The organism is Pseudomonas sp. GL_139_B, from assembly GCF_057834475.1.
Genome location: NZ_CM174403.1, coordinates 5,802,126 through 5,858,317, shown reverse-complemented (window position 1 = coordinate 5,858,317; position 56,192 = coordinate 5,802,126). Strand labels below are relative to the sequence as shown.

The 56,192-nt window shown below is 58.8% G+C and carries 53 protein-coding genes (2 of these 53 cut by a window edge); 24 read left to right on the top strand and 29 right to left on the bottom strand.

Annotated elements, in window-relative coordinates; translation table 11 throughout:
• The 4 genes from AC3ISI_RS26855 to AC3ISI_RS26840 all read right to left on the bottom strand — a co-directional run.
• Positions 1–460 carry the 5' portion of a thioesterase family protein gene (locus AC3ISI_RS26855; protein ID WP_489334524.1) on the bottom strand. Its footprint begins 17 nt before the window's first position, so the window shows 460 of its 477 coding nt (coding positions 1–460); it begins with the start codon at positions 458–460; its stop codon lies beyond the left edge, outside the window.
• A 118-nt stretch (positions 461–578) separates the two neighbouring features.
• Positions 579–1,544, bottom strand: a complete 966-nt coding sequence (locus AC3ISI_RS26850) for an L-carnitine dehydrogenase (RefSeq protein WP_489334523.1) — start codon at positions 1,542–1,544, stop codon at positions 579–581.
• Between the two features lie 140 nt (positions 1,545–1,684).
• Positions 1,685–2,572: a 3-dehydrocarnitine:acetyl-CoA trimethylamine transferase CdhC gene (cdhC, locus tag AC3ISI_RS26845; RefSeq protein ID WP_223515850.1), complete on the bottom strand. Its 888-nt coding sequence runs from the start codon at positions 2,570–2,572 to the stop codon at positions 1,685–1,687.
• 101 nt (positions 2,573–2,673) lie between these two features.
• Positions 2,674–3,618 (bottom strand): choline ABC transporter substrate-binding protein, encoded by a 945-nt coding sequence (locus tag AC3ISI_RS26840; protein WP_489334522.1) that lies wholly within the window; start codon positions 3,616–3,618, stop codon positions 2,674–2,676.
• Between the two features lie 209 nt (positions 3,619–3,827).
• Between AC3ISI_RS26840 and AC3ISI_RS26835 the strand changes: the two genes are divergently transcribed.
• On the top strand, positions 3,828–4,787 hold the full coding sequence (locus tag AC3ISI_RS26835) for a GlxA family transcriptional regulator (RefSeq protein WP_489334521.1): 960 nt from the start codon (positions 3,828–3,830) through the stop codon (positions 4,785–4,787).
• A 139-nt stretch (positions 4,788–4,926) separates the two neighbouring features.
• On the opposite strand, the gene AC3ISI_RS26830 is transcribed toward AC3ISI_RS26835, so the two are convergent.
• Positions 4,927–5,343 carry a DUF3010 family protein gene (locus tag AC3ISI_RS26830; protein WP_489334520.1) on the bottom strand — a complete coding sequence of 139 codons (417 nt, stop codon included), beginning with the start codon at positions 5,341–5,343 and terminating at the stop codon, positions 4,927–4,929.
• A gap of 216 nt (positions 5,344–5,559) precedes the next feature.
• On the opposite strand from AC3ISI_RS26830, the gene AC3ISI_RS26825 reads away from it, so the two are divergent.
• Both AC3ISI_RS26825 and AC3ISI_RS26820 read left to right on the top strand, forming a co-directional pair.
• The gene (locus tag AC3ISI_RS26825) at positions 5,560–5,856 is read left to right on the top strand and encodes a helix-turn-helix domain-containing protein (RefSeq protein ID WP_489334519.1); all 297 of its coding nucleotides are present in this window, start codon (positions 5,560–5,562) and stop codon (positions 5,854–5,856) included.
• Positions 5,853–7,091, top strand: coding sequence for a type II toxin-antitoxin system HipA family toxin (locus AC3ISI_RS26820; protein ID WP_489334518.1), 1,239 nt, complete (start codon positions 5,853–5,855; stop codon positions 7,089–7,091). The genes AC3ISI_RS26825 and AC3ISI_RS26820 overlap by 4 nt, the downstream gene beginning before the upstream one ends.
• A gap of 4 nt (positions 7,092–7,095) precedes the next feature.
• Here AC3ISI_RS26820 and AC3ISI_RS26815 read toward each other — a convergent pair whose 3' ends face one another.
• Positions 7,096–7,500, bottom strand: coding sequence for a lysozyme inhibitor LprI family protein (locus tag AC3ISI_RS26815; protein WP_489334517.1), 405 nt, complete (start codon positions 7,498–7,500; stop codon positions 7,096–7,098).
• A 234-nt stretch (positions 7,501–7,734) separates the two neighbouring features.
• On the opposite strand from AC3ISI_RS26815, the gene AC3ISI_RS26810 reads away from it, so the two are divergent.
• From AC3ISI_RS26810 to AC3ISI_RS26775, 8 genes are all read left to right on the top strand, one after another.
• The gene (locus tag AC3ISI_RS26810) at positions 7,735–8,712 is read left to right on the top strand and encodes a dipeptidase (protein ID WP_033049556.1); all 978 of its coding nucleotides are present in this window, start codon (positions 7,735–7,737) and stop codon (positions 8,710–8,712) included.
• A gap of 78 nt (positions 8,713–8,790) precedes the next feature.
• On the top strand, positions 8,791–9,321 hold the full coding sequence (locus AC3ISI_RS26805) for a DUF5943 domain-containing protein (RefSeq protein WP_007947752.1): 531 nt from the start codon (positions 8,791–8,793) through the stop codon (positions 9,319–9,321).
• Between the two features lie 15 nt (positions 9,322–9,336).
• Complete coding sequence (gene dgcA, locus AC3ISI_RS26800) at positions 9,337–11,397, top strand: dimethylglycine demethylation protein DgcA (protein ID WP_489334516.1); 2,061 nt, start codon at positions 9,337–9,339, stop codon at positions 11,395–11,397.
• Positions 11,398–11,571: 174 nt separating this feature from the next.
• The gene (gene dgcB / locus AC3ISI_RS26795; protein ID WP_489334515.1) at positions 11,572–13,521 is read left to right on the top strand and encodes a dimethylglycine demethylation protein DgcB; all 1,950 of its coding nucleotides are present in this window, start codon (positions 11,572–11,574) and stop codon (positions 13,519–13,521) included.
• A complete protein-coding gene (etfA, locus tag AC3ISI_RS26790) occupies positions 13,521–14,741 on the top strand; it encodes an electron transfer flavoprotein subunit alpha (protein ID WP_489334514.1) in 1,221 nt (406 codons plus the stop codon). Before dgcB ends, etfA begins: the two co-directional genes overlap by 1 nt.
• A gap of 15 nt (positions 14,742–14,756) precedes the next feature.
• Positions 14,757–15,527, top strand: coding sequence for an electron transfer flavoprotein subunit beta (etfB, locus tag AC3ISI_RS26785; protein WP_489334513.1), 771 nt, complete (start codon positions 14,757–14,759; stop codon positions 15,525–15,527).
• 21 nt (positions 15,528–15,548) lie between these two features.
• Positions 15,549–16,115 carry a GNAT family N-acetyltransferase gene (locus AC3ISI_RS26780; RefSeq protein WP_489334512.1) on the top strand — a complete coding sequence of 189 codons (567 nt, stop codon included), beginning with the start codon at positions 15,549–15,551 and terminating at the stop codon, positions 16,113–16,115.
• Positions 16,116–16,228: 113 nt separating this feature from the next.
• Complete coding sequence (locus tag AC3ISI_RS26775; RefSeq protein ID WP_489334511.1) at positions 16,229–17,395, top strand: retropepsin-like aspartic protease; 1,167 nt, start codon at positions 16,229–16,231, stop codon at positions 17,393–17,395.
• 770 nt (positions 17,396–18,165) lie between these two features.
• Here AC3ISI_RS26775 and gbcA read toward each other — a convergent pair.
• Entirely contained in the window at positions 18,166–19,461 is a 1,296-nt protein-coding gene (gene gbcA, locus AC3ISI_RS26770) for a glycine-betaine demethylase subunit GbcA (protein WP_489334510.1), read from the bottom strand.
• Positions 19,462–19,746: 285 nt separating this feature from the next.
• Here gbcA and gbcB point away from each other — a divergent pair, with 285 nt between their 5' ends.
• A complete protein-coding gene (gene gbcB, locus AC3ISI_RS26765) occupies positions 19,747–20,847 on the top strand; it encodes a glycine-betaine demethylase subunit GbcB (RefSeq protein ID WP_489334509.1) in 1,101 nt (366 codons plus the stop codon).
• A gap of 66 nt (positions 20,848–20,913) precedes the next feature.
• On the opposite strand, the gene AC3ISI_RS26760 is transcribed toward gbcB, so the two are convergent.
• From AC3ISI_RS26760 to AC3ISI_RS26735, 6 genes are all read right to left on the bottom strand, one after another.
• A complete protein-coding gene (locus tag AC3ISI_RS26760) occupies positions 20,914–21,300 on the bottom strand; it encodes a hypothetical protein (RefSeq protein WP_489334508.1) in 387 nt (128 codons plus the stop codon).
• A gap of 86 nt (positions 21,301–21,386) precedes the next feature.
• Entirely contained in the window at positions 21,387–21,773 is a 387-nt protein-coding gene (locus tag AC3ISI_RS26755) for a hypothetical protein (protein ID WP_489334507.1), read from the bottom strand.
• Positions 21,770–23,236, bottom strand: a complete 1,467-nt coding sequence (locus AC3ISI_RS26750) for a hypothetical protein (RefSeq protein WP_489334506.1) — start codon at positions 23,234–23,236, stop codon at positions 21,770–21,772. Before AC3ISI_RS26750 ends, AC3ISI_RS26755 begins: the two co-directional genes overlap by 4 nt.
• The gene (locus AC3ISI_RS26745) at positions 23,233–23,718 is read right to left on the bottom strand and encodes an Hcp family type VI secretion system effector (protein WP_489334505.1); all 486 of its coding nucleotides are present in this window, start codon (positions 23,716–23,718) and stop codon (positions 23,233–23,235) included. Before AC3ISI_RS26745 ends, AC3ISI_RS26750 begins: the two co-directional genes overlap by 4 nt.
• Before the next feature lie 170 nt (positions 23,719–23,888).
• Positions 23,889–24,713 (bottom strand): SDR family oxidoreductase, encoded by an 825-nt coding sequence (locus AC3ISI_RS26740; protein WP_489334504.1) that lies wholly within the window; start codon positions 24,711–24,713, stop codon positions 23,889–23,891.
• Positions 24,714–24,940: 227 nt separating this feature from the next.
• Positions 24,941–25,981: a threonine aldolase family protein gene (locus tag AC3ISI_RS26735; protein ID WP_489334503.1), complete on the bottom strand. Its 1,041-nt coding sequence runs from the start codon at positions 25,979–25,981 to the stop codon at positions 24,941–24,943.
• A 133-nt stretch (positions 25,982–26,114) separates the two neighbouring features.
• Between AC3ISI_RS26735 and AC3ISI_RS26730 the strand changes: the two genes are divergently transcribed.
• The 8 genes from AC3ISI_RS26730 to fdhA all read left to right on the top strand — a co-directional run bounded on the left by AC3ISI_RS26730 (position 26,115) and on the right by fdhA (position 36,174).
• Positions 26,115–26,825 carry a TraX family protein gene (locus AC3ISI_RS26730; RefSeq protein WP_489334502.1) on the top strand — a complete coding sequence of 237 codons (711 nt, stop codon included), beginning with the start codon at positions 26,115–26,117 and terminating at the stop codon, positions 26,823–26,825.
• A 283-nt stretch (positions 26,826–27,108) separates the two neighbouring features.
• Positions 27,109–28,362 carry a serine hydroxymethyltransferase gene (gene glyA, locus AC3ISI_RS26725; protein ID WP_489334501.1) on the top strand — a complete coding sequence of 418 codons (1,254 nt, stop codon included), beginning with the start codon at positions 27,109–27,111 and terminating at the stop codon, positions 28,360–28,362.
• Positions 28,363–28,385: 23 nt separating this feature from the next.
• Positions 28,386–29,636: a sarcosine oxidase subunit beta gene (locus AC3ISI_RS26720; RefSeq protein ID WP_007947735.1), complete on the top strand. Its 1,251-nt coding sequence runs from the start codon at positions 28,386–28,388 to the stop codon at positions 29,634–29,636.
• A gap of 14 nt (positions 29,637–29,650) precedes the next feature.
• Positions 29,651–29,980 (top strand): sarcosine oxidase subunit delta, encoded by a 330-nt coding sequence (locus AC3ISI_RS26715; RefSeq protein WP_007947734.1) that lies wholly within the window; start codon positions 29,651–29,653, stop codon positions 29,978–29,980.
• A complete protein-coding gene (locus AC3ISI_RS26710) occupies positions 29,977–32,994 on the top strand; it encodes a sarcosine oxidase subunit alpha (RefSeq protein ID WP_489334500.1) in 3,018 nt (1,005 codons plus the stop codon). The genes AC3ISI_RS26715 and AC3ISI_RS26710 overlap by 4 nt, the downstream gene beginning before the upstream one ends.
• Before the next feature lie 134 nt (positions 32,995–33,128).
• Positions 33,129–33,761: a sarcosine oxidase subunit gamma gene (locus AC3ISI_RS26705; RefSeq protein ID WP_489334499.1), complete on the top strand. Its 633-nt coding sequence runs from the start codon at positions 33,129–33,131 to the stop codon at positions 33,759–33,761.
• A gap of 147 nt (positions 33,762–33,908) precedes the next feature.
• The gene (gene purU / locus AC3ISI_RS26700; protein WP_489334498.1) at positions 33,909–34,766 is read left to right on the top strand and encodes a formyltetrahydrofolate deformylase; all 858 of its coding nucleotides are present in this window, start codon (positions 33,909–33,911) and stop codon (positions 34,764–34,766) included.
• A gap of 208 nt (positions 34,767–34,974) precedes the next feature.
• A complete protein-coding gene (fdhA, locus tag AC3ISI_RS26695) occupies positions 34,975–36,174 on the top strand; it encodes a formaldehyde dehydrogenase, glutathione-independent (RefSeq protein WP_007947729.1) in 1,200 nt (399 codons plus the stop codon).
• An 85-nt stretch (positions 36,175–36,259) separates the two neighbouring features.
• Here fdhA and AC3ISI_RS26690 read toward each other — a convergent pair whose 3' ends face one another.
• Positions 36,260–36,643, bottom strand: coding sequence for a hypothetical protein (locus tag AC3ISI_RS26690; RefSeq protein WP_489334497.1), 384 nt, complete (start codon positions 36,641–36,643; stop codon positions 36,260–36,262).
• 236 nt (positions 36,644–36,879) lie between these two features.
• Between AC3ISI_RS26690 and AC3ISI_RS26685 the strand changes: the two genes are divergently transcribed.
• The gene (locus AC3ISI_RS26685) at positions 36,880–37,434 is read left to right on the top strand and encodes a DUF2780 domain-containing protein (protein WP_489334496.1); all 555 of its coding nucleotides are present in this window, start codon (positions 36,880–36,882) and stop codon (positions 37,432–37,434) included.
• Positions 37,435–37,527: 93 nt separating this feature from the next.
• Here the strand turns inward: AC3ISI_RS26685 and AC3ISI_RS26680 are convergent, their stop codons facing one another.
• The 3 genes from AC3ISI_RS26680 to yihG form a co-directional block, all read right to left on the bottom strand.
• Positions 37,528–37,917 carry a hypothetical protein gene (locus tag AC3ISI_RS26680; RefSeq protein ID WP_489334495.1) on the bottom strand — a complete coding sequence of 130 codons (390 nt, stop codon included), beginning with the start codon at positions 37,915–37,917 and terminating at the stop codon, positions 37,528–37,530.
• Positions 37,918–38,041: 124 nt separating this feature from the next.
• Positions 38,042–38,518: a hypothetical protein gene (locus tag AC3ISI_RS26675; RefSeq protein ID WP_489334494.1), complete on the bottom strand. Its 477-nt coding sequence runs from the start codon at positions 38,516–38,518 to the stop codon at positions 38,042–38,044.
• Positions 38,519–38,714: 196 nt separating this feature from the next.
• Positions 38,715–39,602 carry a 1-acylglycerol-3-phosphate O-acyltransferase, YihG family gene (gene yihG / locus AC3ISI_RS26670; protein ID WP_489334493.1) on the bottom strand — a complete coding sequence of 296 codons (888 nt, stop codon included), beginning with the start codon at positions 39,600–39,602 and terminating at the stop codon, positions 38,715–38,717.
• A 313-nt stretch (positions 39,603–39,915) separates the two neighbouring features.
• Here yihG and rloA2 point away from each other — a divergent pair, with 313 nt between their 5' ends.
• Positions 39,916–40,422, top strand: a complete 507-nt coding sequence (gene rloA2 / locus AC3ISI_RS26665; protein WP_489334492.1) for a retropepsin-like aspartic peptidase RloA2 — start codon at positions 39,916–39,918, stop codon at positions 40,420–40,422.
• An 84-nt stretch (positions 40,423–40,506) separates the two neighbouring features.
• Here the strand turns inward: rloA2 and AC3ISI_RS26660 are convergent, their stop codons facing one another.
• From AC3ISI_RS26660 to AC3ISI_RS26625, 8 genes are all read right to left on the bottom strand, one after another.
• A complete protein-coding gene (locus AC3ISI_RS26660) occupies positions 40,507–41,136 on the bottom strand; it encodes a glutathione S-transferase (RefSeq protein WP_489334491.1) in 630 nt (209 codons plus the stop codon).
• A gap of 180 nt (positions 41,137–41,316) precedes the next feature.
• Complete coding sequence (locus tag AC3ISI_RS26655) at positions 41,317–41,496, bottom strand: hypothetical protein (RefSeq protein ID WP_489334490.1); 180 nt, start codon at positions 41,494–41,496, stop codon at positions 41,317–41,319.
• Positions 41,493–42,623 (bottom strand): PepSY-associated TM helix domain-containing protein, encoded by a 1,131-nt coding sequence (locus AC3ISI_RS26650; RefSeq protein ID WP_489334489.1) that lies wholly within the window; start codon positions 42,621–42,623, stop codon positions 41,493–41,495. The genes AC3ISI_RS26655 and AC3ISI_RS26650 overlap by 4 nt, the downstream gene beginning before the upstream one ends.
• A gap of 73 nt (positions 42,624–42,696) precedes the next feature.
• A complete protein-coding gene (locus AC3ISI_RS26645; protein ID WP_489334488.1) occupies positions 42,697–45,123 on the bottom strand; it encodes a TonB-dependent siderophore receptor in 2,427 nt (808 codons plus the stop codon).
• Between the two features lie 145 nt (positions 45,124–45,268).
• Positions 45,269–46,240, bottom strand: a complete 972-nt coding sequence (locus tag AC3ISI_RS26640) for a FecR domain-containing protein (RefSeq protein WP_489334487.1) — start codon at positions 46,238–46,240, stop codon at positions 45,269–45,271.
• Positions 46,237–46,755 (bottom strand): RNA polymerase sigma factor, encoded by a 519-nt coding sequence (locus AC3ISI_RS26635; RefSeq protein ID WP_477793457.1) that lies wholly within the window; start codon positions 46,753–46,755, stop codon positions 46,237–46,239. The genes AC3ISI_RS26640 and AC3ISI_RS26635 overlap by 4 nt, the downstream gene beginning before the upstream one ends.
• Positions 46,756–46,975: 220 nt before the next feature.
• Complete coding sequence (locus AC3ISI_RS26630; RefSeq protein ID WP_489334486.1) at positions 46,976–47,683, bottom strand: 3'-5' exonuclease; 708 nt, start codon at positions 47,681–47,683, stop codon at positions 46,976–46,978.
• Positions 47,680–49,620, bottom strand: coding sequence for a DUF294 nucleotidyltransferase-like domain-containing protein (locus AC3ISI_RS26625; protein ID WP_489334485.1), 1,941 nt, complete (start codon positions 49,618–49,620; stop codon positions 47,680–47,682). The genes AC3ISI_RS26630 and AC3ISI_RS26625 overlap by 4 nt, the downstream gene beginning before the upstream one ends.
• Positions 49,621–49,872: 252 nt before the next feature.
• On the opposite strand from AC3ISI_RS26625, the gene AC3ISI_RS26620 reads away from it, so the two are divergent.
• On the top strand, positions 49,873–50,334 hold the full coding sequence (locus tag AC3ISI_RS26620) for a response regulator (protein ID WP_489334484.1): 462 nt from the start codon (positions 49,873–49,875) through the stop codon (positions 50,332–50,334).
• A gap of 109 nt (positions 50,335–50,443) precedes the next feature.
• Here the strand turns inward: AC3ISI_RS26620 and AC3ISI_RS26615 are convergent, their stop codons facing one another.
• On the bottom strand, positions 50,444–52,621 hold the full coding sequence (locus AC3ISI_RS26615; protein WP_489334483.1) for a malate synthase G: 2,178 nt from the start codon (positions 52,619–52,621) through the stop codon (positions 50,444–50,446).
• A 537-nt stretch (positions 52,622–53,158) separates the two neighbouring features.
• Between AC3ISI_RS26615 and AC3ISI_RS26610 the strand changes: the two genes are divergently transcribed.
• Positions 53,159–53,677, top strand: coding sequence for a glycine cleavage system transcriptional repressor (locus tag AC3ISI_RS26610; RefSeq protein ID WP_027926687.1), 519 nt, complete (start codon positions 53,159–53,161; stop codon positions 53,675–53,677).
• A 215-nt stretch (positions 53,678–53,892) separates the two neighbouring features.
• On the opposite strand, the gene rarD is transcribed toward AC3ISI_RS26610, so the two are convergent.
• From rarD to AC3ISI_RS26595, 3 genes are all read right to left on the bottom strand, one after another.
• Complete coding sequence (gene rarD, locus AC3ISI_RS26605; RefSeq protein ID WP_489334482.1) at positions 53,893–54,780, bottom strand: EamA family transporter RarD; 888 nt, start codon at positions 54,778–54,780, stop codon at positions 53,893–53,895.
• Positions 54,781–54,985: 205 nt separating this feature from the next.
• Positions 54,986–55,960 carry a serine/threonine protein kinase gene (locus AC3ISI_RS26600; protein WP_007947707.1) on the bottom strand — a complete coding sequence of 325 codons (975 nt, stop codon included), beginning with the start codon at positions 55,958–55,960 and terminating at the stop codon, positions 54,986–54,988.
• A gap of 191 nt (positions 55,961–56,151) precedes the next feature.
• Positions 56,152–56,192, bottom strand: partial view of a PhoX family protein gene (locus tag AC3ISI_RS26595; protein ID WP_489334481.1) — the end only. Its footprint extends 1,861 nt past the window's final position; only the last 41 of its 1,902 coding nucleotides appear in the window; its start codon lies beyond the right edge, outside the window; it ends in the stop codon at positions 56,152–56,154.

The following is a 56,192-nucleotide window of genomic DNA, read 5'->3' as shown; positions in this document are numbered from 1 at the left end:
AAGCGATCACTCGGCCAATGTAGTCTGGGGTGGGCAGGTCGGCTTGCTCGGCAACGATGGCTTGCAGCTTGCTCAGCGATAGTTCGCTGAACGGTGCGGATCGTGGCCCGGCGAGGTCGACGTGAAGCAACATCTGCTCGTTGCCGGCCAGTTCCTTGTCATCGCCCACCAGGTGGAGGCTGTGATAGAGGTGCAGGCGTTTGCTGTCGTGGCCGATGATTTGGGTGCGCACTTCGACATCGGCGTCGAGCTTCACTTCGTGCAGGTAATTGAGGTGCAACTCAAGGGTGAACAGCGAGTTGCCGCTGGCTTCGCGGTTGTTGCTGTCCATGCCGAGCCGATCCATCAGCGCGTCGGTAGCGTAGCTGAAAATCAGCAGATAGAAGGCGTCGCGCAGGTGGCCGTTATAGTCGACCCAGTCGGGGATGATTTTGGTGCTGTAGGTCGTAAGAGCGGGCATACGATCAAGTCCTGTAGTAAGGAGAGCCTGTAGGAGCCGGCTTGCCGGCGAATGGGGCCGCGCGGTGTGACAGATATACCGCTTTCGCTGACAAGCCAGCTCCTACAGGGGGCCCTGTTTAGTCGGCAAAGGCCATCCCATGCTTCTCTTTGGTGGTCTTCACGGCCTCCAGCACTGCCAGCAGGCAATCATCACGATAACGCTCCAGCGCCGAGATACTGTGCGTGCCCAATTGATCAGTGGTGCCATCCACCACATCATCAATCAATTTGTCGGTCAACTCTGGCGCGGGCAGATACGTCCACGGCAACTGCAGGGCCGGACCGAACTGCGCCATGAAGTGGCGCATCCCGGCATCGCCGCCGGCCAGGGTGTACGTCAAGAACGTGCCCATGAACGACCAACGCAGGCCCGCGCCAAAACGAATCGCATCATCGATTTCACCGGTGGTCGCCACGCCGTCGTTCACCAGGTGCAGCGCCTCACGCCAGAGTGCTTCGAGCAAGCGGTCGGCGATAAAGCCGGGAACTTCCTTGCGCACGTGCAGCGGACGCATGCCCAAGGATTCATAGACTTTCATTGCCGCATGAACGGCTTCCGGCGCGGTGTTTTTGCCGCCGACTACTTCCACCAATGGCAGCAGGTAAACCGGGTTGAACGGGTGGCCGACTACGCAGCGTTCCGGGTGTGTTGCGCTCTCGTAGAACTCGCTCGGCAACAGGCCCGAGGTGCTGGAACCGATCAAGGCATTTGGCTTGGCCGCGGCGCTGATTTTGCTGTGCAGTTCCAGTTTAAGTTCCAGGCGTTCCGGGGCGCTTTCCTGAATAAAGTCCGCATCGCGTACGCATTCTTCAATCGTTGCGACAAAGCGCAGGCGATCCTGAGAAGCGCCCGGCGCCAGGCCTTGTTTTTCCAGTGCGCCCCAAGCATTGGCGACGCGGTTGCGCAGGGCGGCTTCGGCACCGGGAGCCGGGTCCCAGGCCACGACGTCGAGGCCATGGGCGAGGGCACGAGACACCCAGCCGCTGCCGATGACACCGCTGCCCAGGGCTGCGAAGGTTTTGATTTCGGTGATGAAGGTCATGGCAACGTCCTAAAGAGTTCGATGATCTGCTGTAGGAGCCGGCTAGCCGGCGAAGGCGATTTCAGCACCGCAGAAAATGCGGCGGATGTACCGGCCTCTTCGCCGGCAAGCCGGCTCCTACAGGAGGTGGGGATAACGGCTTAACCGCGCTTGGTCAGGCCCATTTTTTTGCGACCTTCAGCCGGGGTCAGCACGCGGGCGCCGAGGCGGCTAAGAATCTCGCTGGCGCGTTCGACCAGTTGGCCGTTGGTCGCCAGTACGCCTTTGTCCAGCCAGATGTTGTCTTCCAGGCCGACCCGCACGTTGCCGCCGAGCAGCACTGCCTGAGCGGCCATCGGCATCTGCATGCGACCGATGCCGAAACCCGCCCACACTGCGTTGGCCGGCAGGTTGTCGACCATGGCTTTCATGGTGGTGGTGTCGGCCGGCGCGCCCCACGGGATGCCCAGGCACAGCTGGAACAGCGGGTCGTCGAGCAGGCCTTCCTTGATCAACTGCTTGGCGAACCACAGGTGACCGGTGTCGAAAATTTCCAGCTCGGCTTTCACGCCCAGCTCTTGAATGCGTTTGGCGCCAGCACGCAGCTGGGCTGGGGTGGACACGTAAATAGTGTCCCCATCTCCGAAATTCAGGGTGCCGCAATCGAGGGTGCAGATTTCCGGCAGCAGTTCTTCGACATGCGCCAGACGAGTCAGCGGGCCGACCAGATCGGTGTTCGGGCCGAACTCCATCGGGTTCTCGCCGGCGCCGATCTCCAGGTCGCCGCCCATGCCGGCGGTGAGATTGACGATGATGTCGACATCGGCCTCGCGGATGCGCTCCATCACTTCACGGTACAGCGCCACGTCGCGGCTGAACTTGCCGGTTTCTGGGTTGCGCACGTGGCAGTGGACCACGGTGGCGCCGGCCTTGGCGGCTTCCACGGCGGCCGCGGCAATTTGTTTCGGGGTGACCGGCACGTGTGGGCTTTTGCTGGTCGTGTCGCCAGCACCGGTGAGTGCGCAGGTGATGATGACGTCGTGATTCATGGGGCGGTTCCTTACAGGCAAGTGCTTTTTAGGAGAAAGGCAAGGCGTAACAATCCCGTTCGCAGCCCGGTCAGGCTGCGAATCGGTGGTTCGGTTCGGGTCTATTTACTGGTCAGTTTCAGGTTTTCAGCCGCGGGTTTGCCATCGAAGGTGGTCACCCCTTCGAGCCAGCGCTGCTTGTCTTGCGGGTGATCTTTCAACCATTGCTTGGCCGATTCAAAGGCGTCCTTGTGATCCAGCAGTGGCTGCATCATCCGGCTCTCGTCTTCGGCGGTGTAGGTCAGGTTGCTCAGCAAACGACCGATGTTCGGGCACTGCTCGGCGTATGTCGGCGCAGTGACGGTCCAGACCGTGGCCTTACCTTCGTTCGGGCCCAGCGCGTCGTCACTGCCAGTGAGATAGGTCATCTTCACGTTGACGTTCATCGGGTGCGGCGCCCAGCCGAAGAACACCACGGCCTCGTTGCGGCGCACGGCGCGATCCACTGCGGCGAGCATGCCGGCTTCGCTGGATTCGACCAGCTGGAATTTGCCGAGGCCGAACTGGTTCTTGGCGATCATTGCCTTGATCTGGGTATTGGCGCCCGAGCCAGGCTCGATGCCGTAGATCTTGCCGCCCAGTTCTTTCTCGAACTTGGCGATGTCGGCGAAGGTTTTCAGGCCCTTGTCGGCAAGGTATGTCGGTACAGCCAGGGTGGCGCGGGCGTCTTCCAGGCTAGGGGCTTGCATCACTTTGACCTGTTTGCCATCGACGAACGGGGTGATGGTCTGGGTCATCAGCGGGTTCCAGTAGCCCAGGAACAAATCCAGGCGCTGGTCGCGGATCCCGGCAAAGATGATTTGCTGGGACGCGCTGGTTTGTTTGGTGTTGTAGCCAAGGCCATCAAGCAGGACCTGGGTCATGGCGCTGGTAGCGATTACGTCAGTCCAGTTCACTACGCCCATGCGCACGTTCTGGCACGATGCGGGTTCGGCGGCCATGACGCTGGCGCTCAGCAAAGCGGTACCACTGAGTGCAAGAACACAGCTGCTGATCAGTCGTTTCATCTCAGGTCCCTCGGCAGTTCGTTATTGTGGGTCCGGTCGTCTTTTTGCGCCGGTGATGCCACGTTACCCAGCTCAAGGCCTATGAAAGCGCACTACGGCGACCAGCACTTGCACTGCAGCGACCTGTCCTCTTGAATGCCGCTTGCAAGTGGCGTATCAACGTCCATACGCTCCCCGCCCTCTCGCTACCTGCCAATCGAGTGCGCTCCATGTCCCAGGATTTCTACTTCTTGTTGATGCCGGGTTTCTCGGCCATTGGATTCATCTCGGCCATCGAGCCGCTGCGGGTCGCCAATCGCTTTCGTGGCGAGCTGTACCGCTGGCATGTGTTGAGCGCTGACGGCGGGGCGGTGCTGGCCAGTAACGGCATGTCGGTCAACGCTGACGCGGCGCTGGAACCGCTGAAAAAAGGTGCAATCCTATTGGTGGTCGCCGGTTTCGAACCGCTGAAATTCGCCACTCCGGCACTGGAACACTGGCTACGACGTCTCGACAACGAAGGCGTGACCCTCGGCGCCATCGACACCGGCAGCTTTATCCTTGCCGAGGCTGGCCTGCTCGACGGCCATCGCCTGACCCTGCACTGGGAAGCCATCGACGCGTTCAAGGAATCCTATCCGCAGCTGAGCGTCACCCAGGAGCTGTTCGAAATCGACCGCCGCCGTATCACCTCGGCTGGCGGCACCGCCTCCATCGACCTGATGCTCGATCTCATCGCCCAGGCCCATGGCCCGGAACTGGCGATCCAGGTCAGCGAACAATTCGTACTCGGCCGCATCCGCCCGCGCAAAGACCACCAGCGCATGGAAGTCGCCACGCGTTATGGCATCAGCAACAAGAAGCTTGTCCACGTTATCGGCGAGATGGAACAGCACAGCGAACCGCCGCTGAGCACGCTGGAACTGGCGGAATCGATCAAAGTGACGCGGCGGCAGCTGGAACGATTGTTTCGCCTGCACCTGAACGACACGCCGAGCAATTTCTACCTGCGTTTACGGTTGGAAAAGGCGCGGCAGTTGTTGCGGCAGACGGATATGAGTGTGCTGGAGGTGAGCATTGCGTGCGGGTTTGAATCGCCGTCGTATTTCACGCGTAGCTATCGGTCGAAGTATGCGCGGTGTCCGCGCGAGGACCGCCGACGGTTAGGTGATGGGCGAGAGCTGGTCTGAACGCAGACTCCGACAACACCAAAGAATTCCTGTGGGAGTGAGCCTGCTCGCGATGGCGGTCAATCATACAAGTTGATGTTGACTGATCCACCGCTATCGCGAGCAGGCTCGCTCCTACAGTTTTGATTTGCTGTGGATCTTACTTCTTCATCAGTGCCGAGCAGGCTGCTTTGTAGGCTTCATGCTGATACTTGTTCAGCGTCGCCGGCAGTTCGAAATTGTGCTTCTTGCTCTGCGCATTAATCGTCTGTGGCGACAGCAGCGTCACCTCGCAATTCTCCAGCAACTGGAAAACACCTTCGATCTTGAACGTGGTCGGCCCACCGGCAAATTCTCCTTTCTTGCTGCGCTTCTTGATCGCAATCCGGTCGATGGAGTTCTCACGCACGAACGATGCGACCTGAGCGGCAAAGACTTTGACGTTCGCCGCGTCCTCGTCATCGTCGAGGGCGATTTTCTTGGTGGCCAGCGCAACGTGGCTCAGCACTTGGTCGTCGAGGGAGGTCACGGCGATGATTGCTTCGCTGCCTTTGATTTCGATGCCGCAGACTTTCATTTTTGTCCCTTTCCCGGTAGATGATGAGCAGCTTATAGCTCAAGCAATAAACACGGTTGCACAAAAGGTCTGAGTGATATTTTGGTTTTTGAAATAAAAGATAAAATATTGCCAATTAATTTCTAAAAAATGATTTATGAGGTCAATTGTTATCCTTTAAATTATGTTGATATATCGCGCTGCTACACTTGCTCACATTCCTTTTGAGGTCGACTCATGGCCCTTACCCATATCCTCTACTCCCCCGGCGAGATCGCTTTACAGATTGCCGGGAATGCCAAGCGCCTGAGACTCAGTAAAAACCTTTCGCGACGCACACTCGCCCAAAAATCAGGTGTCCCTGAGTCGAATATCAAGCGTTTTGAAACGACCGGCAAGATTTCTCTGGATGGCTTGTTGCTGATTGCAATTTGCCTCGGGGCGGAGGATCCGTTGACGAATCTGTTTGCCTCTACTCCATCGTTGACACTCCAGGAACTGAAAAACTACGAAAGGTCTCGTGGCCGACAATGAAAGCCATCAACGCACTCAGCGTCATGCTTCAAGGATCAAGAGTCGGCGAATTGGTCGCGATTCCTCGTCGGGGCGTGTTCTTTTCTTACGATCCAGGTTGGCTGGCGAACGGATTCAACCTTGCGCCGTTTCATATGGATTTCTCGGTCAAACCCCAGAGCGCAGCTGATCCGCTACTGTTCGACGGCTTGCACGGCGCGTTCAGCGATTCGTTGCCCGATGGCTGGGGATTGCTGCTCATGGATCGATTCCTTCGCAGTCAGTTGGGTGTCGAGCGCCACGCAATTGGCCCGCTGGATCGTCTGGCCTACATGGGCAATCGCAGCATGGGCGCGCTTGAATATGTGCCGATGTTCGAAACCGTTGAAGCAGACGAAGACCTCGACCTGGCTGCCCTCTACGAGGCTTCACAAACGATACTTTCAGGCAGCACTGACGAGGTCATCAATTCTCTGCGACTGGCGGGCGGTTCCCCCGGTGGTGCACGACCTAAAGCGGTGATTGGTCTTTCGCCGGACAAACATCGCGCCGTTTCGTCATTTGGCGAAATGCCTGTGGGTTATGAGCACTGGTTAATCAAGTTTCGCTGTGATGAGGAACATCGTGATAGCGGCGCCATTGAGCAGGTTTATGCATTGATGGCCCGTCGGGCAAGGATCGAAATTTCCGAGTCGAAACTGTTTCAGGTAGAAACCACCAAGGGTGCAGAGAAATTCTTCGCCACGAAACGCTTCGATCGGGAAAAAGGTGCCAAGCGCCACATGCTTACCGCTGCGGCGATTCTATACGCAGACTTCCGTACGCCAAGCCTCGATTACAGTGATTTACTACGAGCGACCTGGGCAATGACCAAGGACGCGGCCGAGGTCGAGAAAATGGCCCGATTGATGGTTTTCAACGCTCTCGCTCATAACCACGACGATCACGCGAAGAACTTCTCGTTTTTTGGCGACAAGGATGGCTGGAAAATGGCACCGGCCTATGACCTGACCTTTTGCAGCACCGCAGGGCGCGGCAACGAGCACACCACAGCATTCGCGGGAACAGGTAGACCCACACGCAAGGCTCTTACTGAGGTGTGCAAACCTTTCAGTTTCCTTGCGCCCGAACGCTACATAGAACAAACGCTGGATGCTTTTTCCGGGTGGAGTGCCTGTTGCACCGATCTGGAAATCGATAAAACGGCGAGCAAAAAACTGCTGACCACTCTTGAGTCAGTGTGGCAGGCGCTCTAACGCATCACTCCTGCCCAATCGACTCCAAAAACTCCGACCGCTCATCACTCATCCGTGCGAAGCAATCATTCTGCGCAATGGTGAACGCCTTGCTACCGCTGGTCGCCGGAAATGCCTCAACTGCGCAATCCGCATCCCGGGTCTTGAGCCATTGCTGCTGGGCGGCCTTGAGCTTGGCAGAGATGTCGGCCAGTTGTGCCGGGTTCTTGCCGTAGGCCGTTTGCATGCGCTCGGCCAGGCTTTGGTAGTTGTCCTTCAGCAACTCTTCGGCGGTGGTTCTGCTGTAGACCGAGCATTCCATAGTCTGGATGTCGTTCTCGACTTTGTCGCAGGGGTTGTTGTCGTCGGACTCTTCAGCCGCGTGTACGCCCGTCGCTATCAGTGCCAAAGCCAGGATGATCGATTTCATTGCGCCGCCGCCCCAATCCAATAGTGCATTCAGTAAAGCAACGAATTCTGGCCCATGCGCAGGCCCTTGAACAGGTAGGCGATCGTGCCTTGTAACGACCCTTTGTCGCGGATTGACGCTTTCGGCAAACCCCCTGTCGTTTTTGCACCCGGCTACCAAGGCACCGAGGCATATGCTGGCCCCAAAGCGCCGGCACACGATTCGGCGCATGAATCGCTAATAGGGGACAGCCTGATGAGCCCAGCCGAATTGCACGCCGACAGTATCGTTATCGACGGGCTGATTATCGCCAAGTGGAACCGTGAACTGTTCGAAGACATGCGCAAGGGCGGTCTGACCGCAGCCAACTGCACCGTGTCGGTGTGGGAGGGCTTCCAGGCGACCGTCAACAATATCGCCGCCAGCCAGAAGTTGATCCGTGAGAACAGCGACCTGGTGATTCCGGTACGCACCACCGCCGACATCCGTAAAGCCAAGGAACAGGGCAAGACCGGCATCCTCTTCGGCTTCCAGAATGCTCACGCGTTCGAAGACCAGATCGGTTACGTCGAGGTGTTCAAGCAGCTCGGCGTCGGCATCGTGCAGATGTGCTACAACACCCAAAACCTGGTGGGCACCGGCTGCTACGAGCGCGATGGCGGCCTGTCGGGTTTCGGTCGCGAAATCGTCGCCGAGATGAACCGCGTGGGCGTTATGTGCGACCTGTCCCACGTGGGCTCCAAGACTTCTGAAGAAGTCATCCTCGAATCGAAGAAGCCGGTCTGCTACTCCCACTGCCTGCCGTCGGGTCTGAAAATTCACCCGCGCAACAAGTCCGATGAAGAACTGAAGTTCATCGCCGATCACGGCGGTTTCGTCGGCGTGACCATGTTCGCGCCGTTCCTGGCCAAGGGCATCGATTCGACCATCGACGATTACGCCGAAGCCATCGAGTACGTGATGAACATCGTCGGCGAAGACGCCATCGGTATCGGCACCGACTTCACCCAGGGCCATGGCCAGGACTTCTTCGAATACCTGACCCATGACAAAGGCTACGCCCGCCGCCTGACCAGCTTCGGCAAGATCATCAACCCGCTGGGCATCCGCACCGTCGGCGAGTTCCCGAACCTGACCGAAACCCTGCTCAAGCGCGGCCATTCCGAGCGCGTGGTCCGCAAGATCATGGGCGAGAACTGGGTGAACGTTCTCAAAGACGTCTGGGGCGAATAAGCCGCCGCACTTCTGAATCCTTTCCCGCTGCCGTCCGTGCAGCGGGCAACACAACGAATTTTCTGGAGTTAAGTTTCCATGGCCAAGATCGCCCCGCAATTGCCAATCGAAGTCGACAGCGAAACCGGTGTCTGGACCTCCGACGCCCTGCCGATGCTGTATGTGCCACGTCACTTCTTCGTGAATAACCACATGGGCATCGAGGAAGTGCTCGGCGCCGAAGCCTACGCTGAAATTCTCTACAAGGCCGGCTACAAATCCGCCTGGCACTGGTGTGAAAAAGAAGCTGAATGCCACGGCCTGGAAGGCGTCGCGGTATTCGAGCACTACATGAAGCGTCTGTCGCAACGTGGCTGGGGCCTGTTCAAGATCCAGGACATCGACCTCGACAAAGGCACCGCCAGCGTCAAACTCGAACACTCGGCGTTCGTCTACGTCTACGGCAAGGTCGGGCGCAAGGTCGACTACATGTTCACCGGCTGGTTTGCCGGTGCCATGGACCAGATTCTGCAAGCCCGTGGCAGCAAGATCCGTACGGTTGCCGAGCAAGTCTACGGTGGCTCCGAAGAAGGCCACGACGACGGCCTGTTCACCGTCAAGCCGTTGTAAGTCGAGGAACCCGCCATGGCTTTCGAAGCAATGTTCCAGCCGATCCAGATCGGCAAACTGACCATCCGTAACCGCGTGCTCAGCACCGCGCACGCCGAGGTCTATGCCACCGACGGCGGCATGACCACCGACCGGTACGTCAAGTATTACGAAGAGAAAGCCAAGGGCGGGATCGGCCTGGCGATTTGCGGCGGTTCCTCCAGCGTGGCCATCGACAGCCCGCAAGGCTGGTGGAAGTCGGTCAACCTGGCCGACGACCGGATCATTCCGCACTTCCAGAACCTGGCCGATGCCATGCACAAGCATGGTGCCAAGATCATGATCCAGATTACCCACATGGGCCGTCGTTCCCGTTGGGACGGCGAACATTGGCCAACCCTGCTGTCGCCGTCGGGCATCCGCGAGCCGGTGCACCGCGCGACCTGCAAAACCATTGAGCCGGAAGAAATCTGGCGGGTGATCGGCAACTACGCCAGCGCTGCGGCGCGGGCCAAGGCCGGAGGCCTGGATGGTGTCGAGCTGTCGGCGGTGCACCAGCACATGATCGACCAGTTCTGGAGCCCACGGGTCAACAAACGTACCGACGAATGGGGCGGCAGCTTCGAGAACCGCATGCGTTTCGGCCTGGAAGTGATCAAGGCTGTGCGGGCGGAAGTCGGCCCGGACTTCTGCGTCGGCATCCGCCTGTGCGGTGACGAGTTCCACCCGGACGGCTTGTCCCACGAGGACATGAAGCAGATCGCCAAGTACTACGACGACACCGGCATGATCGATTTTATTGGTGTCGTGGGTTCAGGGTGCGACACCCACAACACCCTGGCCAACGTTATCCCCAACATGAGTTATCCACCGGAGCCGTTCCTGCACTTGGCGGCCGGTATCAAGGAAGTGGTCAAGGCCCCGGTGCTGCACGCGCAGAACATCAAGGACCCGAACCAGGCCACGCGGATTCTGGAAGGTGGCTACGTGGACATGGTCGGTATGACCCGCGCCCACATCGCCGACCCGCACTTGATCGCCAAGATCAAAATGGGCCAGGTCGACCAGATCAAACAATGCGTCGGCGCCAACTACTGCATCGACCGTCAGTATCAAGGCCTGGACGTGCTGTGCATCCAGAACGCCGCGACCTCCCGTGAATACATGGGCGTGCCGCACATCATCGAGAAGTCGACCGGTGTGAAACGCAAAGTCGTGGTGGTCGGTGCCGGTCCTGCCGGGATGGAAGCGGCTCGTGTCTCGGCTGAACGTGGCCACGACGTGACCCTGTTCGAGAAGAAAGAATTCATCGGCGGCCAGATCACCACCGCTTCGAAAGCCCCGCAACGGGACCAGATCGCCGGTATCACCCGTTGGTTCCAGCTGGAACTGGCACGCTTGAAAGTTGACCTGCGCCTGGGCGTGGCGGCGGATGCGGCGACCATTCTCGACTTGCGTCCGGACGTGGTGGTGCTCGCTGTCGGCGGTCATCCGTTCCTGGAACAGAACGAGCATTGGGGCGCGGCTGAAGGCCTGGTGGTCAGCAGCTGGGACATCCTCGACGGCAAGGTGGCACCGGGCAAGAACGTGCTGGTCTACGACACCATTTGCGAGTTCACCGGGATGTCGACCGCCGACTTCCTGGCCGACAAGGGCAGCCAGGTCGAGATCGTCACTGACGACATCAAACCGGGCGTGGCGATTGGCGGCACGTCGTTCCCGACGTACTACCGCAGCATGTACCCGAAAGAAGTGATCATGACCGGGGACATGATGCTGGAGAAGGTCTACCGCGAAGGCGACAAGCTGGTGGCGGTGCTGGAAAACGAATACACCGGCGCCAAAGAGGAGCGGGTGGTGGACCAGGTCGTCGTCGAAAACGGCGTGCGTCCGGACGAAGAAATCTATTACGCGCTGAAGGACGCGTCGCGCAACAAAGGCCAGATGGACATCGAAGCCCTGTTCGCGATCAAGCCGCAACCTTCGCTGAGCCAGGCGGGCGACGGCTATTTGCTGTTCCGCATCGGCGACTGCGTGGCGCAGCGCAACACCCACGCCGCCATTTATGACGCACTCCGGCTCTGTAAGGATTTCTAACGGCTTGTGGATAACCCTGTAGGAGCGAGGCTTGCCCGCGAAGACGTCCTGACATTCAACATTGATGTCGGCTCATCCATCGCCTTCGCGGGCAAGCCTCGCTCCTACAGGGAATCGGGCAAGGCATCCAGGTAGTTTGGCCTGCAAGACCCTGCGGTCTTTGGGAGCTCCACCATGTTGAACACCCTTCTTCCAATCCTGTTGTTCGCTGCCCTGGGCCTTGCGGTACTGGGCGCGTTGCGGCGGGTGGCTATGTGGCGCCGGGGCCGAGCCTCGAAGGTCGACCTGATCGGCGGTCTGTTCGCCATGCCCAAGCGCTATATGGTCGATTTGCACCATGTGGTCGCACGGGACAAATACATTGCCAACACCCACGTTGCCACGGCCGGTGGTGCGGTGGCGTCCATCGTGCTGGCGATTCTGGTGCACGGTTTCGGCCTGCATAACCGCATCCTCGGTTATGCGCTGTTACTGATGACGGCTGTGATGTTCGTCGGCGCGATCTTTGTCTACCTGCGTCGGCGCAACCCGCCAGCGCGTTTGTCCAAAGGCCCGTGGATGCGCTTGCCGAAAAGCCTGTTGGCGTTCTCGGCATCGTTCTTCCTGTTGACCCTGCCGGTCGCCGGCATCCTTCCGGAAAACTTCGGTGGTTGGCTGGTAGCTGCGATCCTTGGCGTCGGCGTGTTGTGGGGCGTTTCGGAACTGTTCTTCGGCATGACCTGGGGCGGGCCGATGAAGCACGCCTTCGCCGGTGCGCTGCACCTGGCCTGGCACCGCCGCGCCGAGCGCTTTAATGGCGGCCGCTCCACCGGTTTGAAACCGTTGGACCTGAACGACCCGACCGCGCCGCTGGGCGTGGAAAAACCCAAGGATTTCACCTGGAACCAACTGCTCGGCTTCGACGCCTGTGTGCAGTGCGGTAAATGCGAAGCTGCGTGCCCGGCCTACGCCGCTGGCCAGCCGCTGAACCCGAAAAAACTGATTCAGGACATGGTCGTCGGCCTGGCCGGTGGCACTGATGCGAAATTCGCCGGTAGCCCCTATCCGGGCAAAGCGATTGGTGAACACGCCGGCAATCCCCATCAACCGATCGTCAACGGTCTGGTGGACGCCGAAACCCTGTGGTCCTGCACCACCTGTCGCGCCTGCGTTGAGGAATGCCCGATGATGATCGAGCACGTCGACGCCATCGTCGATATGCGCCGCCATCTGACCCTGGAAAAAGGCGCGACCCCGAACAAGGGCGCCGAAGTCCTGGAAAACCTGATCGCCACCGACAACCCGGGCGGCTTTGCGCCGGGTGGGCGGATGAACTGGGCGGCGGACCTGAACCTCACGTTGATAAGCGAAAAGAAATCCGTCGACGTGCTGTTCTGGGTCGGCGACGGTGCCTTCGACATGCGCAACCAGCGCACTCTGCGCGCCTTCGTCAAAGTGCTGAAAGCGGCCAAGGTCGACTTCGCGGTACTCGGCCTCGAAGAGCGCGACAGTGGTGACGTGGCCCGACGTCTGGGCGACGAAGCGACGTTCCAGTTGTTGGCCAAACGCAACATCCAGACCCTGGCCAAGTACAGCTTCAATCGCATCGTTACCTGCGACCCGCACAGCTTCCACGTGCTGAAAAACGAGTACGGCGCCTTCGACGGCAACTACCTCGTGCAGCACCACAGCACCTACATGGCGGAAATCATCGGCGCTGGCGCCCTCAATCTCGGCCAGCACAAAGGCAGCAGCGTGACCTATCACGACCCGTGCTACTTGGGTCGCTACAACGGCGAATACGAGGCGCCGCGTGACGTGCTGCGTGCCCTCGGGATTGAAGTGAAAGAGATGCAACGCTCCGGTTTCCGCTCACGCTGCTGCGGCGGTGGTGGCGGCGCGCCGATCACCGACATTCCGGGCAAACAACGGATCCCTGACATGCGCATGGAAGACATCCGCGAAACTGGCGCCGAGCTGGTGGCCGTGGGTTGTCCACAATGTACCGCCATGCTCGAAGGCGTGGTCGAACCGCGTCCGCTGATCAAGGACATCGCCGAACTGGTGGCCGACGCGTTGCTTGAAGACGCTGCCCCGAGCAAACCCGCCGCCCCGGCCCAACGTGAACCTGCGGAGGCTCACTGATGAGCGACATTATCCGTCGTGACCCACGCGCCGAATGGATCGCCCGCAACCGCTTGCACCCGCTGCACGCGGCCATGCAACCGGCGCAACACAGCTGGATGGGCCCGAACGGCGTCATCCGCAAGAATCTGCATGGCATCGGTTTTATCGGCCCCAACGGCATCAAGCGCATTGACCGCAGCGGCGCTCAGCAGGGCGGGGCGACTAAACGCACTGCCGCTGTTGAAGTGCAATTGCCGCTGCATCTGGTGCCTGCACCGGCGTTTTACATCAGCGTGGTGCCGGACATGGTCGGTGGTCGCTTGAGCAGCCACGACCGTGATTTGCTCGGTCTGGCGCATCAGTTGGCCGGCAAGGACGGTGCCGTGTTGGCCGTGGTGTTCGGCGAGCACAAGGAAAACGCCTTTGTTACGGCGGGCGTAGATCGCTTGCTAGTGTTGGACGGTGATGAATTCAGCGGTTATGCACCGGAGCAACGGGTTCAGGGCCTGCGGGCTGTGGATAACCAGTTCAGCCCGCGTCACTGGTTGCTGCCGGACAGTCGCAGCGGCGGTGGTGAACTCGGTCGGCGCTTTGCCGCAGCATTGGGCGAGCGCCCGGCCACGCGGGTCTGGCAGGTCAAGGATCAGGAATGCATCGGCCGCGCCGGTGCTGGCTTGCAAGACCTCGCGCGTCCTGTTGCCCGGTTGATTCTGGCGGCTGCCGAATGCGCCGAACCGGTCAGCGAAACCCGTCATGAAGCCTTGCCGGTTGAGTTATCCACAGCCGTGGCGCGCAGTTTGTCGCGTATCGAGGATTTGGGCGCGGTGGCGGTGGACCCAGCAGCGATTCCGATGGCCGAAGCCGAGTTCATTTTCTCCGGTGGCAACGGGGTCAAGGACTGGGGACTTTTCCACAGGACCGCCGAAGCATTGGGCGCCACCGAAGGCGCCTCCCGCGTGGCGGTGGACGATGGCTTCATGGCGCGGGACCGCCAGGTCGGTGCGTCCGGCACCTGGGTCACCGCACGGGTTTACGTGGCCGTGGGGATTTCCGGGGCGATCCAGCACCTGCAAGGCATCGGTGCCTGCGACAAGGTGGTGGCGATCAACCTCGACCCTGGCTGCGACATGATCAAACGGGCCGATCTGTCGGTGATCGGCGAGAGCGCCGAGATTCTTCAAGCCTTGATCGATGCGGTAGCGGCATACCGCAACGACGCCAAGCGCGATGCGGCTTAAGGGAAGGAAAGGGTTATGAGCACGAAAATCATCAGCCTGGTGTCCATCGGCGCCCACCCGACCTCCGGCCGGCCACGTCGCGCGGAGCAGGATGCGCGGGCGGTGGAACTGGGCCTGCAACTGGCCGGGGATAACCTGCAAGTGCTGCATGCCGGCGACGTCGCGGAACCGGCATTGCGCGCTTATCTGGGCATGGGTCTGGAACAGCTACATGTGCTGGAACAACCGTCGGGCGCCGATGCCTTGCCGGCGCTGACCGCTTATTTGCGCGATGCGGGGGCGCAGGTCGTGCTGACCGGCACTCAGGCAGAAACCGGTGAAGGTTCGGGCATGTTGCCGTTCCTGCTGGCGGAAAGCCTCGGCTGGCCGTTGGTGGTCGGATTGGCGCAGGTGGAATCCATCGACGGTCAATCGGCGCTGGTTCTACAGGCGTTGCCGCGCGGTCAGCGCCGTCGCTTGAAAGTGCGTTTGCCGTTTCTCGCCACTGTGGATAATGCCGCGCCGAAGCCTCGGCAGAGCGCCTACGGTCCGGCTCGACGGGGTGTGCTGCAAGCCGAAGAAGTCGAAGTGATCGACGATGAATTGCTCGCGGTCGCCACGTTGCAACCGGCTAAGCCGCGGCCAAAACGCCTCAAGGTGATCAAGGCCAAGAGCGGCGCGGACCGGATGAAAGCAGCCACGGCCAAGGCCAGTGGTGGGGGCGGGCAGGTGCTTAAAGGCGTTACGGCGCAAGCCGGTGCCGAAGCCATTCTCAAGTTACTGATTGAAGAAGGCGTGGTCCGCTAGCGGTCCTGTGGGGGCAGGTAAATGGCAGTTGAATTTCGTTCGGCCCTGCGCAGCGATGCGCGGGAGATAGCTCGGTTGTTTCAGATTTCATCAGAAGGAGCCGCGGATTACATCTGGAGCCAATTGGCACAGCCCGGCCAGGATTTGCTTGATGTGGGCGCCAGTCGTTACGCCCGCGATGACGTAGACTTTTCCTGGCAAAACTGCCTGATTGCACAGGCCGAAGGCAATGTCATCGGCATGATGCACAGCTACGTGATGCGCTACGACCCGATGGCCGCCCCCGTTACCGATCCGGTGATGGCGCCGTACGCCAAAATGGAAATCCCCGACACCCTGTATATCTCCAGCCTCGCGCTACATGAGGGTTGGCGTAACCTGGGCCTGGGCAAGCAATTCCTTGCTTACGCCTACGACCGTGCCAACCAGTTGGGGCTCAATGGCCTGAGCCTGATCGACTACGCCGCCAACACCGGCGCCAGGCGGTTTTACGAGCGGCATGGCTTTCGTATCGTGGATACCTGCCGGATCACGCCCCACCCGATGATTCGGGTCACGGGGGAAGCCTATTTGATGTACCGGCCATAAAGGCTGCCTCTCGACCTGCTACGCGGTGAGCTACAATTTGCTGTGCGCTGGTTAAAGGGGCATCAAAGGTTCAGCGCTGAGTCATAAAACCCGTTTTTATGCGTGGGTTGAACATGAAGGTGTTGTGTAGGCGTGCGACCTGCTTGCTCTGTACGGTGATGTGCATGCCTGCGGGGTTGATGGCGGCTGTCAACACTGAGTCCGATCAGGACTTTTACAGGTGGCTAGAGTCAGAGCAAGGGCAAACAGCGTCCTTGGCCCAACTGCGCCAGCACTGCGATAAGGTGCTGGACGCCGAAAATAACCTCAATTGTTCAGTGTCCGTTTTCGCCCGAATGTTCGAGGCCAAAGCCGCCAATCAGCTGCCTGATTACTACCTGGCGATCAAGGGCCGCCATGCTCAGGCTATCGCGAGTGATCCCGAACTCAACGTCTTGTTTTCCGTGTTTGGCCGCCAATCGCTAGCCACCCTGCGTGCAGTCGGCGATTTTTCGGTGACCCGCTCTCGACGGCACGAGGTGTTGACGATTTATCCGCACCCCAGTGAGGGTTACGTCACGGACGAAGTGCTGCCCTACATCGACGTCAAAGCCGCCAATGGTGTTTCGTCACGCTTTATTGTCGACACCGGCGCACCGCAAACACGGGTCAACGCAGAAACCGCGAAGCGCATGGGCATCAGGTTATTAACCGACTCCCATTACGGCTACAGCACGTTTTATGGGGAACATGACCTGTCGGCCAAACTCGGGATCTTCGAGTCTTTGAAGATCGGCGAGAGCGAGTTCAGGAACGTCCTGGTGTTTGTCAGTGACCGGGATAACTTGTTGGGGCTGGATCTGATCGGAAAGTTGGGGCGTTTGAAGCTCACTAAAAAGACCCTGGAACTCAACGCTGAACCGCCGGCGCGATGTGATTCACCCATTACCTATTCGCGTGCGGACATCAATCAAAGACTGACCGTTGCCGCGCGACTGGATCGTCGGGCGACGCTGGCGATTGTTGATACCGGGAATGTGGATTACCTGACGTCGGCATCGCCCGGTGACTTGCCCATTAGCGTCGCCGAAAACTCGCGCCACCAGACGTTCAAGGGTGATTTGGATTTGTCCGGGAAGATCACTGTTGTGACCTACAAATACTACCCGGGCTTCACCATTCCTCCGTCGTTGGTGTCGGGACAGTACGTGCCTTCAATTTTGCTTGGGTGGCGAGCATTCAATGACTATGAATTGAACCTGGACCCCGAGTCAGGTCGCTCGTGCGTGAATAAAATCTGATTTACCCACAAACCCTGTGAGCGCTTCTGTGGATAACGTGTTTGCCCCTCTCTACATCCCATACAAATCAAGCCCTGCAAGCCTTCGTGCAAAAAACAACCAGCCTAACTAGCGGTTTTTACTGGCTTTTTGCGGTGGATAAGGTTTCCAACTCTCCAATACTTGCCCCCAATCTCTGTTGGCGCTTCTGTGGATAAGATGTTTGCTAACCGCTACAGGGCATGTAAACCGGGTGCTTCAGGTGGTTGATTAAAAAACGATCAATTGATCGGTTTTGACCGCTAAATCTCCCGGAAACCCCGATTTATCGCGGCATTCAGCGGTTTTCCACAGATCGATGGAAGTTGCCCCCAAAGTCTGTTGGCGCTTCTGTGGATAAGGTGTTCGCCATCCTCTGCAAGCCACGTCGAACTTGCCCTGCAGGGTTTTGATTAAAAAACAACCAGTCGCTGTTTAAAACCGTGCTTCTGGATAAGTCACGGATTTTCTTCGGTTTCTGTGGAGAAAGTTTTCTGTAAAAGCACACTTGTCCCCAATAGCTGTGGGTGGAGGTGTGGATAACTTGTTTGTGGAAGGCTGGGAGGTGCGGGCGGCATAGCGCTGAACGGAATAGGTCTTATTTCGTACAGTTCTGAATGGGGAGAGGGATATCGGGGGAGGATGTGTTGTTGGGGAGGGCGCCATCGCGAGCAGGCTCGCTCCCACAGGGGATTTGTGAACGACACAGATCAAATGTGGGAGCGAGCTTGCTCGCGATGCTTTTAGCTCTGTCAGCCTTGTACAGGAACACCTTTGAGGTACGGCGCCGGTTCAGCCCCCAGGTTGTTCAGCAAACGCTCGCTGTACCAGTCCACAAAGTTCACCACGCCAAACTCATAGGTCTTGGAGTAAGGCCCTGGCTGGTACGCGGTGGAGTTGATCCCGCGCTGGTTCTCTTCGGCCAGGCGGCGGTCCTGATCGTTGGTGGCGTCCCAGACCTTGCGCATGCGCTCCACGTCGTAGTCCACGCCTTCGACCGCGTCTTTATGGACGATCCACTTGGTGGTGACCATGGTTTCCTGGGCGCTGATCGGCCACACGGTGAACACGATGATGTGATCGCCCATGCAGTGGTTCCACGAGTGCGGCAGGTGCAGGATGCGCATCGAGCCCAGGTCCGGGTTTTTGATGCGGCCCATGAGTTTGGCGCAGCCCTGTTTACCGTCCAGGGTCATCGACACGGTGCCTTTGAGCAGCGGCATGCGCACGATGCGGTTGCGCAGGCCGAAGCTGGCGTGGGCGTAAGGAATTTTCTCGGCTTCCCAGGCCGCGGCGGAGGCGGCGACGTGGTCCTTGAAGGCCTGGTCGGCGCGCGGGTCGGTGACGTCGTCCCACTCCAGCAAGGTTTTCAACAGTTCCGGGTGCGACGCGTTGCAGTGGTAGCACTCGCGGTTGTTTTCCAGTACCAGTTTCCAGTTGGCCTTTTCCATCAAGGTGGTGGTAATCGCCACCTTGGTGTTCTCCATGTCGTACGGTTCCATGTAATGGTTCAACGTCGACAGGAAGTCATCAATGGCCGGCGGGTTTTCCGACAGGCTGATGAAAATGTAGCCGCCAGCGGTTTTCACGTTCACCGGCTTGAGGCCGTACTGGTTCATGTCGAAGTCGGCGCCCATTTCGGTGCCGGCGAACAGCAGGCGACCGTCCAGCTCATACGTCCACTGGTGGTAGTGGCAGACCAGTTTGGCGACCTTGCCTTTTTCGCTGGTGCACAGACGCGAACCACGGTGACGGCAGACGTTGTGGAACGCATGCACCACGCCGTCGGCGCCACGAATCACGATGATCGGGTTCTTGCCGACCTGCAGGGTCAGGTAGTTGCCCTTGGTCGGGATCTCGCAGGTCATGCCGGCGATCAACCACTCTTTCTGAAAGATTTCCTGCATGTCGATATCAAACAGCCGCTCGTCAGAGTAAAACGGCTGCGGCAGCGAGAAAGTACGCTCGCGCTCTTGCAGCATCTGCGCGGTGGCCTTGCGTGCGGGTTCCAGTGGATCGCCCAGACTGATTTTTGCGGTGACGTCCATCGATTTGATCCTCATGGCCATTCGGTGTGGCCGGCGAAATAGTGGCTAATCAGGTTTGCTACGCAAGGTGTAAAGAAACTGTTGTTGTGTGAAGCGAGTGTGGGGCCGCTGTTGCCCGGAACCTTATCCATGGGCGACATGGCCCAATCTGTTCCCGACGCGCAACCCCCGGTAGATGCAGGCTGGTCGCGATAAGTATGTGAATGTCGCAGATAGGTAAATGGGTGGTCCGCGCGTTACGCAGAATCGCCAACATAAGGCCGAGCATCGGCGGTGGAGAACAGCATGTCCAACAGCTTCCTGAATCCGGTAACGACCCAGACCTGGGCCAATGGTCGACACATCGTCCGTTGCGTCAAAGTCATCCAGGAAACCTGGGATGTGCGCACCTTCTGCTTCATGGCCGACCAGCCGATCATGTTCTTCTTTAAGCCGGGGCAGTTTGTCACCCTGGAGCTGGAAATCGAAGGCGTGCCGATCATGCGCTCCTACACCATTTCCAGCTCGCCTTCGGTGCCGTACAGTTTTTCGGTGACCATCAAGCGTGTGCCGGGCGGGAAGGTCTCCAACTGGCTGCACGACACCCTGCATGAAGGCCAGGAGCTGGCGGTGCACGGGCCGGTCGGTCTGTTCAACGCCATGGACTTCACCGCACCGAAAGTGCTGTACCTCAGCGGCGGCGTCGGCATCACGCCGGTCATGTCCATGGCGCGCTGGTTCTACGACACCAACGGCAACGTCGACATGGTGTTTATCCACAGCGCCCGTTCGCCCAAAGACATCATTTACCACCGCGAGCTGGAACACATGGCGTCGCGGATTGATAACTTCAGCCTGCACCTGATCTGCGAGAAGCATGGTCTGGGCGAGCCGTGGGCCGGTTATCGCGGTTACCTGAACCACAAGATGCTGGAGCTGATGGCACCGGACTTCCTTGAACGCGAAGTCTTCTGCTGCGGCCCGACGCCGTACATGAACGCGGTGAAACGCATGCTCGAGACCGCCGGTTTCGACATGTCGCGTTATCACGAGGAATCGTTCGGCGCGACACCACCGGAAGCGCGCGCCGACGCGGTGGAGCAAGCCGAGCAAGCGGCGGATGCGCCCGAAGTCGATGTGGCGGACTTGCATCAGGTGGAATTCACCGCCTCCGGTAAAAGCATTCGTGTGGCACCGGGGGAAACCGTTCACGCTGCCGCGGCCAAGCTTGGGTTGTTGATTCCGAAAGCGTGCGGGATGGGGATTTGCGGTACGTGCAAGGTGATGAAACTGGGTGGCGAGGTCGAGATGGACCACAACGGCGGGATTACTGAGGAAGACGAGGCCGAGGGGTTTATTTTGTCGTGCTGCAGTGTGCCGAAAGGGGATGTGCGGATCGAATTCTGAATACAGTTTGCGGGCATGGGCCGATCTCCCCACAGGGGAGATCGAATGAGGGTTAATAGTTGCATTTTAAATTAGTTCAAATGTGACAAGTAAGCCAAAGCCCATGAATGTAAAACCGAATATCTTCTGATATCTATGCAGTGTGAGTGGTGTGCGTTTTAGGTTGGGAGGGAAATTCTTAATATCTTTCGCGCTTAATTTTCCTTGATAAATGTAGATTGCGGGACTTTTTAGAAAGCCGAAAATTTCTCCCATCATATATATTCGCCCCTGGAAACCTCCGTGCCATAGCATCAGCAGAGAGGGCGCGATAGAGCTGTTTTGAAGGCTGTTTAATATAATTTCCATTTTTGTTTTTGCGATATATAGCGAAATTGCATTAACTATTATGACTCCCGCGAAACTAATGGCGGCAGTAAGCATCAGTATATCTTTTGCAATGCCAACGATCATTTGATTCTCTCGTAGATCCATTCTGCGGTGTGCTCGCCACTTTTTTCACCAATATATCCACCCGCCATAACTCATCAGTCTCGGCATTAAACAAGGTCTAACCAAGCGACTAAACCTAGGCACATCATGACAGCCCAAAATATAAAAACTAATTTATGTAGGGTGATTAAATTTTTCCTTAGCTTGTGAGGAAATTTTTCTATGTCTTTTGCACTAAGGGTTCCGGCGTTAATGTAAAGTTCGGGATTTATCATAATGCCGAAAATTTCGCCCATCATGTAGATTCGCCCCCATGGTCCTCCGTGCCACAGCGTTATAACTCGGTTGGAAATTGAACTGTTTGTCAGATGGTTCAATATTATTCCGGTTTTTGTTTTGGCGACGTATAACATAATTCCAATCAGGATGAATACGCCTGTGAAGTCTACAATTCCAACCATTAAAAATATAATTTCTGAAGTGCGAAGTGTCATCTAACAACCTCATATACTATCTCTGCGAGCTCTTCACCGCCCTTTTCGCCCATAACGCCTCCTGCGTAGGCCCCAACTCCTGCTACTAGTGCACCGCAAAGGACAGTGCCGAGCCCCCCTGTCGGCACGCCAACCCCCACGCAAATCGTCGCGGCAGTTAAGTTAATAATTGCGCCGGTAATTATTCCGCCACCCAACCCACCCAAAAAGCTTCCGGTCTCAGTGAATTTCACTTTTTGACATGCCTCGATACTTCCACTCCTGCAAACATCCTGAACCTTCATGGCAGATGCGCCACCTCCCACGGCTGTGCCAATCCAGCCGCCATATTTAACGTACTGCGATGCCTTGGTGACGGCCTGAATATGAGTGGCATAGCCGGGAATCTGGCCGATCCCGCCGGCTTTTCTCCAGCGGTGTACCAAGTGGGGGTGATCGATGCCAAGTGCAGTTTTCAGGTTTGGATGATCAGGGAGGCCTATGGTTTTTTTCGTCAACTTGGTGAGTTGGCCGTCCAGACTTTGGAGTAGTTGGGCACGCTGCTTTTTGAATGACTTTGAATTCAGGCTGCGATTGGCCTCAAGGGCATTTGTATGCAAGGTCTCGATGTCTTTCAGAACGGTTTTTATGCCATCCAAATGATTGGACGCCATGGCCGTGGTGACGCCAATCACTTTGGAGCCATCGGAGAGCGTTCTCTTAATGACGTCATAGTGCTGCGCCATAAAATCCGCCTCCTCCACCGTCAACGGCTTCAGCGTCGCGCTGACGATCTGAGCGGTTTGCATCAGCAGCGATTCTTCATACGTACATTGCTGATTGTTCGGATCGCTCAGAACAATCATCGATCCGGCTTTAACCAGATCCAGATTCGGATTCACACTTCTGAATTTAGCGATGACGCTCGGGTTGGCAGACGCGAACAACTGAGCCTGGAGTTTCTCGCCGGTGATGCTTTTGGGCACGATATAAAACCCCGGCTCCTCTGGTGCTGGAACTTCCGCCGGCCAGCGTTCCCGAGGGAAAAAACCGGGAACGCGGGACGCTGGACGGGGGGCGTGTGTGGTGTTTTTGACACTCGTGTTCAGGGCTTTGAGATTCTGCGCATGCACGGCCCGCAACAGACGCTCCGGGTCGGGTTGTGGCGCCGCTTGCGTGAGCATCGACAGCGGCGTTTGCTTGACCAATTCGGGGATCGCGCCATGCTTCTTCAACATCAAGCGTCGAGACTGGCTCAAGAGGTTGTGCTGTTCCTGAGCCAGCGCCCGTATCCCTTGTTCCGGAGTCTTGCGGCCTGAGATGACTTCATCGGCGATGCGCTTGGCGTAGTCGGCGGCCTGCTGGTTGAATCGCACGCGGGCCGTGCCGAAAGCCAGGTGACGGGCGCTGATCGAGTGGGCATGCCCGATCAGTTTGGCGGCGGCGCTTTGGACGTCCCAGACGTCGTGGTGCTCGAGCGTCAACCCTCTTCGCCCCACGTGGCATACCCGGTGGTGCCGGCCATGTGGTGAACCCAGCTGATGCCCCGGTAGCGCAACGCCAGCAACTCCTGAGGCTCGGCGTCGTTTAGCTGAATTACATGGGGTACGTCTTGTGTCAGGTTGGCGACAACGGCCCCGTCGAGGGCGACGGTGAAATACTTTTCCTGCTGCCCCATGGCGGATGTGCGATAGAAACTGATCGTGCAGTCGAGCTCTTCTCTGTTTGCGAGTGCCTGGGTCAGCAGCGGCGAGGATTTGTCGACATTTTTGGTGACGATGACCGGAAAGTGGGTGGGCTTGCCGAGGTTGCCATCGTTGGTCAGGTTGTGGCTGTAGGCTAGCACCATGATTTCATCGGTGTGTGCCGCCTGATACTTGTTGCCAACCGACTCCGGGGTCGAGCAACCCGCTGAAATCAGGCCTTGAGTCTTGCCTGTGATCGTCATGTAGCCGGGATTTGCCATCGCTGCCATTCCTTGTTTGAAATAGGATTCGGCAGTCTAGGACGAGGACTTCCCGGGTTTATGTAGTCTCTGGAGTAGTCCGTTTCTGAAAAGCAGCGATTGAAACAATTTGAGAACATCTGCGCCGACCCCGTCCGTAGGACAGGATCGACGTTTTCGCGGGGACAGCGTCAGTCGATAAACAGATCCGGCATCAGCGTTTCGGTTGAATCAGGCGCGAACCGATAGTGCTCAAATTCCGTTACCCCGTGTTCTCTCAGCACCTCTTCATCAATCAGCAACCGCCCGCTGATGCTGCGACCACTGCTGTCCAGAATGACGTGGGCCGCATCCGCCATGATCTCCGGCGTGCGCGCATGTTTGAACGATTCCCGTGAACCGAGCTGAAATTCGATGGCGGCGGTGGCAATCATCGTCTGCGGCCACAGCGAGTTGACGCTGATGCCGTAGTTCTTGAATTCCTCGCTCATGCCCAGGGTCAGCATGCTCATGCCGTATTTGGTCACGGTGTAGGGGCTGTACTGGGCGAACCACTTGGTCGCGAGATTCAATGGCGGCGAAAGATTGAGAATGTGCCCGCCGGTTTTTTTCAGATAGGGCAGGGCGGCCTGGCTGCACAGCAATACGGCGCGGGTATTGATCTGGTGCATCAGGTCGAAGCGCTTGAGCTCGATGTGTTGAACCCCGGTCAACTTGATGGCGCCGGCATTGTTGATCAGCGCATCGATGCCGCCGAAATGCTCGTTGGCCTGGGCCAGCGCTTTTCGCACCGCGTCTTCGTCACGCACATCCACTTGCAAGGCCAACGCCTGGCCACCCGCCGCTTCGACTTCCTGCGCCACACTGAAAATCGTGCCCGGCAACTTGGGGTGTGGCTCGGCGCTTTTGGCCGCAATCACAATGTTGGCCCCGTCACGCGCCGCGCGCAGCGCGATCTCACGGCCGATACCGCGGCTGGCGCCAGTGATGAACAGGGTTTTGCCTTTCAATGACATGCGTGCGCTCCTGATTATTGTTATGAGAGCGGATCAACACCGCTCGCTGACAATGTAGATCAACTCGCGACAACTGATCGTTCCCACGCTCTGCGTGGGAATGCAGACCGTGACGCTCTGCGTCATAACGGTTTCGGCGTTGCGTCGCGGGTGAGGCCGGAACGCGGAGCGTCCCCGGAGGCATTCCCACGCGGAGCGTGGGAATGATCAGTGGCAGCGCGTGGGGATCAGCGGGACATGACTTCGCGGATGTCGGCGGCCAATTCCCGTACGCGCGCTTCTTCGGTGTCCCACGAGCACATGAAGCGTGCGCCGCCGTTGCCGATGAAGGTGTAGAAGCGCCAGCCCTTGGCGGTCAGTGCGGCGATGGCTGGTTCCGAGAGTTGCAGGAACACGCCGTTGGCCTGTACCGGGAACATCAGTTCCACGCCCGCAATGTCGCTCACCAGTTCGGCCAGCAACTGCGCGCAGCGGTTGGCGTGGTGGGCGTATTTGAGCCAGGCGTCGTTTTCCAGGATCCCGACCCATGGCGCCGACAGGAAGCGCATCTTCGAAGCCAGTTGACCGGCCTGTTTGCAGCGATAGTCGAAGTCTTCAGCCAGTTTATGGTTGAAGAACAGAATCGCCTCGCCGACCGCCATGCCGTTTTTCGTGCCGCCGAAGCACAGCACGTCGACGCCGGCCTTCCAGGTCAGGTCCGCTGGCGAGCAGCCGAGGAACGCACACGCATTGGAGAAGCGCGCGCCGTCCATGTGCAGGTTCAGGCCGAGTTCTTTGCAAGTGGCGCTGATGGCACGGATTTCTTCCGGGGTGTAGACGCTACCGACCTCAGTGGCCTGGGTCAGGGTCACGACGCGCGGTTTCGGGTAGTGAATATCTTGGCGCTTGAGGGCGACTTCGCGGATCGATTCCGGGGTCAGCTTGCCGTTTTCAGTACGGGCGATCAGCAGTTTGGAACCGTTGGAGAAGAATTCCGGGGCGCCGCATTCGTCGGTTTCGACGTGGGCAGTTTCCGAGCAGATCACGCTGTGGTAACTCTGGCACAGCGACGACAGGGCCAGCGAGTTCGCGGCGGTGCCGTTGAAGGCGAAGAAGATCTCGCAGTCGGTTTCGAACAGTTTGCGGAAATCGTCGGACGCGCGAGCGGTCCATTCATCGTCGCCGTAAGCGCGCTGGTGGCCGTGGTTGGCCTGTTCCATGGCCGCCCAGGCTTCAGGGCAGATACCGGAATAGTTGTCGCTGGCGAATTGTTGGCTCTTATCGGTCATGGCCCTGCTTTCCGTGGTCGAGTCGCCTATGGTGAAGCGACTCGTGGTCAATGATGGTGCGCACTGTACCGAAGATCATCCGGGGAGCACACGCGATGCGTCTGACAGAAAAACACAAAGACGACGGGCAATTATGCACATGACTCAACGGGATGGGGCACTGGATCTGCTCAAGTGGCTGGCGCTTTTGAGCATGGTGCTCGATCACCTGCGATATGTCGGTTATTCCGTCGATCTGCTGTATGTCCCGGGACGACTGGCGTTTCCGTGGTTTTGTTTGGCGATGGCGGTGAATGTTTCCCGTGCACGGGACGTGACACATCAATGGCGGTATTTGGGCTGGTTGCTGCTGTTCAGCGTTATCAGCGAGATTCCTTACCGGATGTTTATTCCTGATCCCGACACCTTGAACGTGTTGCCCACGCTGGCCCTCGGCCTGTTGGTTGCGCTTGGCTGGCAGCACCGGACGCTGCAATCGCGACTGCTGGCGGTTGCCGCTTTGACGCTGGCAGCCGTGTTCCCGGAGCGACTGATGTTTGGTTTCTTCGGCGTGTTGTTGCCGCTGGCGATGTTGCTGGTGATCCGGCGTCCCTGGTATTTCGCGCTGCTGCCGGGGCTGGTTTGCCTAGCGGCCAATGAATGGCGGGTACTGATTCAAGCCGCGAAGCTGGGTAACAGTGCTGCGGTGCCGGGGATTGCCGCTTGTCTGATTGCGCCATTGTTGGGAATGGCGCTTTTGCGACATGCCAAGGGCATTCATCCACCGCCGATGCGGCGTTGGGCGTATGCCCTGTATCCCCTGCATTTTTTCCTGCTGTTACTCGTCCGCCAAATCGCCACCTGACCCTTGTGGGAGCGAGCCTGCTCGCGAAGGCGGTGTGTCAGCAGCATGGATGTTTACTGACACACCGCCTTCGCGAGCAGGCTCGCTCCCACAGGGATCCTTGGTGGTTCGGGGGGCGTGTCCGGTCAGGCATTTCGGCTCATGTCGTAAACGCACCTTTGCGTGGCGTCCGTAGGCATTTGACCTGTCTGCGCCGGTCATACCATCGGCATCAAAGGGCACTGCCGTCATGCCAGTGCCTTACCGAGACGAATGGCGCACAGATGCCGCTGGGAGAGACGCGATGTTCAGCAAGCAAGACCAGATCCAGGGTTACGACGATGCACTGCTGGCGGCGATGAATGCCGAGGAGCAACGTCAGGAAGATCACATCGAGCTGATCGCGTCTGAGAACTACACCAGCAAACGCGTCATGGAAGCGCAAGGCAGTGGCCTGACCAACAAATACGCCGAAGGCTATCCGGGCAAGCGCTACTACGGTGGTTGCGAGCATGTCGACAAGGTCGAAGCCCTGGCCATCGAACGCGCCAAGCAATTGTTCGGTGCCGATTATGCCAACGTCCAGCCGCACTCCGGCTCTTCAGCTAACAGCGCTGTGTATCTGGCCCTGATCCAGCCTGGCGACACCATCCTCGGCATGAGCCTGGCCCATGGCGGTCACCTGACCCACGGCGCCAAAGTGTCGTCCTCGGGCAAGCTGTACAACGCCGTGCAGTACGGCATCGACACCAAGACCGGTCTGATCGATTACGACGAAGTCGAGCGCCTGGCCGTCGAGTGCAAGCCGAAGATGATCGTTGCCGGCTTCTCGGCTTACTCCAAAACCCTCGACTTCCCACGCTTCCGGCAGATCGCCGACAAAGTCGGTGCCCTGCTGTTCGTCGACATGGCGCACGTCGCCGGTCTGGTGGCTGCCGGTTTGTACCCGAACCCGCTGCCGTACGCCGACGTGGTGACCACCACCACCCACAAGACCCTGCGCGGTCCACGTGGCGGCCTGATCCTGGCCAAGTCCAACGAAGAAATCGAGAAGAAGCTCAACGCTGCGGTATTCCCCGGTGCCCAAGGCGGCCCGCTGATGCACGTCATCGCTGGTAAAGCAGTGTGCTTCAAGGAAGCTTTGGAACCTGGTTTCAAGGCCTATCAACAACAAGTGATCGACAACGCCCAGGCCATGGCGGGCGTGTTTATCAAACGCGGCTACGATGTAGTGTCCGGCGGTACCGACAACCACCTGTTCCTGGTCAGCCTGATCCGTCAGGGCCTCACCGGCAAAGACGCGGATGCAGCACTCGGTCGCGCCCACATCACTGTGAACAAGAATGCTGTCCCGAACGATCCACAGTCGCCGTTCGTGACCTCCGGCCTGCGCATCGGCACCCCGGCGGTGACCACGCGCGGCTTCAAGGTGACCCAGTGCGTCACGCTGGCCGGCTGGATCTGCGACATCCTCGACAACCTCGGCGATGCCGATGTCGAGGCCAATGTCGCCGAGCAGGTTTCGGCCCTGTGCGCGGACTTCCCGGTTTATCGCTGAGCGCGGTTTTGGAGTAAATGACTATGCAACGCTACTCGGGCTTCGGCCTCTTCAAACACTCCCTCAGCCATCACGAAAACTGGCAGAAAATGTGGCGCACGCCGACCCCTAAAAAGGTCTATGACGTGGTCATCGTCGGCGGTGGCGGGCATGGTCTGGCGACCGCCTACTACCTCGCCAAAGAGCACGGCATCACCAACGTGGCCGTGGTCGAAAAAGGCTGGCTGGGCGGCGGTAACACCGCGCGCAACACCACCATCGTTCGCTCCAACTACCTGTGGGACGAGTCGGCGCACCTGTACGAACACGCGATGAAACTGTGGGAAGGCCTGTCTCAGGACCTGAACTACAACGTGATGTTCTCCCAGCGCGGCGTTTACAACCTGTGCCACACCCTGCAAGACATTCGTGATTCCGAGCGTCGGGTCAGCGCCAACCGCCTCAACGGCGTGGACGGCGAATTGCTCGATGCCAAACAAGTGGCCGACGAGATTCCGTACCTCGACTGCTCCAAGAACACTCGCTACCCGGTGATGGGCGCCACCGTCCAGCGGCGCGGCGGCGTGGCCCGTCACGATGCCGTGGCGTGGGGCTTTGCCCGTGCGGCTGACGCACTGGGCGTCGACCTGATTCAGCAGACCGAAGTGATCGGCTTCCGCAAGGAAAACGGCGTGTGCATCGGTGTGGAAACCAACAAGGGTTTCATCGGCGCCAAGCGCGTCGGTGTGGTGACCGCCGGTAACTCCGGGCACATGGCCAAACTCGCCGGTTTCCGCCTGCCGATCGAATCCCACCCGCTGCAAGCGCTGGTGTCCGAGCCGATCAAGCCGATTATCGACAGCGTGATCATGTCCAACGCCGTACACGGTTACATCAGCCAGTCCGACAAAGGCGACCTGGTGATCGGCGCCGGTATCGACGGCTACAACGGCTACGGTCAGCGTGGTTCGTACCCGGTGATCGAGCACACCATTCAGGCCATCGTCGAGATGTTCCCGGTACTGTCCCGCGTACGCATGAACCGTCAGTGGGGCGGCATCGTCGACACCACCCCGGATGCCTGCCCGATCATCTCGAAAACTCCGGTGCCGAACATGTTCTTCAACTGCGGTTGGGGCACCGGTGGCTTCAAGGCAACACCTGGCTCGGGCAACGTGTTTGCCGCGAGTCTGGCCAAGGGTGAAATGCACCCACTGGCCGCACCTTTCTCCATCGACCGTTTCCACAACGGTGCGTTGATCGATGAACACGGCGCTGCTGCGGTTGCCCACTAACAGGAGAAATCCCCATGTTGCATATCTTCTGTCCTCACTGCGGCGAACTGCGCTCCGAAGAGGAATTCCATGCATCCGGCCAGGCGCACATCCCGCGTCCACTGGACCCGACCACCTGTACCGATGAGGAGTGGGGCGACTACATGTTCTTCCGCGATAACCCTCGCGGTCTGCACCACGAGTTGTGGGATCACGTCGCCGGTTGCCGTCAGTACTTCAACGTCACCCGCGACACCGTGACCTACGAGATTCTCGAGACCTACAAGATCGGCACCAAGCCGCAGTTCACCGACAAGACTGAAAGTCCGAAAGCGGCCGCGCAGGCTCTGGGAGCGAAGGTATGAGCCAGATCAATCGCCTGTCCAACGGTGGACGGATCGACCGCAACAAAGTGCTGAACTTCACCTTCAACGGCCAGAGCTACAAAGGCTTTGAAGGTGACTCGCTGGCCGCCGCCCTGCTGGCCAACGGCGTCGACATCATCGGTCGCAGCTTCAAGTATTCCCGTCCGCGCGGCATCTTCGCTGCTGGCGCCGAAGAGCCGAATGCCGTGCTGCAGATCGGCGCGACTGAAGCCACGCAGATTCCGAACGTGCGCGCCACGCAACAAGCGCTGTATCAAGGCCTGGTCGCCACCAGCACCAACGGCTGGCCGAGCGTCAACAACGACATGATGGGGATCCTCGGCAAGGTCGGCGGCAAGCTGATGCCACCGGGCTTCTACTACAAAACCTTCATGTACCCGCAATCGTTCTGGATGACTTACGAGAAGTACATTCGTAAAGCCGCCGGTCTTGGCCGCTCGCCGACCGAGAACGATCCGGACACCTACGACTACATGAACCAGCACTGCGACGTGCTGATCGTCGGCGGTGGCCCTGCTGGCCTGGCCGCTGCATTGGCCGCCGCGCGCAGCGGTGCCCGTGTGATCCTCGCTGATGAACAGGAAGAGTTCGGCGGCAGCCTGCTCGACTCCCGCGAAAGCCTCGACGGCAAGCCTGCCGCCGAATGGATCGCCAGCGTCATCGCTGAGCTCAAAGACACCCCGGACGTGCTGCTGTTGCCGCGCGCCACGGTCAACGGTTACCACGACCATAACTTCCTGACCATTCACGAGCGTCTGACCGATCACCTCGGCGACCGCGCACCGATTGGCCAGGTGCGTCAACGCATCCACCGGGTTCGCGCCAAACGTGTGGTTCTTGCCACCGGCGCTCACGAGCGTCCACTGGTTTACGGCAACAACGACGTGCCGGGCAATATGCTTGCTGGTGCAGTCTCGACTTACATACGCCGTTACGGCGTAGCGCCGGGCAAAAAACTGGTGCTATCGACCAACAACGATCACGCCTACCGCGTGGCGCTGGATTGGCTCGACGCCAGCCTGCAAGTCGTCGCCATCGCCGATGCTCGCAGCAATCCGCGTGGTGCCTTGGTTGAAGAAGCACGTGCCAAAGGCATTCGCATTCTGACCGGAAGCGCCGTGATCGAGGCCCGTGGCAGCAAGCACGTTACTGCGGCTCGCGTCGCTGCGATTGATGTCAAAGCCCACGCCGTCACCAGCCCAGGTGAGTGGCTCGAATGCGACATCGTCGCCAGCTCCGGTGGTTACAGCCCGGTGGTTCACCTGGCTTCGCACTTGGGTGGCAAGCCGATCTGGCGTGAAGACATCCTCGGTTTCGTACCGGGCGAAGCACCGCAAAAACGCGTGTGCGTGGGTGGCATCAACGGCGTCTACGGCCTCGGCGATTCCCTGGCCGATGGTTTTGAAGGGGGCGCTCGTGCCGCTGCCGAAGCCGGGTTTCAAACGGTCGAAGGCGTACTGCCAAAAGCCCTGAGCCGTGTGGAAGAGCCTACGTTGGCGCTGTTCCAGGTGCCACACGAGAAGAACACCGCACGAGCGCCGAAGCAATTCGTCGACCTGCAAAACGACGTCACCGCCGCCGCCATCGAACTGGCGACCCGCGAAGGCTTCGAGTCGGTCGAGCACGTCAAACGCTACACCGCACTGGGTTTCGGTACGGACCAGGGCAAGCTCGGCAACGTCAACGGCCTGGCCATCGCCGCCCGTTCGCTGAACGTGACCATCCCGCAGATGGGCACCACCATGTTCCGCCCGAACTACACGCCGGTCACTTTCGGCGCTGTGGCCGGCCGTCACTGTGGGCACATCTTCGAGCCAGTGCGTCACACCGCACTGCATCACTGGCATGTGAAAAACGGTGCCGAGTTTGAAGACGTCGGTCAGTGGAAGCGTCCGTGGTACTTCCCGAAAACCGGTGAAGACATTCACGCCGCCGTGAAACGCGAATGCAAAGCCGTGCGCGACAGCGTCGGCCTGCTGGACGCGTCGACCCTGGGCAAGATCGATATCCAGGGCCCGGATTGCCGTGAGTTCCTCAATCGCATCTACACCAACGCCTGGACCAAGCTCGATGTGGGCAAGGCGCGCTACGGCCTGATGTGTAAAGAAGACGGCATGGTCTTCGACGATGGCGTAACTGCCTGCCTCGCCGACAACCATTTCGTGATGACCACCACCACCGGCGGCGCTGCACGCGTGCTGCAATGGCTGGAAATCTATCACCAGACCGAATGGCCGGAACTGAAGGTGTACTTCACTTCCGTGACGGATCACTGGGCAACCATGACCCTGTCCGGGCCGAACAGCCGCAAGCTGCTCAGCCACGTCACCGACATCGACCTGAGCAACGAAGCCTTCCCGTTCATGACCTGGAAAGAAGGTCTGGTCGGCGGTGTGCCAGCGCGGGTGTTCCGGATTTCGTTTACCGGTGAACTGTCGTACGAAGTCAACGTGCAAGCCGACTATGCGATGGGCGTGCTGGAAAAAATCGTCGAGGCCGGCAAGCAATACAACCTGACCCCGTACGGCACCGAGACCATGCACATTCTGCGGGCCGAGAAGGGTTTCATCATCGTCGGTCAGGACACTGACGGGTCGATGACTCCTGATGACTTGAACATGGGCTGGTGTGTCGGGCGCACCAAACCGTTCTCGTGGATCGGTCAGCGTGGCATGAACCGTGAAGACTGCGTGCGTGATCAACGCAAGCAACTGGTGGGCCTGAAGCCGATCGACCCGACCAAATGGCTGCCGGAAGGCGCGCAACTGGTGTTCAACACTAAGCAGGCGATCCCGATGACCATGGTCGGCCACGTGACCTCCAGCTACCTGCACAACTCCTTGGGCTATTCGTTTGCCATGGGCGTGGTGAAAGGCGGGTTGAAGCGCATCGGTGAGCGAGTGTTCGCACCGCTGGCCGACGGTAGCGTGATCGAGGCGGAAATTGTTTCTTCGGTGTTCTTCGATCCTAAAGGCGATCGCCAGAACATCTGACACCACAGTACCTGTGGGAGCGAGGCTTGCCCGCGATGAACGATAACGCGGTGCCTCAGGCAGACCGCGTTGCTCCCATCGCGGGCAAGCCACGCTCCCACAGGTGAGAGGCAAAAATTCAGGAAAGGTGCTTTATGACCGCAGCCAATGTTTACCAACAACGCCCAACCACCGGGGCCAAGGCCGAGTCGTCGCTGCATCATGCCGACCTCGCCAGCCTGGCGGGCAAGGGCCGCAAAAACGCCGGCGTAATCGTGCGTGAGAAAAAACTCCTCGGCCACCTGACCATTCGTGGCGATGGCCACGATGCGGCGTTTGCCGCCGGCGTGCACAAGGCGCTCGGCATCGAATTGCCGGCTGCGCTGACCGTCGTCATCAAAGGCGAAACCAGCCTGCAATGGATGGGGCCGGATGAATGGCTGCTGATCGTGCCGACCGGTGAAGAATTCGCTGCCGAGCAAAAACTGCGTGAAGCGCTGGGCGACCTGCACGTCGCAATCACCAACGTCAGCGGCGGCCAGCAAATCCTCGAACTCAGCGGCCCGAAGGTGCGTCAGGTGCTGATGAAATCCACCAGCTACGACGTGCACCCCAACAGCTTCCCGGTGGGCAAGGCGGTGGGCACGGTGTTCGCCAAGTCGCAACTGGTGATCCGCCATACCGCCGAAGACACCTGGGAACTGCTGATTCGTCGCAGTTTCTCGGATTACTGGTGGTTGTGGTTGCAGGATGCGGCAGCCGAGTACGGATTGAGCGTTCAGGCTTGATCAGGAGGCGATCACCTGTGGGAGCGAGCCTGCTCGCGAAGGCGGTATCTCAGCGACATTGATGTCGCCTGGCACGCCCTCTTCGCGAGCAGGCTCGCTCCCACAGGAGAATGCTTTGTTTCCCGAACTTTCAGGAGTCACCGCACTATGAGCCGCGCCCCAGACACATGGATTCTGACCGCCGACTGCCCCAGCGTCCTCGGCACCGTGGACGCGGTGACCCGCTTTCTGTTCGAGCAGGACTGCTACGTCACCGAGCACCATTCCTTTGATGATCGGCTCTCGGGCCGTTTTTTCATTCGCGTGGAATTCCGTCAACCTGACGGCTTCGACGAGCAAGTCTTCCGCGCCGGTCTCGAAGAACGAGGTGCCAACTTCGGCATGATCTTCGAACTGACCGCGCCGAACTACCGGCCAAAAGTGGTGATCATGGTCTCAAAAGCCGATCACTGCCTCAACGACTTACTCTACCGCCAGCGCATCGGCCAATTGTCGATGGACGTAGCCGCCGTGGTTTCCAACCACCCGGACCTCAAGCCGCTGGCCGACTGGCACCAGATTCCGTACTACCACTTCCCGCTGGACCCGAACGACAAGCCGTCGCAAGAGCGTCAGGTGTGGCAGGTGATTGAGGAGTCCGGCGCCGAGCTGGTGATCCTTGCGCGTTATATGCAAGTCCTGTCGCCCGAGCTGTGCCGCAAACTCGACGGCAAGGCGATCAATATCCATCACTCCCTGCTGCCCGGTTTCAAGGGCGCCAAGCCGTATCACCAGGCCTACAACAAGGGCGTGAAACTGGTCGGCGCGACGGCGCATTACATCAACAACGACCTGGACGAGGGGCCGATCATTGCCCAGGGCGTGGAGGCGGTGGACCACAGTCATTACCCGGAAGATCTGATCGCCAAGGGGCGGGATATCGAAGGGCTGACCCTGGCCAGGGCGGTTGGGTATCACATTGAACGCAGGGTTTTCCTCAACGCGAACAGGACCGTCGTTCTTTAGATCGCTTTCGCGAGCAGGCTCGCTCCCACAGGGATTTGTGTCTGCCCACAGATCCCGGTCACACCAATGATCAACTGTGGGAGCGAGCCTGCTCGCGAAGAGGCCCTTACAAACAACACAAGACACACAGGCAATAACCCGAGCAATCAACGCGCCGCCTCTCCATGGCGACGCGACCGCTACATAAAAACAACAGCGAGGTGAAAGCATGTCTGGCAATCGTGGTGTGGTGTATCTCGGCAATGGCAAAGTCGAAATACAGAAAATCGACTATCCGAAAATGCAGGACCCGCGCGGCAGGAAGATTAACCACGCTGTCATCCTGCGTGTGGTTTCCACCAACATCTGTGGTTCCGACCAGCACATGGTGCGCGGCCGTACCACCGCTCAGACCGGTCTGGTGCTGGGCCACGAAATCACTGGCGAAGTCATCGAGAAGGGCAGCGACGTCGAAAACCTGCAAATCGGCGATCTGGTGTCCGTACCGTTCAACGTCGCTTGCGGGCGCTGCCGTTCCTGCAAGGAAATGCACACCGGCGTCTGCTTGAGCGTTAACCCGGCGCGTCCGGGCGGTGCCTACGGTTATGTCGACATGGGCGACTGGACCGGCGGCCAGGCCGAATACGCGATGGTGCCGTACGCTGACTTCAACCTGCTGAAACTGCCTGACCGCGATCGCGCGATGGAAAAAATCCGCGACCTGACCTGCCTCTCCGACATCCTGCCAACCGGTTACCACGGCGCAGTGACGGCCGGCGTTGGCCCAGGCAGCACCGTGTACATCGCGGGTGCCGGTCCGGTTGGCCTGGCCGCAGCTGCGTCCGCTCGCCTGTTGGGCGCTGCGGTGGTAATCATCGGTGACGTCAACACCGTGCGTCTGGCCCACGCCAAGGCACAGGGTTTCGAAATCGCCGACCTTTCCCTGGACACCCCGCTGCACGAACAAATCGCTGCCCTGCTGGGTGAGCCCGAAGTGGATTGCGCCGTCGACGCCGTGGGCTTCGAAGCACGCGGTCACGGCCACGACGGTGTGAAACACGAGGCTCCGGCCACCGTGCTCAATTCGCTGATGGGCGTGGTTCGTGTGGCCGGTAAAATCGGTATCCCGGGCCTGTACGTGACTGAAGACCCAGGTGCGGTGGACGCCGCCGCGAAAATGGGCAGCCTGAGCATTCGCTTCGGTCTGGGCTGGGCCAAATCCCACAGCTTCCACACCGGCCAGACGCCGGTCATGAAGTACAACCGCCAGTTGATGCAGGCGATCATGTGGGACCGGATTCACATCGCCGACATCGTTGGTGTGGAAGTCATCAGCCTGGATGATGCGCCGCGCGGGTATGGCGAGTTCGATGCGGGCGTGCCGAAGAAGTTTGTGATTGATCCGCATAAGTTGTTTAGTGCGGCGTAAGTAAGCAACAGGGCGGATGTAGGGCGACAGTGATGTCGCCCTTTTCTATTTTTTAAGCACGAATAATCAAGCTCAAGCCATCCCGTTACTCAATATGGAATGAGCACTCGGCGGGATCATTGGCCACACAGTCATCGCCTTTCCAATTGACACCGGTACCTCGGACGGGGGCGCCGACTCTCACGCCTGATGAAGCACCCAGGTCGCCGTCGCCTTCGTAGCGGCAGATAACGACTGATGCCGTGCTGTCTTTATCCTTCAGACGTGCAGATGTAAATTTAAGACTCCCGAGGTTCGCGGGATTGCCGGGGTTAACGGTAACCGTCAACAGCTTGCCATCGGCCCCAGGAGCTGTGTAGCCGCTTTCGGTCTTTTTGATACTTGAGGCAGCAGGACAAGTTGCGGCATAAGCGGTACCCATCAGTGACAGACTTGCCAGCACGCCAGCGACAACTGATTTCAACATCATTGTTTGTACTCCATTACGTTTAATTGAGTACTAATGGTCGAGGGTTGGATTACTCGCAGCTACTGTCAGATATGACAGTTTTTTAGAGCTTTTCCTATGGCTAGGACCTTCTTTTAATACCCATCTGCATCCAAAAGCTCAAATCGCCCAAGGAACAATGTCAACCAACTCCCGGTCAAACCGGCAGTTTCCCCGTCCGCTCACGGGCGGTTTTCATGGCGCAAGAGGATGTCTGGATGAAGATTTCACGCGGTTTTGCACTGGCTTCGCTGATGAGTCTGGCGGCCAGCCCGGTCTTTGCTCAGTTCAGCCTGAACGATGCGGCCAATGCCATCTCCGGCATGCAGGGCGAAAACGCCGCCGCAGCGGCCGCGCCGACCCCGCAGACAGCCGATCTGCTGAGTGCGCTGACCGAATTGAACGTGACACCACAACAAGCCGTTGGCGGTGCCGGGGCGATGCTCGGGTTGGCCAAGAATCAATTGAGTTCGACTGATTACTCAGAGTTGGCCAAAAGCGTACCGGGAATCGACATTTTGTCGGGCGGTGGTGAGCTGGGCGCCCTCGCGGGCTTGCTCGGTTCGTCCGGCAAGGCCGCCGGTCTGGACAACGCTCTGGGCAACGTGAAGAACGCAAACGACCTGAACGATGCGTTTAGCGCATTGGGGATGGACGGCGGAATGATCGGCCAGTTTGCCCCGGTGCTTCTGCAATACCTCGGTCAGCAGGGCGTTGCCGGTTCGTTGCTGGACAGCCTGGGCGGGATCTGGGGCGCGGGCACCGGTATTTGATTCAACGTCACTCGGCGCGCACTGCGTCGGTAAACGTGCGCAACTAGAAAAGGGCGAAAGTGACTTTCGCCCTTTTTCTATTCTTCAGTGGTGTTATTTATTGGTTGTGGTGAAGGAGCACTCTCTGATGGATTTCGTACAGTTATTGGACGCGTCCCAAGCCACCGAGCTCGGTTTCCAACCCTTTACGTTGTCGAAAACCAAGGCGATTTTTTTGTAACGGCAGCTCAGTTGACTCACGTTGATGGGGCCGGTTTCATCTTCGTCTTCGGTGATATACGTTGCGCTTTCAAAGACGAAATCTTTGTTGCCGACTGTTTGTATACCCGGATTTTCACCTTTCCAGATCCGCCCGGAAATGTCCTCGGCGGCAAAACCTTCACTCGTTTTGTAGATGTTGTCAGCTTCAGGACAGGTATCTGCATAAACATGACCTGCCAAAGCCATAAGAAAGAAAATACTGGCAATTGGTTTATTTAACATTCGGCGTACTTCCTTGTTGGATTATTGTCAGGTTTGACGAGTCCCGAAAATAATTAATCATGAGGGTTTAACCCTGCTGGATTAACGAAACAGCCCAGCATTTAATTCTCGCCGGCAATCAAGCTCATTTGAACTTGCACCCGTTTGGTTCTTTCGACGTGCAATCAAGTGTTCCAACAGGCGCGGTGGCTTCGCCCTTGGCATCTAGTGGCGGCGTCTTCCAATTTTTGGAATCAGCTTCTATTTGCCTTCCAGGTTTGAGCACCATCGTTGCATTGGCCTCCTCGTTTCCTTTCCCTTGCCCTTCATATCGACAGATAACGGCCCACTGCTTGGTTTTTTTAGGATCCGCGTTAATGGTCTCTGGCTGAATACGTACCGATGTGAATGCGAGAGTTTTGATATCGTTTTCGCCGGTCCACTTATCACCACCTGTCCAATAGATGGACGGGGCCTGTGCGGAGAATGGCGCTTGATACGAGTAGCCGCCCTCAGGCAGCGGAGATTGGTTGATTTCCGAAACTTCGGGGCAAGTTGCCGCATAAGCATTGTTCGCCAATGCAGTCAACACTAATGCCCCGACTACGAATGTCCTTTTCATGATCTGCTCTCCATATGCAATTTCAGTTCATGTTCCCAGTAGCTGGAAAAGACAACCACTGTCAGATGTGACAGTTTTATATGGTTTTTTTTTATAATTGAATGGAGATTAGAAAGATCTTGGTATAAGGGGATGTAATATGAAAATACACTGCGCTTGCGGGCGGTTTTCTGGGGCACCGGCACCGGCATTTGATTCAACGGCGCTCGGCGCGCAATGCGTCGATCTGTCGATCCTTTTCGATCCAGAGCTGGTTGACCCAGTTCTGGATTTTTTCGCGAAACAGCGGATCGTTTTCGTAATCACCCTGCCACAGCGCGGGGTCGAGTTCGCGAGTCTTGATGTCGATGATGACCTTCGGCACGTTGCCGCTGATCAAATCCCAGAATCCCGGAATCGTCTGCTGCGGATACACCACCGTCACATCGAGCACGGCATCCAGCTGTTCGCCCATCGCCGCCAGCACAAACGCGACACCACCGGCCTTGGGCCGAAGCAGGTGAGTGAAGGGTGATTGCTGTTGGGTGCTTTTCGCGGCGGTATAGCGTGTGCCTTCCAGGTAATTGACCACCGTCACGGGCTGACGCTTGTACAACTCGCACGCCGCTTTGGTGATCTCCAGATCCTTGCCCGCCAGCTCTGGATGCTTGGCCAGGAAGGCCTTGGTGTAGCGCTTCATGAACGGGTAATCCAGCGCCCACCATGCCAGGCCCAGGAACGGCACCCAGATCAGCTCTTTCTTGAGGAAGAACTTGAAGAACGGCGTCCGGCGATTCAACGCCTGGATCAAGGCCGGGATATCGACCCAGGATTGATGGTTGCTGATCACCAGGTACGACGTATCGACACGCAGGCCCTCGCCGCCACGGATGTCCCACCGGGTCGGAATGCACAACCGGAAGATCAGCTTGTCGATCTCGGCCCAGGTCTCGGCGATCCACATCACCGCCGATGAGGCGTTATCGCGAAAGCGACCGGGCAGGACCAATTTGAGCAGGGCAAACACCATCAGCGGCCCGATCAGGACCAGGGTATTGAGCAACAGCAGGAGGGTAACGAAACAGCCGGTGAGCAGGCGGCGCATAAATAACTCTTGGGATCATTTGGGCGCGCCATGATAAGCAGCTTGGGGCGGGAGGCCAAATTGGGAGTGACGAATGTTTCACTTTTGGAGCGTTATGCTTGAGCGACATTGGACCGGTCAGGCTGTTGTAGTGATTGATCTGGCCTCTTCGCGGGCAAGCCCGCTCCCACAGCAAATCTGTGCTGAAAAAATATTTGTAGCACCCCCAAATCCCTGTGGGAGCGAGCCTGCTCGCGATGCGATCTCAGGAACGAACGAATTGCTCGCTGGCGGTCTAAAATCCCGCTGCCCACTCCTTATGGATACCCATTACGTGAAATCGATCCTCGCTCTGCTTTCCCTGGTGGCCTTGCCGGTCATGGCCGCTGAGCCGACCCTGTACGGGCGTTACGAATATATTGCGCTGCCGGAAATCGGCGGTGAAGTGCTCAAAGCCAAGATGGACACCGGCGCCCTGACCGCGTCGCTGTCGGCCAAAGACATCGAAATCTTCACCCGTGACGGCGAAGAGTGGGTGCGTTTCCGCCTCGCCACCAAGGACGCCAGCAACAAGATCTACGAACACAAAGTCGCGCGGATCAGCAAGATCAAGACCCGCTCCGAAGAAGAGGACGATGACAAGGAAGTGATCGAGCCCACCAAGCGCCCGGTGGTCGATCTGGAACTGTGCCTGGGCAACGTCAAGCGCACCGTGGAGGTCAACCTGACCGACCGCAGCAGCTTTAATTATCCGCTGCTGATCGGTGCCAAAGCCTTGCGTGAGTTCGGTGCGGCGGTGAACCCGGCGCGACGTTTCACGGCGGACAAACCCGACTGCTGAATTCAACCGGCCTCATTGACGTGAAGTGAGCCTTGGGACATTTCCAGTGGCCCCGACGAAGAGGCCCTGACAGTCAGCGAAGATCTACACCTTAGGCATCGTCGCCAACATTGAAGGCCGCTGACTCACCTCGAAATACCACGCCGCCAACTGCGGATTTACCTCGCGCCACTTCAGATCCGGGTGGCGCAAGTCGATGTAACCCAGCGCACAGGCAACGCTGATCGCCGCGACATCGAAATGGCTGGTCAGCTCGGCAATCGCGTCTTTTTCCAGCAACGCCAACCCGCGACGAATCTTGTCGCGCTGGGCGTCCAGCCATTCGTCCCAATGCTTCTGTGGGTCGCGCAGGACCATTTCATAACGAACCATCACCGAAGCGTCCATGATTCCGTCAGCCAGGGAGGCCAGGGTCAGGCGCCGCCAGCGCGCCGGACCTTCGCGCGGGATCAGCGGGTTGCCGACGTGCTGATGATCGAGGTAATCGAGGATCACCCGGCTGTCATGGATGACGGTGCCGTCGGCCAGGCGCAGGGCGGGGATTTTGCCCAGCGGGTTGTCTTGGTTGAGTGACTGGTCGGGGCTGACTGGCGTGAGCACACAGTCTTGTAGCGCCACGCGGCCGGTCTGACCGGTTTCGTGCAGCAGCACCATGACTTTACGAACGAAGGGCGATAGAGCGTTGTGGTACAGGGTCATGCTGGGGGCGGACATGGCGACATCTCGGCTTGGGTCAGAGCAGGGCAGCATAGCGCGTTGATGCGCGAGCTCAAGCTGACAAGTTCACCGCAACCTTGTGGGAGCGAGACCGGCTTGCCGGCGATAGCGGTGCATCAGGCTACAACAATGTCGATTGTGACGGCCTCATCGCGAGCAGGCTCGCTCCCACAAAAATCAGCGGCGTTGCAGCAGGCCGCGCAGGGCAAAGAAAGCAGGAACGCCCAGGCCAAGCCAGCTCAAGGCGTCCCACACGCCATCACCCAACAGTGCCGCGAATAACCCGGCGGCGCTGAGTAAGGCGATAACCGTGGGCGTGCCGAAGACTTTCCAGAAGTTCGATTGCCTTCGCTTCATGCTTGAGCCTCGGCTTGCTCTAGCACAGGTTTTGCCACTTTGCGCCGCACTACCCACAGGTAAACCCCGCTGCCGAGCACGATGATGGTCAGCACATCGAGGGTCGCCCACAGGATCTTCATCGGCATGCCGCCGTAATCGCCGAAATGCAGCGGCTGTGACATGCCCATGGCGTCCATGTACCACGGTCGCTCAGCCACGGCGGTGACTTGCAGGGTGCTGGCGTCGATCAGCACCGGAGTCAGCAAGTGCGAAGTCAGGTGGGTGCTGCCTTTCATGAATACTGCGTAATGGTGCTCGCTGGAAAACCGCGTACCGGGGAAGGCGATGAAGTCAGGCGTCATGTCTGGCGCAACTTCTTCGGCGATGTCGAGCAGGCGGGTCGCCGGCGCGATGTGCGTCAGCGGTGGCGCGTCGCGGTACGGCGCGACCATTGCGTTCAGGCTGTCGTTGCGCCAGGCAGCAATCAGCAGGTCGGCGCAGGCGCTGATAACGCCTGTTACGCCGACGACCAATGCCCAGGTCAGTGTGACCACACCGATCAGGTTATGTAGATCAAGCCAGCGCAGGCGGGTGGATTTGTCCTGGCGCACGGTGGCGAACTTCAAGCGGCGCATGAATGGCAAATACAGCACCGCCCCGGAAATGATGGCGACTACAAACATCAGCCCCATGAACGCCAGCAACAACTTGCCCGGCAGACCGGCAAACATGTCCACATGCAGGCGCAGCATGACCATCATGAAACCACCATTGGCCGATGGCATTTCCACGGCTTCGCCCGTGCGGGCGTCGAGCATGAAGGTGTGCGACGAATTGGGTTCGGTGCCGGCGGTAGCCGCCATGATTGTTACGGCGCCATTGGGCTCATCGTCTTCAAAGCCGAAATACTGCATGACCTCACCGGGACGATGCTTTTCAGCCGCCTGCACCAGCTGCTGCAAATCGAGCCTCGGCGTGTCCGCCGGCATTTGCTTCAACTCGGCGGCATCGCCCAGCAGGTGGTCGATCTCGTGGTGGAAGATCAATGGCAACCCGGTCAGTGCCAGCATCAGCAGGAATACCGTGCAGATCAGGCTGGTCCAGGTGTGGACAAAGGACCAGCGGCGAATTGTTTTACTTTTCATTTCCAGGCCTTCAGAAATACCAAAGCCGCCCGGAATAGGGCGGCCTGGTTTTGGGGCATGTCAGGTCAGACGATTACCACTTGTAGGTTGCACTGGCGACGACGCTGCGCTGGTCGCCGTAGTAGCAGTAGAAACTGTCGCAGGTGGAAATGTAGTCCTTGTCGAGCAGGTTGGTGGCGTTCAAGGCCAGGGACGCGCCTTTCAGGCTGTTGTCCAGACGACCGAGGTCGTAATGAACAGCGGCGTCGAACACGGTGTAGGCGTCCGCCTTGCCCAGCTCGGTGTTGGCCTGATCGCCGTAGGTATTGCCGGTGTAGCGAGCGCCGGCACCCACGCCGAAGCCGTCCAGCACGCCGTTGTGCCAGGTGTAATCAGCCCACAGCGACGCTTGTTGGTTAGGCATCAGTTGCAGGCGATTGCCCTTGAATTCGCCATCTTGTACTTCGGATTTGGCCAGGGTATACGCCGCGATGAGCTTGAGGTTTTCGTTGACGTCGGAGACTGCTTCCAGCTCCAGGCCTTTGACTTTGACTTCGCCGGTCTGGCTGGTGATCGACGTGCCGCCAACGTTGGTGGTGACCGAAACGTTTTTCTGGGTCAGGTCGTAGATTGCGGCGGTCAGCAGGGTGTTGCTGCCGGGTGGTTGGTACTTGATGCCCAGTTCCCACTGATTGCCTTTGGTGGGTTTGAACGATTCGGTGGCCGAGGCTGAGGCACCGCTCGTGGGCTGGAAGGACTCGGCGTACGACAGGTACGGCACAAAGCCCGAGTCAAACACATAGCTGATTGCCGCGTTGCCGCTGAAGTTCTTGTCACGTTGGGTGTTGGTGGCATCGTCTTTGTTGAAGAACTTGGTGCCGGTGTGCACCCAGTCCTCACGTCCGCCGAGGGTCAGGAGCCAATGGTCGAGGACCATCTGATCCTGCGCGTACAGGCCGGTCTGGTAGGTCTTCTGGTCGTAATCGTAGAACGCGGTGGAACGGTCCGGACGCTCGATTGGCAAACCGTGGATCGGGTTGTTGACGTTGATCGGCGGTGCGGTGCCGAAGATGGAGAGGTAGTTGGTATTGCTGCGCTGATGGTCGAGACCCAGCAGCACGGTGTGACGTACGTCGCCCGTCGCGAAATCGGCCTGGAAGTTGTTATCCACGGCGAACTGGCTGATGTCTTCATCGACGCTGGTGGTGGTGCGGCCAACGTTGCCCGCGTCATCAACCTGGGTGAACGGATACGCACCGACGGTGATGGCCTGGAATGACAGGTCCGATTTGGTGTAACGCAGGTTCTGCCTGAACTGCCAGACATCGTTCAAACGATGTTCGAAGGCATAGCCCAGCGCGTAGTAGGTGCGGTCGTAATATTCCCAGTCCGGATCGCCGAGGTTCTTGTGATGGGAAATGTCGCCGAACGGCATGTCGATTTTAGTGCCTTGCACCGGCAGGAACTGGCTGGTGATGCCGGTATCGTCACGGGTGAACTGGGTCAGCAAGGTGAACTGGGTGTCCGGGTCGATGTTCCAGGTCAGGCTCGGCGCAATGTTGTAGCGCTTGTTCTCGACGTCGTCGATCTGCGTGTCGCTGTCGCGCACCACACCACTGAGGCTGTAGAGAAACTGGCCTTCGTCATCGATCTTGCCGGTGCTGGCGAAGTTGATCTGGCGCTGGTTGTAGTTGCCGTATTGCAGTTGGATTTCGTTGCTCTCTTCAGCCGTAGGACGGCGGCTGACCATGTCCAGCAGGCCGCCCGGCGGGGTCTGGCCGTAAACCGAGGAGGCCGGGCCGCGCAGCACGGACAGGCGATCGAGGTTCCAGGTTTCCTGTTTCGGGTTGGCATACACGCCTTTAGGCAGTGGCAGGCCGTCGAGGAACTGGGTCGGTTCAAAACCACGAACGCGCAGCCAGTCGGCGCGGGTGTCGCTGCCGTAGCTGCTGGCGGTGATACCGGGCATGTAGCGCACGGCGTCATCGAGGTTTTGCACATTGCGATCGTCCATTTGGTCGCGGGTGACGACCGAAATCGAGCGCGGTACATCGACTAGCGCTGTATCGGTCTTGGTGCCGGCGGCGGTGCGAGTGGCCAGGTAGCCTTCTGTCGGGCTCCAGGCGGTTTCGCTGGCTCCAAAGCCGATGATGGCAGTTTCCGGCAGGGCCAGTGTGCCCTCGGGAATGGCAACCAGGCTGTAGGTGCCGGCGCTGCTTTGTTCCAGTTGCAGCCCCGTGCCGCGCAAAGCTTCACGCAGGGCGCTGGCAGCGTCGAACTGGCCCTTCACCGGTGCCGAGGACTTACCTGCAGCCAGCGATGGATTCAATGACAGCGCCAGGCCGGCCTGACTCGCAATCTGGTTCAGGGTGCTGGCCAACGGTGCGGCCGGCAGGTTGTAGGCGCGAACGCTGGATGCCTGTTCCGCGGCGATCAGTTGGCTACTGGCCAAAGGCGTGCAAAAGGCAATGGCGACAGCCAGCAAGCTGGGGCGCAATAAGGTGTAGAGCGAACGGGGCATACAGCGGCTCCTGAATGTAAATATTTCTCAATTGCTTAGGTGCCGCACGAGATTCGAAAAGTGATAGGGCTGGATGAAAATAATTTCGATTCAGCAATTGGATGCTGATCTGGAAGTGGCTTTTGTGGCGAGGGAGGTGTGTGGTTCAGGGTTTGGCGTCAGCTTTCGCTACCGTCACCCACCACGGTGTGTACTGTTCAATCTGCACCGGCAGGGTCGGCAATAGGGTGCTCAAGGCTTTGTCGGTGTCGTGCAGCGGAAAACTGCCGGTAATCCGCAGGTCGGCAATCTCCGGTGCTACGCCTAAATGCCCGCGCCGATAACGAGCGAGCTCATGCACCAGATCTTCCAGGCGAGTGTTGTCGACCACCAGCATGCCGCGGGTCCAGGCATCGGCGCCGAGGTCGACGGCGACAACCGGCCCCAGGCCATTGCTGCGCATCAGCACTTGCTGACCTTCGTGCAGAATCTGTTCCTCTGAACTCGATTGGGGATGCGCCGCCACCGCGGACTTCAACACGCTCAGGCGCGTGCCTTGTTCCTCGCGCTTGACCAGAAAGAGCGTCCCAAGCGCTTGCAGGCTGCCTTCGCGGGTTTCGACGATAAACGGCCGGGCATCGCCGTGACCGGTCTCGACGAGGATTTCGCCTTCCTGAAGGATGATCCGCCGCTGTTTCCCGTCAAAACGTATGTCCACGGCGCTGTGGGTGTTGAGGTTGATCAGTGTGCCGTCGGCCAGGAGAAGAGTGCGCTGCTCACCGGTTGCGGTGCGCTGGTCGGCCAGCCAGTAGTCGAGGGGCAGATAACGATCACCGACAAACAGGGCCAGCCCGATCACCGCGACAACGCTGGCCACGCCGCTGCCCAATTTGCGCACGCGGCGGCGAATGCTTTCACGCGATTGCAGCAACGCCGTACGGGCCGGGCCGTTGGCGACGCTGAAGCGCTGGTCGAGCATGCCCAGCTGGCGCCAGGCGCGGGCATGTTCCTCGTGGGCCGCGTGCCATTGACTGAACGCTTCGCGCTCCACGGGATTGCCGGAGTCCAGGGACAATTGCCAGGCAATCGCCGCATCCAGCACCTTGGCCGATACCGGTTTGGAGTTGACTGGGCTCATACCGGCTCACCGTACAACGCGATGTAGCACTGACGAATCCCCTGGGCCAGGTACTGCCGAACACGCGGCACCGAGACGCCCAGTCGCTGGGCGATTTCGGCATGACCGAGGCCGTCGAGGCGGTTATAAAGAAACGCGGCCCGGGCCTTGCTCGACAGCTGACCCAGCAGGCGGTCGATGGCTTTGAGGTCTTCGAGGATCATCTGCTGCTCCTCGACTGACGGCTGTTCGCCTTCGGGGATCAGCATCAGTTCGGCGAGGTAGGCCTGTTCCAGCGCGGCGCGGCGGAAATAGTCGAACAGCAGGCCTTTGGCAATCGCCACCAGAAACGCCCGCGGCTCGCGAGGCTCTTTCAGTTCATCCCGGCCCAGCAACCGCACAAAGGTGTCCTGACTCAGGTCTTCTGCCCGTTGCGGGCAAGCCACGTTGCGTCGCAGCCAGGCCAATAGCCAACCGCGATGGTCGCGATATAACGCACCAACGAGCTCACTGTGGGGGCTTTGGATTGACGACACGCAGCATCACCGATTGGGAAATGTTAACTAACGAGAATTGTTCGCGATTGTGGCAGAGGCGGGGATGGTAAGCAATTGGCGCTGGTCGGGTGGATTGAGCTGTATGCATTCAGCTTTACCGCGTCATCGTTCATCGCGAGCAGGCTCGCTCCCACAAGGGACTCGGTCACCTGTGGGAGCGTGGCTTGCCCGCGAAGGCGCCAGAACAGTCACTGCATATTTAAAAGGAGGGAGCCTGCTGCCGGCGCTTCCACTGACTCAACCGTTGTTGCAGATTCAGCGGGCTATGAATCTGCTGCTGCCGCGCTCGGCTGAACAGGATCAATGCCAATTCGGCCGTCGCCATCGCGTCGGCACTGGCGTTATGTCGCTCGAACACTTGCAGTTTGAACCAGTCGATCCACTCATCCAGCCCGGCCTCGCGAATGTGTGCCTGTGGGCACAGCAGCGGGGCTATGTCTGCCACATCCAGAAACGGATGAGCCAACTTGTAGCCCAAGTGGTCTTTCAATGCGCGGCCAAGCATGTGCTGATCGAAGGGGGCATGAAATGCCAGCACCGGGCTGTCACCGACGAACTCCATGAATTCGAGCAAGGCTTGCGCCGGGTCGCTGCCGGCCGCAATGGTGCTGGGGCCCAACCCATGAATCAGCACGCTGGGTGCGAGCTTCAGGTCGGTGCATCGCAGGGTGCGTTCGAACTGTTGGCTGAAGTCGATGGCGCCGTCTTCAATCACCACGGCACCGATGGACAACACCCGGTCCTTGTTCAGATTCAGCCCGGTGGTTTCCAGGTCGAGCACCACCCAGCGCTGTTCACGCAGGCTGCATTCACCCAGTTCGGCCACCGCTGGCAGGTGCTTGAGTCGTTGTTGCAACTCTTCCGTCAGGAGTGGGGTGGCCGGGCGCAACCACGAAAACAGGCTCATAGCTGATACCGCAGGGTCAGGCTGCTTTGCAGGCGTTGCGCCTGGCGCAGGGATTCACGCAGGATCCGTCGGTCCAGATGATTGAGGCTGTCCGGATCGACCCGATTGGAATAGGGCAAGTTCTCCCGGGTCTGTAACTGATGTTGCTGCATGCGGGTTTGCTGAATGAAGTGGTACGCCTCTTCATAGGCCGCACCGTCCAGCGGTTGAATAATTTCTTTGGCCACCAGTTGGCGAAAACGCTCCAAAGTATTGTTGGTCTCGACGCCGTGAGCCAATGCCAGCAACCGTGCACCGTCGACGAAAGGCGTCAGCCCCTGCACCTTCAAGTCCAGCGTGGCTTTTTCACCGTTTTTGCGCGCCAGTACGAACTCACGGAAACGCCCCACAGGGGGACGGTTGCGCAAGGCGTTCTCGGCCAGCATCCGCTGGAACAGACGGTTATCGCCGACCTGATCGAGAATCCCGCGGCGCAATTGCTCGCACCCTTGCTCGTCACCCCAAACCACGCGCAAGTCGAAATAAATGCTCGAACCCAGCAGGTTCTCCGGCGTCGCCTCGCGGATAAACGCCGCAAATCGCCGCGCCCATTCGGCACGCGACAAGCACAGCTCCGGGTTACCCGCCATGATGTTGCCCTTGCACAACGTGAAGCCGCACAGCGCAAGGCTTTGGTTGATCTGTTGGGCAATCGGCAACAATTTTCCGCGTATCTCTGCCGCATGCGCCGCGTCCCGGGCCTCGAACAGAATGCCGTTGTCCTGATCGGTGTGCAGCGTCTGCTCGCGACGGCCTTCGCTGCCGAAGCACAACCAGCTGAACGGCACACCAGGGTCGCCTTTCTCGGCGAGGGTCAGTTCGATTACCCGGCACACGGTGTGGTCGTTGAGCAGGGTGATGATGTGAGTGATCTGCGTCGACGACGCGCCGTGCGCCAGCATGCGCTCGACCAACTGTCCGATCTCGCCGCGCATCAACACCAGGTTTTCCACACGCTGGGCACTGCGAATCGTGCGTGCCAGGTGTACCAGATCGACCCGTTGCAGGGAAAACAGGTCGCGCTCCGAGACCACGCCGCACAGACGATGATCTTTCACCAGGCACACATGGGCGATGTGCCGCTCGGTCATGGCGATGGCCGCGTCGAAAGCGCTGTGGTCCGGCGTCAGGAAAAACGGCGCCTGGGTCATGTGGCGCTCGATGGCTTCGTTGAAGTCATTGGTGCCCTCGGCTACGACATGGCGCAGGTCGCGCAGGGTAAAAATCCCCAGCGGGGCTTTGCGCTCATCGACCACAACGATACTGCCGACTTGTTGCTCGTGCATCAGCGTCACCGCTTCACGCAGCGGTGTCGCGGGGCTGCAAGTCACCGGGTGGCGCATGGCCAATTCGCCCAGGCGCGTGTTCAGCGAATACTGAGTGCCGAGGGTCTCCACGGCTTTTTGCTGGACTTGCTGGTTGACCTGATCCAGCAAGCTACTGACACCACGCAGGGCAAAGTCGCGAAAGGTGCTGGAAAGCGCGAACAGTTTGATAAACGCCAGCTTGTTCAGCTGCAGGCAAAAGGTATCTTCGGCGGCGAGGTGTTCGGTGCGGGTCGCACGCTCACCCAGCAGCGCGGCGAGGGGGAAGCACTCGCCAGTGGTGATTTCGAAGGTGGTTTCGGTGCCGCCCTTGGCGGTGTGCGGGCGCTCACCGACGACGCGGCCCTGTTTGACGATGTAGAAATACTCAACCGGGCCATCGGCGGGCTTGATGATGCTCTCGCCGGGGGCATAAAAACGCAGCTGACATTGCTCAACCAGGTACGCCAAGTGAGCGTGTTCCATCTGATTGAAGGGCGGGAAACGCTGAAGGAATTGCAACGTGCCCTGGATGTTCTGCAACACCGCGGTTTTCCCTGCCTGTGTGAAGGCGTCCGCTTTACTCATAACCATTACCGCAGTCGTTTGGAATTATTGTTGTCGGATGACTCAGCCATGGTCGGCCCCTGCGCGCGGGGTGCCCATTGGACGTAAGTCTAGGTTGGCCGTCCAGGGGGGGCTATTTTGGAAGTGCCTGAAACAAATCAGCGAATTACCGGTCAATTTGCCTCTTGGAAATTTTTCCGACGAAGTGCACATTGGTGGTCTGCTTAGCGATGTCTGACGAACGTGCCAGGTGCTTGAATTGAAAACATAGAGAACGCCATGTCCGACCAAGATATTTTGAGCGATGCCGAGCGCGAGGCGCTGAGTGCCGTCATGCTCGAACCCGATTTACCGCCGCAGCGGGTGCTGATCGTCGATGACGATAAAGACGCGCGCGAGTTGTTGTCGCAGATTCTTGGTTTGGACGGTATTCGCTGCATCACCGCGGCCAGTGGTGAAAGCGCATACAAGATGCTGGTTGCTGAAGATGAATTGAAAAAGCCTTCGATCGGTCTGGTGATCACTGACTTGCGCATGGGCAATGTCGATGGCCTCGACCTTATCCGTCAGGTACGTGAGTCGGTTCGGGCGGCCTTGCCGATCATCATCGTCTCCGGCGACGCTGACGTGAAAGATGCCATCGCGGCGATGCATTTGAGTGTGGTGGATTTTCTACTCAAGCCTATCAATCCCGAGATATTGCTGGGTTTGGTCAAGCATGAGCTGGGCATATTGCCTTAGCGCTGGCGAAGGGGCCTTTTGTGGCGAGGGATCGTGTCTGTCTAGTCCACAAATAAAAAGGCCCTGATCTTTCGATCAGGGCCTTTTTTGTGTCCGGAGTACTCGCTACTTACAGGCCATTGGCAGCCTTGAACTCGCGACGACGACGGTGCAGAACCGGCTCGGTGTAGCCGTTCGGTTGTTTAGTGCCTTCGACCACCAGTTCGACCGCCGCCTGGAAGGCGATGTTGCTGTCGAAGTCTGGAGCCAGCGGACGATACAGCGCGTCATTGGCGTTCTGACGGTCAACCACCGGCGCCATGCGCTTGAGGCTTTCCATCACTTGCTCTTCGGTGACAACGCCGTGGCGCAGCCAGTTAGCGATGTGCTGGCTGGAAATACGCAGCGTCGCACGGTCTTCCATCAGGCCGACGTCGTTGATGTCCGGCACTTTCGAGCAACCGACGCCTTGGTCGATCCAGCGCACTACATAACCGAGAATGCCTTGGGCGTTGTTGTCCAGTTCGTTCTTGATCTGTTCTGCGGTCCACTGCGGGTTCACCGCCAAGGGAATGGTCAGGATGTCGTCCACCGAAGCGCGAGTACGTTTGGCCAGTTCGGCCTGACGGGCGAACACGTCGACCTTGTGGTAGTGCAACGCGTGCAGCGCTGCTGCGGTCGGCGATGGAACCCAGGCAGTGTTCGCGCCGGCCAGCGGGTGAGCGATTTTCTGTTCGAGCATCGCGGCCATCAGGTCGGGCATCGCCCACATGCCTTTGCCAATCTGCGCGCGACCTTGCAGGCCGGTGCTCAAACCGATGTCGACGTTCCAGTTCTCGTAGGCGCCGATCCATTTCTCGGCCTTCATGTCAGCCTTGCGCACCATCGGGCCGGCTTCCATGGAGGTGTGGATTTCATCGCCCGTGCGGTCGAGGAAACCGGTGTTGATAAACACCACGCGCTCGCTGGCCGCCTTGATGCAGGCCTTGAGGTTGACCGTAGTGCGGCGCTCCTCGTCCATGATCCCGACTTTCAATGTGTTGCGCGGCAGACCGAGAACCTCTTCGATGCGACCAAACAATTCGTTGGTGAATGCGGCCTCTTCCGGGCCGTGCATTTTCGGCTTCACGATGTAAACCGAGCCGGTGCGGCTGTTCTTGCGTGAACTGCTGCCGTTGAGGCTGTGGATCGCCGCGAGGCTGGTCACCAGACCATCGAGAATGCCTTCCGGCACTTCGTTGCCGTCTTTGTCGACGATGGCGTCGATGGTCATCAGGTGACCGACGTTACGCACGAACAACAGTGAACGACCGTGCAGGCTCAGTTCCTTGCCATCGACACCGGTGTAGGTGCGGTCGGCGTTCATGGTGCGGGTAAAGGTCTGACCGCCCTTGGAGACTTCTTCCGACAGATCGCCCTTCATCAGGCCGAGCCAGTTGCGGTAGATCACCACTTTGTCATCGGCATCGACGGCGGCGACGGAGTCTTCGCAGTCCATGATGGTGGTCAGCGCGGCTTCCATCAGGATGTCTTTGACGCCGGCAGCGTCGGTCTGGCCGACCGGGGTGCTGGCATCGATCTGGATTTCAAAATGCAGGCCGTTATTCTTCAGCAAGATCGCAGTCGGAGCGCTGGCGTCGCCGTGGAAACCGATCAGCTGAGCGTCGCTGCGCAGGCCGGTGTTGCTGCCACCTTTAAGGGCGACCACCAGTTTTTCGTCAACGATTTTGTAGCCGGTGGAATCGACGTGAGAGCCGGCAGCCAATGGCGCGGCTTCGTCGAGGAAAGCACGGGCGAAGGCAATGACCTTGTCGCCGCGAACCTTGTTGTAGCCTTTGCCTTTTTCCGCGCCATCGGCTTCGCTGATGGCGTCGGTGCCGTAGAGCGCGTCGTACAGCGAACCCCAACGGGCATTCGAAGCATTGAGCGCGAAACGGGCATTCATCACCGGAACCACAAGTTGCGGACCGGCCATGCGGGCGATTTCGTCATCGACGTTTTGCGTCGTTGCCTGGAAATCGGCTGCTTCTGGCAGCAGATAACCGATGTCTTGCAAGAAGGCCTTATAAGCCACGGCGTCATGCGCTTGGCCGGCACGGGATTGGTGCCAGCCATCGATACGAGCCTGGAAATCGTCGCGTTTGGCGAGTAGGGCTTTGTTCTTCGGCGCCAGGTCATGAATGACCTTCTCGGCACCGGCCCAGAACTTATCGGCGGTGAGGCCGGTACCGGGAATGGCTTCGTTGTTCACGAAGTCGAACAGGACTTTGGCGACCTGCAGGCCACCGACTTGAACGTGTTCAGTCATTGCTTGCCTCACTCTGCTCAGCTATTTCGCTTTTCAGCTCTTCAATTTTGACAATGAAGCCTCTGGCCATTTAAACCACAAACCCGTCCGCCAGTACATGCCCTCTCGGGCGGCTGGGTTCGGTCCGATCAACGGCTTTGAGGCCTTGCTGACAGGGCTTTTCAGGGTTGCGAGTGTGCCGGTGGCAGACATCGATCCAACGTTATGTAGTGCGCGCTGCGGCATACTACATGATGAATTGCGCTTGTGAAAATCAGACTAATTACGTCGTTCTGCGACCCCATGACGCATTGCAGTCATGTCGGGGAACGGGATGTTCTCAAAAAACCAATAGATTGTTCCAGTTAAATATAAAAACTTGTACACGATTTGTTGTCGGCAGGTTTGTCGGCGGCGCTCCAATCGCGAGCAGGCTCGCTCCCACAGGTACAGCGCAGAACTTGTGGGAGCGAGCCTGCTCGCGATGGCGTCAGACGAATCAACGCAGTATCAGCCCTTGCCTATACTTCTGTTTCTATAACAAAAGAGGGCTGCGCCATGGACCACCTCGTACTCACAGTATTTGCTCCAGACAAGGCCGGGCAGGTCGAGCGCATCGCCCAGTGCATTGCCGAGCATGGCGGCAACTGGCTGGAAAGCCGTATGTCGCGCATGGCGGGGCAGTTCGCCGGGATTCTTCGAGTGGGCGTACCGGCCGAGGCCTACGATGAGCTGGTGGACGCCCTGCAAGCGTTGTCCGCCCAAGGCATTCGCGTACTGATTGCCGAAAGCGGCATCGAACAATCCTGCACCTGGAAGCCGATTGCGATGGAGTTGGTCGGCAACGATCGTCCGGGGATCGTGCGCGACATCACCCGTCTGCTGAGCGAGCAAGGGGTGAATCTGGAAAGGTTGGTCACCGAAGTGCGGCCGGCGCCGATGAGCAGCGAGCCGCTGTTCCATGCCGAGGCGATTCTCGCCGTGCCACTGACCTTATCGCTCGATGTATTGCAATCACGCCTGGAAACCTTGGCAGACGATCTGATGGTCGAGCTGGTGCTGCGCAGTGAGCCTTGACAGGGTTATCCAAGTTAAACGTGCACCTGCCTGTGGATAACCTGTAGAGACAGCCCGCCAGCCCACGCCGGCCGGGCTTCTTCAAGATCTGATCAAAAAACCATCAGTTTCAACGAGTTGCGCACAAACGCCGGGGATCACGCTGTGGATAACCTTGGGAAGGATCGATGCAGGCCACGAGGGACGTGGTCTGTAGAGGTTTGTGTGTTTTTTGATCAAGTGCGGCGACGAAGACTTATCCACGCATCAACGCTGTAAACCGCCAGGCCAGCCCAAATAAAGATGAACGCGACCAGTGTGCTGGACGACAGGTGTTCGCCGAACAGCAGAACGGCTTGCAACAGCACCAGTGTCGGCGCCAGGTACTGGAGGAATCCCAAGGTCGTGTAGGGTATATGCCTTGCTGCAGCGTTAAAACAGATCAGCGGTACCAGCGTGATCGGGCCGGCGGCGACCAGCCACCAGGCTTTGGAGGTGGTCCAGAATTCAGGTTGCGCGCTGGCCGCTGTCGGGTTGAACAGCAGCCACGCGACCGCAATCGGCACCAGCATCCAGGTTTCCACCACCAGACCGGGCAGCGCTTTGACGGGCGCCTGCTTGCGGATCAATCCGTAGAAACCAAAGGACAACGCCAGCACCAGCGACACCCAGGGCAGGCTGCCGACTTGCCACACCTGTTGCGCCACGCCGACTGCCGCAAGACCCACGGCGATCCACTGCATGCGCCGCAATCGTTCGCCGAGGATCAGCATGCCCAGCAGGACGTTCACCAGCGGATTGATGTAGTAGCCGAGACTGGCTTCGAGCATCCGCCCGTTGTTCACCGCCCACACATAAGTCAGCCAGTTGGCCGCAATCAGCGTGCCGCTCAGGGCCAGGATCGCCAGGCGTTTGGGGTTGTCACGCAACTCGCGCCACCAGCCTGGATGTTTCCAGACCATCAGTAGCAAGGCGCCGAACAGCGCGGACCAAAGCACGCGATGGATGATGATCTCCGCGGCGGGCACGCTGGCGATGGCTTTGAAGTAGATCGGGAAAAGTCCCCAGATGATGTAGGCAGTAAGGCCCAGAATGTACCCGCGACGCGGGTTGGCGGCTTGCATGCAGAATCCTTGCTTAGGCAGCTAACAAAGAGGGGATTGTAAGGAGATTTGTCTGCGGATGTCCTGCCTGAATAGGTTGACCAATTGTGAACACAATACCTGTGGGAGTGAGCCTGCTCGCGATAGCGGTGTGTCAGCCACAGATGTGCTGAATGTTTCGCCGCCATCGCGAGCAGGCTCGCTCCCACAAGGGGGGCAGGGTGAATCAGAAGAGTTTGAGGGGTTCTTCGTTCAGGGCTGCAAGTTGCTCACGCAACGCCAACACCTGATCACCCCAGTACCGTTCACTGCCGAACCACGGAAAGCTGTGCGGGAACGCCGGGTCGTCCCAGCGACGGGCCAGCCAGGCGCTGTAGTGCATCAAACGCAAGGCGCGCAACGGTTCGATCAACGCCAGTTCTCGCGGATCGAAATCGTGAAATTCGTTGTAGCCGTCCATCAGTTCCGACAACTGCCCGAGACATTCCTGACGGTCACCGGCCAGCATCATCCAGATGTCCTGCACCGCCGGGCCCATGCGGCAGTCATCGAGGTCGACGATGTGGAACATTTCGTCGCGGCACATCATGTTGCCGGGGTGGCAGTCACCGTGCATGCGGATGTTCTGGTGCGGCGTCGCTTTGTAGACCTCTTCCACTCGCTTGAGCAGGTCGCGGGCCACGGACTCATAAGCGGGGAGCAAACTTTTTGGGACAAAGTTGCCTTCGAGCAAGGTGGTCAGCGAGTCGTGACCGAAATTCTTCACGCCTAGCGCTTCACGGTGGTCGAACGGTTTGGTGGAACCCACGGCGTGCAGGCGCCCCAGTAACTGACCGAGGCGATAGAGCTGATCGAGATTGCCCGGTTCCGGCGCACGGCCGCCCCGGCGGGGAAACAGGGTGAAACGAAAGCCGTTGTGTTCGTGCAGGCTGGCGCCGTTGTGAATCATCGGTGCGACCACGGGCACGTCGCATTCGGCGAGTTCGAAGGTGAACTGGTGTTCTTCCAGAATCGCTTCATTAGTCCAGCGCTGCGGGCGATAGAACTTGGCGATCAGCGGCTCGGAGTCTTCGATGCCGACTTGATAGACGCGGTTCTCGTAGCTATTGAGCGCCAGAATACGCGCGTCGCTGAGAAAGCCGATGCTTTCGACGGCATCGAGCACGAGGTCTGGGGTGAGGGTTGCAAACGGGTGGGCCATGCTGACTCCTGCGCGCAGCAGGCTGCCGCGTCCGGCCAAGCATGGTAGCGCAGACGGGGTGTCTTTAGGGCCTGCACTTGAGATGAGTGGTGTTTGGGATGCCGCCATCGCGAGCAGCCTCACTCCCACAGGGGATTTGCGGTTTGTCACAGATCCAGTGTGAGAGCGAGCCTGCTCGCGATGAGGGCCTGTCAGGCGCCGACGATCCCGCCATCCTCACGCGTAATGGCCA

Excerpts from the sequence above, each read along its gene's own strand:
- AC3ISI_RS26850 (WP_489334523.1), bottom strand. The coding sequence starts at position 1,544 with ATGACCTTCATCACCGAAATCAAAACCTTCGCAGCCCTGGGCAGCGGT.
- cdhC (WP_223515850.1), bottom strand. The coding sequence starts at position 2,572 with ATGAATCACGACGTCATCATCACCTGCGCACTCACCGGTGCTGGCGAC.
- AC3ISI_RS26840 (WP_489334522.1), bottom strand. The coding sequence starts at position 3,618 with ATGAAACGACTGATCAGCAGCTGTGTTCTTGCACTCAGTGGTACCGCT.
- AC3ISI_RS26835 (WP_489334521.1), top strand. The coding sequence starts at position 3,828 with ATGTCCCAGGATTTCTACTTCTTGTTGATGCCGGGTTTCTCGGCCATT.
- AC3ISI_RS26830 (WP_489334520.1), bottom strand. The coding sequence starts at position 5,343 with ATGAAAGTCTGCGGCATCGAAATCAAAGGCAGCGAAGCAATCATCGCC.
- AC3ISI_RS26825 (WP_489334519.1), top strand. The coding sequence starts at position 5,560 with ATGGCCCTTACCCATATCCTCTACTCCCCCGGCGAGATCGCTTTACAG.
- AC3ISI_RS26820 (WP_489334518.1), top strand. The coding sequence starts at position 5,853 with ATGAAAGCCATCAACGCACTCAGCGTCATGCTTCAAGGATCAAGAGTC.
- AC3ISI_RS26815 (WP_489334517.1), bottom strand. The coding sequence starts at position 7,500 with ATGAAATCGATCATCCTGGCTTTGGCACTGATAGCGACGGGCGTACAC.
- AC3ISI_RS26810 (WP_033049556.1), top strand. The coding sequence starts at position 7,735 with ATGAGCCCAGCCGAATTGCACGCCGACAGTATCGTTATCGACGGGCTG.
- AC3ISI_RS26805 (WP_007947752.1), top strand. The coding sequence starts at position 8,791 with ATGGCCAAGATCGCCCCGCAATTGCCAATCGAAGTCGACAGCGAAACC.
- dgcA (WP_489334516.1), top strand. The coding sequence starts at position 9,337 with ATGGCTTTCGAAGCAATGTTCCAGCCGATCCAGATCGGCAAACTGACC.
- dgcB (WP_489334515.1), top strand. The coding sequence starts at position 11,572 with ATGTTGAACACCCTTCTTCCAATCCTGTTGTTCGCTGCCCTGGGCCTT.
- etfA (WP_489334514.1), top strand. The coding sequence starts at position 13,521 with ATGAGCGACATTATCCGTCGTGACCCACGCGCCGAATGGATCGCCCGC.
- etfB (WP_489334513.1), top strand. The coding sequence starts at position 14,757 with ATGAGCACGAAAATCATCAGCCTGGTGTCCATCGGCGCCCACCCGACC.
- AC3ISI_RS26780 (WP_489334512.1), top strand. The coding sequence starts at position 15,549 with ATGGCAGTTGAATTTCGTTCGGCCCTGCGCAGCGATGCGCGGGAGATA.
- AC3ISI_RS26775 (WP_489334511.1), top strand. The coding sequence starts at position 16,229 with ATGAAGGTGTTGTGTAGGCGTGCGACCTGCTTGCTCTGTACGGTGATG.
- gbcA (WP_489334510.1), bottom strand. The coding sequence starts at position 19,461 with ATGGACGTCACCGCAAAAATCAGTCTGGGCGATCCACTGGAACCCGCA.
- gbcB (WP_489334509.1), top strand. The coding sequence starts at position 19,747 with ATGTCCAACAGCTTCCTGAATCCGGTAACGACCCAGACCTGGGCCAAT.
- AC3ISI_RS26760 (WP_489334508.1), bottom strand. The coding sequence starts at position 21,300 with ATGATCGTTGGCATTGCAAAAGATATACTGATGCTTACTGCCGCCATT.
- AC3ISI_RS26755 (WP_489334507.1), bottom strand. The coding sequence starts at position 21,773 with ATGACACTTCGCACTTCAGAAATTATATTTTTAATGGTTGGAATTGTA.
- AC3ISI_RS26745 (WP_489334505.1), bottom strand. The coding sequence starts at position 23,718 with ATGGCAAATCCCGGCTACATGACGATCACAGGCAAGACTCAAGGCCTG.
- AC3ISI_RS26740 (WP_489334504.1), bottom strand. The coding sequence starts at position 24,713 with ATGTCATTGAAAGGCAAAACCCTGTTCATCACTGGCGCCAGCCGCGGT.
- AC3ISI_RS26735 (WP_489334503.1), bottom strand. The coding sequence starts at position 25,981 with ATGACCGATAAGAGCCAACAATTCGCCAGCGACAACTATTCCGGTATC.
- AC3ISI_RS26730 (WP_489334502.1), top strand. The coding sequence starts at position 26,115 with ATGCACATGACTCAACGGGATGGGGCACTGGATCTGCTCAAGTGGCTG.
- glyA (WP_489334501.1), top strand. The coding sequence starts at position 27,109 with ATGTTCAGCAAGCAAGACCAGATCCAGGGTTACGACGATGCACTGCTG.
- AC3ISI_RS26720 (WP_007947735.1), top strand. The coding sequence starts at position 28,386 with ATGCAACGCTACTCGGGCTTCGGCCTCTTCAAACACTCCCTCAGCCAT.
- AC3ISI_RS26715 (WP_007947734.1), top strand. The coding sequence starts at position 29,651 with ATGTTGCATATCTTCTGTCCTCACTGCGGCGAACTGCGCTCCGAAGAG.
- AC3ISI_RS26710 (WP_489334500.1), top strand. The coding sequence starts at position 29,977 with ATGAGCCAGATCAATCGCCTGTCCAACGGTGGACGGATCGACCGCAAC.
- AC3ISI_RS26705 (WP_489334499.1), top strand. The coding sequence starts at position 33,129 with ATGACCGCAGCCAATGTTTACCAACAACGCCCAACCACCGGGGCCAAG.
- purU (WP_489334498.1), top strand. The coding sequence starts at position 33,909 with ATGAGCCGCGCCCCAGACACATGGATTCTGACCGCCGACTGCCCCAGC.
- fdhA (WP_007947729.1), top strand. The coding sequence starts at position 34,975 with ATGTCTGGCAATCGTGGTGTGGTGTATCTCGGCAATGGCAAAGTCGAA.
- AC3ISI_RS26690 (WP_489334497.1), bottom strand. The coding sequence starts at position 36,643 with ATGATGTTGAAATCAGTTGTCGCTGGCGTGCTGGCAAGTCTGTCACTG.
- AC3ISI_RS26685 (WP_489334496.1), top strand. The coding sequence starts at position 36,880 with ATGAAGATTTCACGCGGTTTTGCACTGGCTTCGCTGATGAGTCTGGCG.
- AC3ISI_RS26680 (WP_489334495.1), bottom strand. The coding sequence starts at position 37,917 with ATGTTAAATAAACCAATTGCCAGTATTTTCTTTCTTATGGCTTTGGCA.
- AC3ISI_RS26675 (WP_489334494.1), bottom strand. The coding sequence starts at position 38,518 with ATGAAAAGGACATTCGTAGTCGGGGCATTAGTGTTGACTGCATTGGCG.
- yihG (WP_489334493.1), bottom strand. The coding sequence starts at position 39,602 with ATGCGCCGCCTGCTCACCGGCTGTTTCGTTACCCTCCTGCTGTTGCTC.
- AC3ISI_RS26660 (WP_489334491.1), bottom strand. The coding sequence starts at position 41,136 with ATGTCCGCCCCCAGCATGACCCTGTACCACAACGCTCTATCGCCCTTC.
- AC3ISI_RS26655 (WP_489334490.1), bottom strand. The coding sequence starts at position 41,496 with ATGAAGCGAAGGCAATCGAACTTCTGGAAAGTCTTCGGCACGCCCACG.
- AC3ISI_RS26650 (WP_489334489.1), bottom strand. The coding sequence starts at position 42,623 with ATGAAAAGTAAAACAATTCGCCGCTGGTCCTTTGTCCACACCTGGACC.
- AC3ISI_RS26645 (WP_489334488.1), bottom strand. The coding sequence starts at position 45,123 with ATGCCCCGTTCGCTCTACACCTTATTGCGCCCCAGCTTGCTGGCTGTC.
- AC3ISI_RS26640 (WP_489334487.1), bottom strand. The coding sequence starts at position 46,240 with ATGAGCCCAGTCAACTCCAAACCGGTATCGGCCAAGGTGCTGGATGCG.
- AC3ISI_RS26630 (WP_489334486.1), bottom strand. The coding sequence starts at position 47,683 with ATGAGCCTGTTTTCGTGGTTGCGCCCGGCCACCCCACTCCTGACGGAA.
- AC3ISI_RS26625 (WP_489334485.1), bottom strand. The coding sequence starts at position 49,620 with ATGGTTATGAGTAAAGCGGACGCCTTCACACAGGCAGGGAAAACCGCG.
- AC3ISI_RS26620 (WP_489334484.1), top strand. The coding sequence starts at position 49,873 with ATGTCCGACCAAGATATTTTGAGCGATGCCGAGCGCGAGGCGCTGAGT.
- AC3ISI_RS26615 (WP_489334483.1), bottom strand. The coding sequence starts at position 52,621 with ATGACTGAACACGTTCAAGTCGGTGGCCTGCAGGTCGCCAAAGTCCTG.
- AC3ISI_RS26610 (WP_027926687.1), top strand. The coding sequence starts at position 53,159 with ATGGACCACCTCGTACTCACAGTATTTGCTCCAGACAAGGCCGGGCAG.
- rarD (WP_489334482.1), bottom strand. The coding sequence starts at position 54,780 with ATGCAAGCCGCCAACCCGCGTCGCGGGTACATTCTGGGCCTTACTGCC.
- AC3ISI_RS26600 (WP_007947707.1), bottom strand. The coding sequence starts at position 55,960 with ATGGCCCACCCGTTTGCAACCCTCACCCCAGACCTCGTGCTCGATGCC.